The 57,671-nt window shown below is 53.9% G+C and carries 47 protein-coding genes and 1 riboswitch (2 of these 48 cut by a window edge); of the genes, 23 read left to right on the top strand and 24 right to left on the bottom strand.

The annotated features are described in order from the left end of the window. A protein-coding gene (locus K0J45_RS03890; protein WP_220044327.1) for a hypothetical protein crosses the window boundary here: on the top strand, positions 1-277 show its 3' portion. It extends 1,145 nt beyond the left edge of the window; only the last 277 of its 1,422 coding nucleotides appear in the window; the start codon falls outside the window, past its left edge; it ends in the stop codon at positions 275-277. A gap of 868 nt (positions 278-1,145) precedes the next feature. On the opposite strand, the gene K0J45_RS03895 is transcribed toward K0J45_RS03890, so the two are convergent. The 7 genes from K0J45_RS03895 to K0J45_RS03925 all read right to left on the bottom strand — a co-directional run bounded on the left by K0J45_RS03895 (position 1,146) and on the right by K0J45_RS03925 (position 12,657). Then, positions 1,146-2,156, bottom strand: a complete 1,011-nt coding sequence (locus K0J45_RS03895; RefSeq protein ID WP_220044328.1) for an alpha/beta hydrolase family protein — start codon at positions 2,154-2,156, stop codon at positions 1,146-1,148. Positions 2,157-2,937: 781 nt separating this feature from the next. After that, the gene (locus K0J45_RS03900) at positions 2,938-5,154 is read right to left on the bottom strand and encodes a PAS domain-containing protein (RefSeq protein WP_220044329.1); all 2,217 of its coding nucleotides are present in this window, start codon (positions 5,152-5,154) and stop codon (positions 2,938-2,940) included. A gap of 117 nt (positions 5,155-5,271) precedes the next feature. Continuing rightward, on the bottom strand, positions 5,272-5,874 hold the full coding sequence (locus K0J45_RS03905; RefSeq protein WP_220044330.1) for a TatD family nuclease-associated radical SAM protein: 603 nt from the start codon (positions 5,872-5,874) through the stop codon (positions 5,272-5,274). Positions 5,875-6,013: 139 nt separating this feature from the next. Next, positions 6,014-9,163, bottom strand: coding sequence for an efflux RND transporter permease subunit (locus K0J45_RS03910; protein WP_220044331.1), 3,150 nt, complete (start codon positions 9,161-9,163; stop codon positions 6,014-6,016). Beyond that, complete coding sequence (locus tag K0J45_RS03915; RefSeq protein WP_220045213.1) at positions 9,163-10,377, bottom strand: efflux RND transporter periplasmic adaptor subunit; 1,215 nt, start codon at positions 10,375-10,377, stop codon at positions 9,163-9,165. Before K0J45_RS03915 ends, K0J45_RS03910 begins: the two co-directional genes overlap by 1 nt. Positions 10,378-10,615: 238 nt before the next feature. Continuing rightward, a complete protein-coding gene (gene srmB, locus K0J45_RS03920; protein WP_041406410.1) occupies positions 10,616-11,836 on the bottom strand; it encodes an ATP-dependent RNA helicase SrmB in 1,221 nt (406 codons plus the stop codon). 89 nt (positions 11,837-11,925) lie between these two features. After that, positions 11,926-12,657 carry a tRNA1(Val) (adenine(37)-N6)-methyltransferase gene (locus K0J45_RS03925; RefSeq protein ID WP_220044332.1) on the bottom strand — a complete coding sequence of 244 codons (732 nt, stop codon included), beginning with the start codon at positions 12,655-12,657 and terminating at the stop codon, positions 11,926-11,928. Between the two features lie 529 nt (positions 12,658-13,186). Here K0J45_RS03925 and brnQ point away from each other — a divergent pair. The 6 genes from brnQ (at position 13,187) to K0J45_RS03955 (ending at position 20,288) form a co-directional block, all read left to right on the top strand. After that, positions 13,187-14,497 (top strand): branched-chain amino acid transport system II carrier protein, encoded by a 1,311-nt coding sequence (gene brnQ / locus K0J45_RS03930; protein ID WP_258406759.1) that lies wholly within the window; start codon positions 13,187-13,189, stop codon positions 14,495-14,497. 78 nt (positions 14,498-14,575) lie between these two features. Continuing rightward, positions 14,576-15,487: a site-specific tyrosine recombinase XerD gene (gene xerD / locus K0J45_RS03935; RefSeq protein ID WP_220044334.1), complete on the top strand. Its 912-nt coding sequence runs from the start codon at positions 14,576-14,578 to the stop codon at positions 15,485-15,487. 220 nt (positions 15,488-15,707) lie between these two features. Continuing rightward, a complete protein-coding gene (dsbC, locus tag K0J45_RS03940; protein ID WP_220044336.1) occupies positions 15,708-16,433 on the top strand; it encodes a bifunctional protein-disulfide isomerase/oxidoreductase DsbC in 726 nt (241 codons plus the stop codon). A 120-nt stretch (positions 16,434-16,553) separates the two neighbouring features. Then, positions 16,554-18,278, top strand: coding sequence for a single-stranded-DNA-specific exonuclease RecJ (gene recJ, locus K0J45_RS03945; RefSeq protein ID WP_220044338.1), 1,725 nt, complete (start codon positions 16,554-16,556; stop codon positions 18,276-18,278). A gap of 571 nt (positions 18,279-18,849) precedes the next feature. Continuing rightward, positions 18,850-19,194, top strand: coding sequence for a hypothetical protein (locus K0J45_RS03950; protein ID WP_220044339.1), 345 nt, complete (start codon positions 18,850-18,852; stop codon positions 19,192-19,194). A gap of 65 nt (positions 19,195-19,259) precedes the next feature. After that, positions 19,260-20,288, top strand: a complete 1,029-nt coding sequence (locus K0J45_RS03955) for a DUF2157 domain-containing protein (RefSeq protein ID WP_220044340.1) — start codon at positions 19,260-19,262, stop codon at positions 20,286-20,288. An 82-nt stretch (positions 20,289-20,370) separates the two neighbouring features. On the opposite strand, the gene K0J45_RS03960 is transcribed toward K0J45_RS03955, so the two are convergent. Next, positions 20,371-21,360, bottom strand: a complete 990-nt coding sequence (locus K0J45_RS03960) for a class 1 fructose-bisphosphatase (protein ID WP_220044341.1) — start codon at positions 21,358-21,360, stop codon at positions 20,371-20,373. Positions 21,361-21,566: 206 nt separating this feature from the next. On the opposite strand from K0J45_RS03960, the gene K0J45_RS03965 reads away from it, so the two are divergent. Further along, a complete protein-coding gene (locus tag K0J45_RS03965; protein ID WP_220044342.1) occupies positions 21,567-23,819 on the top strand; it encodes a S9 family peptidase in 2,253 nt (750 codons plus the stop codon). A 646-nt stretch (positions 23,820-24,465) separates the two neighbouring features. Here K0J45_RS03965 and arcA read toward each other — a convergent pair. Then, a complete protein-coding gene (arcA, locus tag K0J45_RS03970; protein ID WP_011864583.1) occupies positions 24,466-25,185 on the bottom strand; it encodes a two-component system response regulator ArcA in 720 nt (239 codons plus the stop codon). 577 nt (positions 25,186-25,762) lie between these two features. On the opposite strand from arcA, the gene K0J45_RS03975 reads away from it, so the two are divergent. The 4 genes from K0J45_RS03975 (at position 25,763) to K0J45_RS03990 (ending at position 33,168) form a co-directional block, all read left to right on the top strand. Next, a complete protein-coding gene (locus K0J45_RS03975; protein ID WP_220044343.1) occupies positions 25,763-26,194 on the top strand; it encodes a DUF3293 domain-containing protein in 432 nt (143 codons plus the stop codon). 103 nt (positions 26,195-26,297) lie between these two features. After that, positions 26,298-26,473, top strand: a riboswitch (Lysine riboswitch). A gap of 129 nt (positions 26,474-26,602) precedes the next feature. Next, the gene (lysC, locus tag K0J45_RS03980; RefSeq protein WP_220044344.1) at positions 26,603-27,961 is read left to right on the top strand and encodes a lysine-sensitive aspartokinase 3; all 1,359 of its coding nucleotides are present in this window, start codon (positions 26,603-26,605) and stop codon (positions 27,959-27,961) included. Next, on the top strand, positions 27,958-29,064 hold the full coding sequence (locus K0J45_RS03985; protein ID WP_220044345.1) for a succinylglutamate desuccinylase/aspartoacylase family protein: 1,107 nt from the start codon (positions 27,958-27,960) through the stop codon (positions 29,062-29,064). The genes lysC and K0J45_RS03985 overlap by 4 nt, the downstream gene beginning before the upstream one ends. 315 nt (positions 29,065-29,379) lie before the next feature. Next, complete coding sequence (locus K0J45_RS03990) at positions 29,380-33,168, top strand: S8 family serine peptidase (RefSeq protein WP_220044346.1); 3,789 nt, start codon at positions 29,380-29,382, stop codon at positions 33,166-33,168. A gap of 82 nt (positions 33,169-33,250) precedes the next feature. Here K0J45_RS03990 and asnC read toward each other — a convergent pair whose 3' ends face one another. The 5 genes from asnC to K0J45_RS04015 all read right to left on the bottom strand — a co-directional run bounded on the left by asnC (position 33,251) and on the right by K0J45_RS04015 (position 35,852). Beyond that, positions 33,251-33,712: a transcriptional regulator AsnC gene (gene asnC, locus K0J45_RS03995; protein ID WP_011864588.1), complete on the bottom strand. Its 462-nt coding sequence runs from the start codon at positions 33,710-33,712 to the stop codon at positions 33,251-33,253. Positions 33,713-33,846: 134 nt separating this feature from the next. Continuing rightward, positions 33,847-34,524, bottom strand: coding sequence for a bifunctional tRNA pseudouridine(32) synthase/23S rRNA pseudouridine(746) synthase RluA (rluA, locus tag K0J45_RS04000; RefSeq protein ID WP_220044347.1), 678 nt, complete (start codon positions 34,522-34,524; stop codon positions 33,847-33,849). Positions 34,525-34,617: 93 nt separating this feature from the next. Next, entirely contained in the window at positions 34,618-34,905 is a 288-nt protein-coding gene (locus K0J45_RS04005) for a hypothetical protein (RefSeq protein ID WP_011864590.1), read from the bottom strand. A gap of 25 nt (positions 34,906-34,930) precedes the next feature. Further along, positions 34,931-35,461 (bottom strand): class I SAM-dependent methyltransferase, encoded by a 531-nt coding sequence (locus tag K0J45_RS04010; protein ID WP_220044348.1) that lies wholly within the window; start codon positions 35,459-35,461, stop codon positions 34,931-34,933. Further along, entirely contained in the window at positions 35,436-35,852 is a 417-nt protein-coding gene (locus K0J45_RS04015; protein ID WP_220044349.1) for a hypothetical protein, read from the bottom strand. The genes K0J45_RS04010 and K0J45_RS04015 overlap by 26 nt, the downstream gene beginning before the upstream one ends. Before the next feature lie 218 nt (positions 35,853-36,070). Here K0J45_RS04015 and K0J45_RS04020 point away from each other — a divergent pair, with 218 nt between their 5' ends. Both K0J45_RS04020 and K0J45_RS04025 read left to right on the top strand, forming a co-directional pair. Next, positions 36,071-37,060 (top strand): 2-hydroxyacid dehydrogenase, encoded by a 990-nt coding sequence (locus K0J45_RS04020; RefSeq protein ID WP_144203973.1) that lies wholly within the window; start codon positions 36,071-36,073, stop codon positions 37,058-37,060. Positions 37,061-37,159: 99 nt separating this feature from the next. Beyond that, positions 37,160-37,897, top strand: a complete 738-nt coding sequence (locus K0J45_RS04025) for a dienelactone hydrolase family protein (RefSeq protein WP_220044350.1) — start codon at positions 37,160-37,162, stop codon at positions 37,895-37,897. Between the two features lie 89 nt (positions 37,898-37,986). Here K0J45_RS04025 and K0J45_RS04030 read toward each other — a convergent pair whose 3' ends face one another. Beyond that, positions 37,987-38,955 (bottom strand): magnesium transporter CorA family protein, encoded by a 969-nt coding sequence (locus K0J45_RS04030; RefSeq protein WP_220044351.1) that lies wholly within the window; start codon positions 38,953-38,955, stop codon positions 37,987-37,989. A 15-nt stretch (positions 38,956-38,970) separates the two neighbouring features. Further along, complete coding sequence (locus K0J45_RS04035) at positions 38,971-39,522, bottom strand: mechanosensitive ion channel domain-containing protein (RefSeq protein ID WP_220044352.1); 552 nt, start codon at positions 39,520-39,522, stop codon at positions 38,971-38,973. Between the two features lie 348 nt (positions 39,523-39,870). Between K0J45_RS04035 and K0J45_RS04040 the strand changes: the two genes are divergently transcribed. From K0J45_RS04040 to K0J45_RS04055, 4 genes are all read left to right on the top strand, one after another. After that, positions 39,871-40,614, top strand: coding sequence for a spermidine synthase (locus K0J45_RS04040; protein ID WP_220044353.1), 744 nt, complete (start codon positions 39,871-39,873; stop codon positions 40,612-40,614). A gap of 197 nt (positions 40,615-40,811) precedes the next feature. Next, positions 40,812-41,381: an alkyl hydroperoxide reductase subunit C gene (gene ahpC, locus K0J45_RS04045; RefSeq protein WP_011864598.1), complete on the top strand. Its 570-nt coding sequence runs from the start codon at positions 40,812-40,814 to the stop codon at positions 41,379-41,381. 176 nt (positions 41,382-41,557) lie between these two features. Continuing rightward, positions 41,558-43,123 carry an alkyl hydroperoxide reductase subunit F gene (ahpF, locus tag K0J45_RS04050; RefSeq protein ID WP_011864599.1) on the top strand — a complete coding sequence of 522 codons (1,566 nt, stop codon included), beginning with the start codon at positions 41,558-41,560 and terminating at the stop codon, positions 43,121-43,123. Between the two features lie 112 nt (positions 43,124-43,235). Beyond that, a complete protein-coding gene (locus K0J45_RS04055; protein WP_220044354.1) occupies positions 43,236-44,420 on the top strand; it encodes a GGDEF domain-containing protein in 1,185 nt (394 codons plus the stop codon). A 27-nt stretch (positions 44,421-44,447) separates the two neighbouring features. Here the strand turns inward: K0J45_RS04055 and K0J45_RS04060 are convergent, their stop codons facing one another. The 4 genes from K0J45_RS04060 to K0J45_RS04070 all read right to left on the bottom strand — a co-directional run bounded on the left by K0J45_RS04060 (position 44,448) and on the right by K0J45_RS04070 (position 47,607). Further along, positions 44,448-44,852: a hypothetical protein gene (locus K0J45_RS04060; RefSeq protein WP_011864601.1), complete on the bottom strand. Its 405-nt coding sequence runs from the start codon at positions 44,850-44,852 to the stop codon at positions 44,448-44,450. Positions 44,853-45,155: 303 nt separating this feature from the next. Beyond that, on the bottom strand, positions 45,156-45,353 hold the full coding sequence (locus K0J45_RS19730; protein WP_011864602.1) for a hypothetical protein: 198 nt from the start codon (positions 45,351-45,353) through the stop codon (positions 45,156-45,158). A 122-nt stretch (positions 45,354-45,475) separates the two neighbouring features. After that, positions 45,476-46,894 (bottom strand): cytochrome C biosynthesis protein, encoded by a 1,419-nt coding sequence (locus tag K0J45_RS04065; protein WP_220044355.1) that lies wholly within the window; start codon positions 46,892-46,894, stop codon positions 45,476-45,478. 275 nt (positions 46,895-47,169) lie between these two features. Next, positions 47,170-47,607: an OmpA family protein gene (locus tag K0J45_RS04070; RefSeq protein ID WP_220044356.1), complete on the bottom strand. Its 438-nt coding sequence runs from the start codon at positions 47,605-47,607 to the stop codon at positions 47,170-47,172. Positions 47,608-47,911: 304 nt separating this feature from the next. Between K0J45_RS04070 and ohrR the strand changes: the two genes are divergently transcribed. The 4 genes from ohrR to chrA all read left to right on the top strand — a co-directional run bounded on the left by ohrR (position 47,912) and on the right by chrA (position 52,221). Beyond that, positions 47,912-48,397, top strand: coding sequence for a transcriptional regulator OhrR (ohrR, locus tag K0J45_RS04075; RefSeq protein ID WP_220044357.1), 486 nt, complete (start codon positions 47,912-47,914; stop codon positions 48,395-48,397). Between the two features lie 33 nt (positions 48,398-48,430). After that, positions 48,431-49,672 (top strand): glycerol-3-phosphate dehydrogenase/oxidase, encoded by a 1,242-nt coding sequence (locus tag K0J45_RS04080; RefSeq protein ID WP_220044359.1) that lies wholly within the window; start codon positions 48,431-48,433, stop codon positions 49,670-49,672. 42 nt (positions 49,673-49,714) lie between these two features. Beyond that, positions 49,715-50,854 (top strand): 23S rRNA (uracil(747)-C(5))-methyltransferase RlmC, encoded by a 1,140-nt coding sequence (gene rlmC, locus K0J45_RS04085; RefSeq protein WP_220044360.1) that lies wholly within the window; start codon positions 49,715-49,717, stop codon positions 50,852-50,854. Positions 50,855-51,012: 158 nt separating this feature from the next. Next, positions 51,013-52,221 carry a chromate efflux transporter gene (gene chrA / locus K0J45_RS04090; RefSeq protein ID WP_220044362.1) on the top strand — a complete coding sequence of 403 codons (1,209 nt, stop codon included), beginning with the start codon at positions 51,013-51,015 and terminating at the stop codon, positions 52,219-52,221. Between the two features lie 34 nt (positions 52,222-52,255). Here the strand turns inward: chrA and K0J45_RS04095 are convergent, their stop codons facing one another. The 4 genes from K0J45_RS04095 to K0J45_RS04110 are packed head-to-tail and all read right to left on the bottom strand — an operon-like array spanning position 52,256 to position 55,413. Next, positions 52,256-53,494 (bottom strand): ATP-binding protein, encoded by a 1,239-nt coding sequence (locus K0J45_RS04095; RefSeq protein ID WP_220044363.1) that lies wholly within the window; start codon positions 53,492-53,494, stop codon positions 52,256-52,258. Continuing rightward, positions 53,491-54,195, bottom strand: a complete 705-nt coding sequence (locus K0J45_RS04100) for a response regulator transcription factor (protein ID WP_011864610.1) — start codon at positions 54,193-54,195, stop codon at positions 53,491-53,493. The genes K0J45_RS04095 and K0J45_RS04100 overlap by 4 nt, the downstream gene beginning before the upstream one ends. Beyond that, positions 54,192-54,587: a DUF3019 domain-containing protein gene (locus K0J45_RS04105; RefSeq protein WP_220044365.1), complete on the bottom strand. Its 396-nt coding sequence runs from the start codon at positions 54,585-54,587 to the stop codon at positions 54,192-54,194. Before K0J45_RS04105 ends, K0J45_RS04100 begins: the two co-directional genes overlap by 4 nt. Then, the gene (locus K0J45_RS04110) at positions 54,577-55,413 is read right to left on the bottom strand and encodes a MipA/OmpV family protein (protein WP_258406568.1); all 837 of its coding nucleotides are present in this window, start codon (positions 55,411-55,413) and stop codon (positions 54,577-54,579) included. The genes K0J45_RS04105 and K0J45_RS04110 overlap by 11 nt, the downstream gene beginning before the upstream one ends. 771 nt (positions 55,414-56,184) lie before the next feature. Here K0J45_RS04110 and K0J45_RS04115 point away from each other — a divergent pair. Continuing rightward, positions 56,185-57,671, top strand: partial view of a S8 family serine peptidase gene (locus K0J45_RS04115; RefSeq protein ID WP_220044368.1) — the 5' end (the start) only. Its footprint extends 3,631 nt past the window's final position; the window shows 1,487 of its 5,118 coding nt (coding positions 1-1,487); its start codon is at positions 56,185-56,187; the stop codon falls past the right edge of the window.

Genomic DNA, 57,671 nt, shown 5'->3' on the forward strand with positions numbered 1-57,671 from the left:
CTTCAGCCTGGCCCCCTTCGCCCGTTATCTTGAGCGCGGCAAGGCCAAGATCTACAAGGAAGCCGACGGCAAGATCAGCAGCGACTCGGTAGAGCGCCGCTACCAGATAAACCTGGTGCTCTCCCTACAAGAGGGCCGCAAGCCACCCCAGTTTGCCCGCTACAAGATCACCATGAACCGCTCCACCATAGTGGATATCAGTCAGAGTGAGATGCCAGATGGCATCGAGGCCATCGGGTTTGAACACGATGAGGAAGGCGCAAGTCCAATCGCCTAGATTTGGGTTGGGGTCTAGTCTGGCTGATTTTGATTTGAATTTCGCTATTCGTAGCGTTAACCATCTTTGTTTTGAATTGCCTGCGGCAGGCCATACGTGCAGAGACGCCGTGAATACTTCCTTGTAGGCTCTGCCGAAACATCTGACCTCCATGGATGGAGGGAATGCCAAAAAATGTAGGGAACATTTTTGGCCCTGTTTCGGAAGCTCACCGGCGTATCTACACCTAGTTATTTATCTCTTCGATTTAGCCGCATTTGGTATCCATTGGCTTGTTTAAGTAATGTTTTGGGGTAGGAGAGTGTTAGATTTTGGCTCTAGTCGTCATCAGATATGGAATAAGCCTTGTATGAATAACGTCTGTCTTAGAGGTGAAAGGTACTTGGCTAAAACTAGGGGAAATGAGCACAAGCCAAGTGTATTGTGTTAATTTTTAAGGCGTTTGTTATAGATTCCTTGCACTAACTTCATGCCAAATTGCGTCTCCCGCTTCTGGAACAGTAATCAAGATCCAGACAAGACCTAGTAGAATACAGCAAACGCAGATCGATATTAATCCAGCAACAACTCTTCTGCGCGTTTCATTTGCCAGATAGTATTTAGGAAAAAAGACAGAGATTCCCGAGTACTTAAGCAGGAAGGGGACATCTTTTCCATATTTGTGCAAATTGGAAAGACCAATGGCCGCAGCTAGCCCAGAAATAAATCCAACTAACCAAATTCCGACAAAAATGTTCGCAATGAAACCCATGCTCATAAGAGATATAACGCCTTGCTATGGGACGAGAGTTGGCTTGCTAAACTTGGTGAGGAACGAACCCGAGCAAGCCGTTTCGAGTCCCACCCGTTAGCAGCTTGTTATAATTTCCTACAAATATTTTTTAAACCAAGATACTAATTCTTCGTTTGCGGCTGCTTTGTTGTTCATTAAACCGTGATCATCCCGAGGATAGACCACAAGTTTATGTGGTATTTCACTTTTTGATAAAGCTGCCGCTAGCTCAATTGAGCTATTTACTGATACCCGTTTATCATTTTCGCCATGTAAAAGTAAAATAGGAACATCATGGGGTAACTGATCTACCCATTTTAATACTGAGCGTTTTTCTAATTCTGCAATCTTGTTTTTCTCATAATTTGGAATTCGATGAACAAAAACTTTCTCCATCTCAGGGCGAAAATCTAGTTCTTTCAATAGATCTGTAGGGCTAGCAATAGTTGCTATTGCTTTAATAAATTTTGAATGTTTAGCAGCTAAAAATGTTTGCATACCACCTCGGCTCTCCCCAAACATGCCGATACGGTTTGAATCCGCATTTTTAATTTTGGGAATATACTTTAATAATTCAGTGACATCATTAACATCTTTGCCCCCAAATTCATCAAGTAAAATGTCTTTTGAACTCGATTGCCTATATTGACTACCAATGATCACAAACCCTTCATTGGCGATGGGAAATAAGTTGTGCATCATAGAACCAAACACAACGGAGCCGAAACTGCCATTTCCTCCCCGATTGTATACCAAAACTGGTAATGTTTTCTTATTAGGTGACTTGGGTTTAATCAAATAGCCATCGATATCAAGTCCATCCACTTGATATTTAAATGTAATGCAGGATAGGTTTTGCCTATAGTGATTAAACTTGTTTTCTCCAAACATTGAATCGAATTGCGCCATTCCTTTTGCTAATTTTTCTGTTGATTTAATCCTTTTTTTTCGCTGGCTTTCTATAAAGCTTCGCCATGTATCATAGTCAGAAAAGATAGACCTAAAACAATCGAGTTGCTCTGTTATTTTCTCGTCAACAATTAATTCCTCTGCATTACTAGCAAATGACGAAAAAAATAAAGTACAAATTAAAAGATATTGTTTCACATAAACTCCTTTTTCTGTGATTGATTGAACTTAGACAAATGGGGTTAGAGTAGAGTTTTTAAGCGGCTTAGTTCGCACACATTATGATTGGCTTCTTCTTTCCCTAAATGGCGTGCTCGTTAGCTTGATTACGAGTTTGCCTGGCTCTGTCCTTGGTTGGTCATACTTTAATCTACCTTATTGGCAGGACTCAATAGATGTATCACATTTTTACGGCGAATTTTAATTAAGAAAGAATGACTTGTATTTGCGGGCATCAGATATCGTTAAATCGAAGAGGCGTTGGATACCCAGTGTAAACACGATTTTGGCCTTCGAAATCAGGGATGATTTCGCAGAGCCCACAGGGATGTGCTGGTGGCGTGCCAAAATAGTGTTTGCACGATCCCCGCCGGACAGGCGTTAGGTTGCCATGAAGGTACGACCTTCAATACCCTAGTCGATTCAAATATGGGAAGGTCAGAAACCATTGAAGCAAACAATGACGTCAAATCGAAGAGACGTTGGACACCGGGTGTAGATGCATCTGCGGACGTCGATGGCAGGGATGCCATCGTCGAGCCTCCATGGACGGATGTACGGCGTGTAGCAGATGTGTCTGCATATAAGCTCACCGCAGGTGATAGGTTGCCACGAAGGTACGACCTTCAATTTACATACCAATGACCATAGCGGCAGACGCTACAACAGTAGCAAACCCTTTAAGGTTCGACCTTCAATGCCCCCAACCAAGTGACCACTCAGCCAGCGGCCACCACACCAAAGGGTAAACGGCAAATACCTAGTTTTGCCGCGTAAACGCCTGGCAAATATTCTGCTCACCTATCTGCTTGGCGCGCTTAAGTGCCACCTCGGCGTTACTCAGGTACTGCTCCAGATTCTGGCCTGTCTGGTAGCTTGCGATCCCCATGCAGATCCCTGTACCCAGGCCTATCTCGTTGAGGCCATTTAACGACTTCACCGCGAAGTGGTGGGCGTCGTCCGAGCTGGTGTCCGGCAGTATTACGATCAGCTTGCCCAGCTGCCAGTGAGACATCTGGTAGTTGACCGGCAGGGTCCTGAGGATATGGATCTCCACCTCGCGCTGACGGTTTTCCAGCTGGCCGATATCACTCATGTGGCTCAGCATGCTCTCGGCGGTGATGTCGATCAGCAGTAGGCTGGAGTGCTCGCGACTGACGGGGCTGAGTGACTTGAAGTAGTCGTCCAGATCCCTGAGGTTCACCAGGATGGCGCTGCGGTGGGGGATGAAGTCGCCGGTGTCTTGCAGCAGGGCGCGCTTCTGCGCCTGCTCCAGGGTGCAGACGATATGTTCTATCTCACCGGCGGCGTCCAGGTGGCCCTTGAGGGTCGCCTGCAGGCAGGTGTTCTCCTTGCTGTTGGGGTCACAGAGGATCTGCCCCTTCCAGCTGCCCTGTAGCAAGATCTGCTGGGTGATCCTCGGCCACTGGGAGCAGAGGTCGTTGTTGAGCAGATCGGTGAGGTTCTTGCCCTGAATGTCGTGGATGGAGACCAGCTGCATGAAGGCCTGGTTGGCCAGCTCCAGCATGCCGTTGGCCTGCAGCAGGGCGCAGGGGATGGCGTTGTCGTTCAGCAGCTCGTTGAGCTTGGCCTGATGCTGGACCTTTCTCAGCTGAGACACATCCTCGAAGGTGACCAGATAATATTTTTCCTGACGGCTGCGGTGCGGTGAGCTGGTGACGGTGATCGCCAGATGGCTACCGCCGGGCGAGTCGAAGTCGATGACGCCTTGCCACTTATTATTGGCTTCAAGCTGGGCGGCGACCTCGGCGTACTGCTCGTTCTCAAACTGCAGGATCCGCTGCAGGTTACGATCTTGCAGCTCGTCCAAGGGCAGGCACAGCAGCTCGGCGGCCTTCTCGTTGGCTGTCATCACCCGGTTCTTGTCGTTGATGATCACGCAGCCGATATCCTGATGAAACAGGCGGTGGGCCAATTCGATACTGTATTCCCGCGAGCGCTGGCCGATGCGGTAGGAGTGGCTCAGCAGGATCAGCGCCAGTGCCAGCAGGGTGAGCACCACTGCGCCGACGATCAGTATGTTGCGCCACTCGGAGAACAGCTCGGCGATGGCGTCGTTGCGCACATAGGAGACCAGGTAATATTCCCGGCGCGTCTCATACTGGGTGGTCAGCTCTATCTTGAGGTAGACGAAGGTGGCGTCGTCGCCATGGAACTGGCCGAAGTTACTCATGGCCATCTTGCGCCACAGCGCAGGATAGGTCTGTCGCAGGCTGCCGCCCATGGTATCCGGGATGCGGTTGATGGTCGGCTTGCTCTCGGCGCCGGCGTACAGTAGCCCCTGGGTGTCGAGCATCATGAGCGGCGACTCGGCGCTGGAGTAGGCGGGTTTGATGCTCTTTAGCATACGGCTCATGGACTGATAGGTCAGCAGGTAGCCGCGCACGCTCTGGTCGGGATTCTCCAGCCAGGCCAGCTGATACAGGTAGGGCTCCAGCTTGCCCTTGATGGGGGTAAACTCCAGCGGCGAGGTGTAGACCTCGTTGCCGCCCATGTTGCGCGCGCCGCCGAGCAAGGATGGGGGGAGCGGGTCGCGGCTAAAGTCGTTGGTGGTGGAAAACTTATACTTGCCCTGGGGATCGAACAGGGCGATATCCAGCAGCTCGGGGATGTTGCGTATCATCACCTCCCAGCTCTGTTGCAGCTTAAGCTGGCGCACCTCGCTGGGGATGGTCAGATAGCGCTTGAGCAGCTCGTCGTTGGCAAACATCTGGGTGCGGAACTGCTGGAAGGAGACCTTGTCGGCGATTAGGGTGCCGACAGATTGCAGTTCGCTGTATCTCTGGGTGGCCCAATCTTCCTGCAGGCGACGCTCGCCCAGGGTGATGATGACGTTGGTGAGGAGCAAGACGCTGATCAGCAAGATGATGATCTGGGTGACCACCGAGAAGATGCGTTGCGCAGACCAGTGCAGCCCCTGTCCGGCGATCAGTTGTGGTTGTTTCTGCGTCAGCATTGCAAGCGGTGTTTCCCCAGTGATTTTGCGGCTATGTTAGCATGATTTTCGCCGCAGAACACAGTCGGTTACAAACCGGCAACGCCCAGGTAAATCATCGGATGACGTCCAGATAAATTAACCGACGACGCCGAGCTTTCTGTGTTTAAACTGCGCCTTGGCATCGAGCACCAGGGCGCGGCATCTGTCGATATCCACCCCTTCCAGGCCTTCGATGGCCGATACCTGCACCTGGTCGATATAGCGAGGTGCCATACGGATAAAGTCCCACAGCGCTTGATAAGAACCTTTAAGCTTGGGCTGGCAGTGTTTGAGGTAGGCGGCTTCGGTATCGGCGTTGAGCGAGATCGAGAGGGCGTCGACCACCTCAGCCAGCTCAGGCAGTATGTTGCGCCGGTGAAACAGGTTGCCAAGCCCGTCGGTATTGACCCTCACCTTGCCGCCGCGGCGCTTGATCTCCCTTGCGACGCTAAGCAAAGTATTGAGGTTGAGGGTGGGCTCGCCGTAGCCGCAGAACACATATTCGTCGAACTGGCTCACCTCGCCCAGCAGGGGGATGAGCTCATCGGCTTTTGGCTGATGGTCGAGATCCAGCTGATACTCGTGTACCTGCTTGCTGCCGTTATGCTTGGGGCAGAACTGGCATCTCAGGGTGCAGCGTCCCGTGATGTTGAGGTAGCGGCTGTTGCGAATGTCGTAGACTAAGGTGGATTGGCTCATGGTACTCAAAGCTGTGATTGACTGGCCCTTGGCGAAAATGCGTTGCAAGGGGAATGGCAGGAGTCTAGCGCGTTTGGCGCGGCGAAAACCTCTGCTGGATCAAAAAGGGAGGCTAAGCCTCCCTTCGAATTTAGATTGATTAGGACTGCTCGCCCTCGACGCTATGGCTTCGAGGCTGCCACCACCAACGGAACATGCGGCCAGTGAGCTGCCTGATATCGTTGAGTATGATGTAGAGCACGGGCACCAGCACCAGCGTCACCACGGTGGAGAAGAGGATACCGAAGGCCAGCGAGGTGGCCATAGGGATCACAATCTGCGCCTGTAGGCTGCGCTCGAGGATGATGGGCACCAGACCGACGAAGGTGGTCATAGAGGTAAGGATGATCGCCCGAAAACGATAACAACCCGCGTCTATGGCGGCATCTTTAAGCGGCAGGCCCTGAGCGCGGGCGCGGTTGACAAAATCCACCAGGATCAGCGAGTCGTTTACCACCACCCCGGCCAGCGCCACGATACCACACAGGCTGAGTACGCTCATGGAGAGCCCCAGGATGAAGTGGCCGAACAAAGCGCCTATGATACCGAAAGGGATCACCGACATGATGATCAGCGGCTGGCTGTAGGACTTGAGCGGAATTGCCATCAGCGCATAGATGGTGAACATGGCGAAGAAGAAGCCCTGGATCAGGCCTATCATGGCGCTCTGCTCATCGGCGCTGCCACCATCGAGCGTGGTGGAGATGTGGCGATACTTGCTCTCAAGGTAGGGCAGGAAATCCTTCTGGATCTCACCCACTACCTTGGAGGGCTCGACCACATTCTTGTTGGCGTTGGCGATAACCGTGATGGCGCGGCGGCCGTCGACACGGGTGATCGACGAGTAGGAGTCACCCAGCTCTATGTCGGCCACACTGGAGAAGGGCACCGAGGTGCCTTGGGGCGTGCGGATCATCATGTTTTCCAGATGCCCCAGGGTGCGGCGCTGCTCGAGCGGGTAGCGCACCATCACCTTGACCTCCTCCTTGTTGCGCAGAATACGCTGGGCCTCATAACCGTAGAAGCCGTAACGCACCTGGCTGGCCAGATCCGACAGGGTCAGCCCCAGGGCCTCGGCCTCGGGCTTGATCGCCAGGCGGATCTCGTGGCTGCCGGAGGAGTAGTTATCCGAGATGTCATACACCCCCTCGTAGGTGCGCAGCTTCTGCTTGAGCTCGTCGGCGGCCTGAGAGAGCTGCTCGAGATCGCTGGAGGTGAGCCTGAAGGAGATATCGCCGCCGGCGTCGTTGGTGCTGGCGTTGATGTTGAGCTTCTTCACCGAGATAAGTTCCGGCAGCGCCTTACGCCAGGCATCGGCGATGGTGACGCCGTCCACGTCCCTGTCTTCGCCCTTGGTCAGCTCGGCGAAGATGAAGGCCGAGGTGCGCGAACCCATGTTGATGAAGCTGTGCTTCACCACAGGGTAGCCGTACTCGTCTTCCATCTGATCGTTCATCACATAGAGGGCGTTCTCTATCTCCTTGACCACCTTGAGGGTGTTGGCCTCTGAGCTGCCCACATCCATCTCCAGCCGCACCTGAATGAAGTCGGACGGAATATCGGGGAAGAAGACCCAGCGCACCTTACCGCTGGCAACCAGCGCCACCGAGAGGATGAGCACGCCGACGAAGGTGGCGACCACATTGTATCTGTGCTCGATACAGCGACCGATGAAGCTGCGGTAGCTGTGGTGGATGAAGTGTTGCACCTTGTTGTTGAGTGCCGTCTTGAAACGCACAAACAGGTTGGGGTTAGGACTTGGGCGACGCGGCTTAAGGTGAGCCAGGTGCGCCGGCAGAATAAGCTTAGACTCCACCAGTGAGAAGGCGAGACAGAGGATCACCACCAGGCCGATGGACTTCCAGATGATCGCCATGGGGCCGGATACCATCAACATGGGGATGAAGGCGGCTATGGTGGTCAACACGCCGAAGGTGGCGGGCATGGCGACCTTGTGGGCCCCCTTGATCACATTGTCCAGCGAGTGGCCGTGGCGCTCGATCTCCGTATAGGCACTCTCGCCGATGACGATGGCGTCATCCACGACGATACCCAGCACCAGGATGAAGGCGAACAGGGTCAGCATGTTGATCGACAGCGAGAAGGGCTCCAGCGGCATCAGCAGCATGGCGCCGAGGAAACAGACCGGCAGGCCCATCATCACCCAGAAGGCCAGACGCAAGTCGAGGAACAGCGCCAGAATGATAAATACCAAGAGGGCGCCGTAGAACATGTTCGACAGCATCATGTTGAGACGACCCTTGAGGTAGTGGGTCAGGTCGCCCCAAGTATCTAGCTGGGCGCTGGCAGGCAGGGTGGCGCGGCGCTCCTCCACGTAGGCTTTCACCTGAGAGGAGATATCCAGCGCGTTCTGATCGTCGACACTCAGCACTTCGATAATGGCCGCCGGTTTACCGTTGAAGCGGGTGTATTCCAGACGCTCCTCGAAGTCGTCGCGAATGTTGGCCACCTCGGGCAGCATGATGCGACTGCCATCCTTGCGGGTCTTGACCACTATCTTGGCAAAGTCGTCTCCCGTGTAGGCCTGGCCCTTGGTACGCAGTAGAATGTCGCCATCCTCGGCGCGGATCGAGCCGCCGGGCAGGTCGATGGAGGAGTTACGCACCGCCATCGCCACGTCGGCGAAACTGAGACCATATTCACGCAGCTTGTCTTCGGATACTTCTATGCCTATCTCATAGTCACGCACGCCGGTAACTTGGGCGCGGGTGACGGCGGGCAGGGCGGTGATCTCCTCACGTATGCTCTTGGCCAGCTCCTTCATCTCGTGCAGGTTCATGTCGCCATACACTGAGACCCAGATAACGTTGTTTTCCGGCTTGATGCGGAAGATGTTGGGCTTCTCGATATTGTCGGGAAAGGTAGCGATGGCGTCGATGCGCAGCTTGGCCTCGTCCAGGATATCCTGGGCATCGAAGCCGTCCTCGACCTCAATGGTGACGCTGCCAGAGCCTTCGCTGGCGACTGAGGTCACCTTCTTGATGCCGCTGATATCCTGGATCGCCTCTTCGATCTTGATGTTGATCCCCTCTTCGATCTCCTGAGGGGCGGCGCCGGGGTAGGCGACGGTGATCTGCAGATAGTTGAGCTCGAAGGAGGGGAAGACCTCCTTATTGATCAGCACAGTGCTGAACAGGCCGCCGATCAGCAGCGCAAACATCAAGAGGTTGGCCGCCACGCTGTTGCGGGCGAACCAGGCAATGATGCCCTTATTGGTATTGGTCTCCATTACTGATCACCTGCTGCCACTAGGGTCTGCTGGCTCTCATCCTCTTTGTCCTGGCTCTGAGACTTGTCCTCTTCGCCGATCACCTTCACCAGCTGGCCGGTAGCCATGTTGTTGATGGTGGTCAGTGAGATGCGCTCGCCATCTTTGAGGCTGTCCTTGATATAGACCTTGTCGATATCGCTGCGCACCACATTGACCTCACGCATCTCTAGCGTGTTGTCGTCGCGTACCACGGCAACCTGATGATCCCGGACGATATAGCGAGGCAATTTGACGATCCCCTCGACGGTGCGGCCCTTGATGATGGCGTTGACGAAGCTGCCGTATTTCAGCGGCAGCTGGTCTTCAGTCTTGTTCTGTCTTAAGTAAGGGTCTTTCACCTCTGCCACCAGATAGACCATGCGGTTGTCGGCGTCGATCACCCCTTCGCTGCGCACTATTTGGCCTGTCCAGTTTACCGTGCGACCTGCCAGTTCGGCGCTCAGGGTCACCTGGGTATCGGGATTGTCGATAGACTCCAGGTAGGCCAGCTCATGGTTGGCCAGCGGCAGACGGATCTCGGCGATGCGGGTGTCGTACAGCTCGCCCAGGTTAGTGCCCAGGGTGACATACTGGCCCAGATCCACGTTACGGGACTTGATTATGCCGTCGAACGGCGCGCGTATTGTAGTGCGTTCTAGGTTACGCTGGGCACGCGCCAGGGCGGCCTCGGCAAACTTGACGTTGGCCTGTTCCTTCTTGAGCTGTGGCACACGTAGGCCAAGCTCAGGCGGTACGCCGCCGTCGTAACCTTTCCAGTCCTCTTTGGCCACTTCGCCGCGGGCGATCTCTTCATCCAGCGCTGCCTTGGCCTGGGCCAGGGTGGCCTGAGCCTGCATCAGATCCGCCTCGTAATCCGAGGGTTCGATCTGCGCGAGCATATCGCCGCGCTTGACTATGCCACCGGCGACAAACTTGTCCGAGATGGTCAGCATGCGTCCCTGCACCTCTGTGACCAGCTGGGTCTTGTTCTTGGGGAGCACCACGCCGTAGGAGGGCAGGTTTAATGAAACGGTTTCACTTCGTACCGGCATCACGTCCACTATGGGAACCGGCATCTCTTCCTCTTTCTGCTCTGGGGCTTCCTGAGTACTCATCAAGAGGGCGGCAAACAGGCCGAAGACGATCAGGATAAGAAAAGGGGGGAAAACTCTTCGTAGGATAATTTTTATCATTGACTTCATGCTATTCCGTGCTGAGCTGAATGCCCTATAAATTACCAGAGTCTCTGCTGTGCGCAAAAGTCTTTTTGTAAATAAAATGTGTCAAATTTACTCTGTTAAACCAATTTAACATATTGAAAATCAAGTGAAGCTGGTGACACTTGCTACCAATTTGTTAAATCACCATAAAAAAAGCGCCCCCTGAGGGACGCTTAATTGCCGAGGCGGCGGGCGTTTGGCGAGCCTAACGCTAGCGCTTCTTCTTGGCTTTCTTCGGGCTCTTCTTGTCGCTGCTCTTCACCTTCTTCTTGGTGGGCACCTTAGCTTCCTTGTGTTTAGGACGCAGCGAGTCGATCACCCGGCGTTTCAGCGGCTGCTCGATATAACGCTCGATCTTGGCGACGACGCGCATGTCGTGGGCCTCGACCAGAGAGATGGCCGTGCCCTTGTTACCGGCGCGGCCGGTACGGCCGATGCGGTGCACATAGGTGTCTGCCGAGCGCGGCATATCGAAGTTGATCACATGGGTGATGCCATCGATGTCGATACCACGGGCCGCCACGTCTGTGGCCAGCAGCACGTTAACTTCGCCCTTGGTGAAGCGGCCCAGCGCCTGAAAGCGCGCCTTCTGCTCCATGTCACCGCGCATGAAGGCGCAGTGGATACCGGCCTGTTGCAGTTGACCTTCCAGGCTGGCTACGACCTCGCGGGTCTTGACGAAGACGATGGCGCGGCTGACCTCTTCACGCTTGAGGATGTCGCACAGCAGGGCAAACTTATGCTCTTTGTCATCGGCCAGGTGCATCCATTGATGGATCTTGGCCTTCTCGCTGCGGGGTGGCTTGGTCTCTATGGTCACAGGATTGGTTAGCAGCATCTCGGCGAAGCGGCTCACGCCGCCGCCTTCCAGGGTCGCAGAGAACAGCATGTTGTGTTTACGCTGCTGCGCCTCGATGGCGATAGACTGCACCGCGGAGGAGAAACCCATGTCCAGCATGCGGTCGGCCTCGTCGAGTACCAAGATCTCCACCGATTGGGCGTCGAAGAGCTCCTTGTCCAGGTACTCCATCAAACGGCCGGGAGTGGCAACCAGAATGTCGATATTTTCCTTGAGCGCCTGCTCCTGCGGAGCGTAAGGCACACCGCCCGTGATGATGGCGATATCCAGTCCCAGGCCGGTGGCCAGATGGCTGGCGTATCTGTGTACCTGGCTTGCCAGCTCACGGGTCGGAGCGAGGATCAGCACGCGCGCTTGGCCCGAGTAGCGGCGGGGAAAGTCCAGCAGATGTTGCAGCGCCGGTAGCAGGAAGCTGGCGGTCTTGCCTGTGCCTGTCGGTGCCCTCGCCAGGATATCTTTGTGCTCCAGGGCTAGGGGAATCGTCTGTTGCTGGATGGTGGTCGGGGCAAGATGGCCCATCGCCTTGAGCGACTCGAGGAGGGTGTCGTCAAGGTGGAAATCTTCAAATTGCATGCGCTGCGTCTCTCTAAATAATAGCGGCGCATTATACACCCAAACCTGAGTAAAGTGCGAGGCCGCTCGCCGAGCCGAATTGCTGCGGTTTAGAGCTTGAGGTAGAAAGCCTGGGTCAGGGCAACCATAGCTTGGCTGTAGGCGCCTGAGGCATCGCGTATGCTGATGTGCTCAGCCTCTATCGCTTCGCTAGGCTCGGCGCTCGAGATGGCGTGGCTCAGGCAGAGCAGATGCCGTTGGGGCTTTTTGCTGGGCGCTGTGGTGATGTCGACCCTGGCATTTAGCTTGAGCTCAAAATCGGCCAGCAGGGGCAGAAATCGTCCCAGGCTGGCATTTGGTAGAATCAGGCTCGCATTGCCCTGGGGGGCCAGCAGCTGCTTGATGGCTGACAATAGCTGGTCAAACGCCAGGCTGTCCGTGTGTCTGGCCTGGGCGCGCTTGCTGCACTGAGACTGAGGCCCGTTGTCGAAATAGGGCGGATTGCAGAGGATATGGTCGAACTGAGTCTGAGCCTGAGTCTGAGCAAGGGGATACCAATCCAGCAGATCCGCCTGGATTAATTTTATACGATCGCCCCAGGGGCTCTGGTCGATATTGTGCTGGCAGTCTTGCGCCGCAAGTCTATCTATCTCCAACGCCTGTATCACCGCCTCGCTGCGCTGGGCTGCCATCAGGCTCAGCAGACCACTGCCGGCGCCGATATCCAGTATGGTTTTGGCCTGGGTGAGTGGTGCCCATGCGCCCAGCAGGACGCCATCTGTGCTGACGGGCATGCCGCAGTGGCTGTCATCGACGTGAAATTGCTTGAAGGTAAAGGGCATGGCCTGACGTTGGAGATTAAAGATGCGTGGGGCGCATTGTACGTGATCCCATCCAATGCAGAAACCCGCCAACGCCTGAAACTCGTTTGAGCCAGAAACTCGCTTGGCGCTGAAAGTCCGCTGTTACAGGGGCGCAAAACAGTGAATCTTGCTAGGGCCAAATGTTGCCTGGTGTGAAGGGTGAAAACAGCCTGTGGCGAGTTTGTTAAAATTAGGCTCTCATTTGCATCGATCTGGCGCCGCAATCTTGTGTCTCGGCGGCCTTTTTGCTAATAGTAGGTCCTCCTGTCGGGGCTGAAAGCCTTGATTTGAGCCAGGTAAGCCAGTTTGAATGCATTTTTAGCGTTAGTTAATCCTGCTGTCGTTCAAGAAGTAGCCAAGAATGGGCTAGATTTACCACGGAGACGTGTAATAAGAAGTTTACACGCAATGAAGGTCGCGGTCATTAGCCAATAATTTCCACTAAGCGATTAAGATCATTATACAAAGCAGATTAACGGGGCGTTGTGTGCAGAACAATAAATTGAGTATGACGGATACATTGGGCTTAGGTTTCATGACCTTTGCCTTCTTCTTAGGCGCGGGGAACCTGATCTTCCCGCCGCTGGCCGGATTCCTTGCCGGTGAGAACATGTCTTGGGCCATGATCGGCTTCCTGCTGACCGCGGTGACCCTGCCGCTGGTGACCCTGATTGCTGTGGCAAAGGCCAACGGCAAGGTGATGGGCCTGCTGCCACCGCTGGCCGCGACCATGCTGGCGATCGCCATCTACATCATCATTGGCCCAGCCTTTGCCGCGCCTCGCGCCGGTCTGGTGGCCTATGAGATGGGCTACAAGCCTTTTATCCAAGATGCCCAGGCGAGTTTTGAAGTCGCCGGTGTCGTCTTCACCAGCTCACAGCTTCTCTATACCAGCATCTTCTTCGGCATCGCCATGTTGCTGTCGCTGTTCCCCGGTAAGTTGCTGGACAGCGTAGGTAAGGTGCTTACTCCTATCATGATCATCCTGCTGGTGGGTCTGGCGGTCTCTGTGGTTGTGCTACCTGGCTCTGACGTGGCCGCTGCCGTGGGCGATTATCAGACGAACCCGCTAACCAAGGGGATCATCGAAGGCTATAACACCATGGACACCCTGGCATCGCTGATCTTCGGCATGCTGATCATCGACCTGCTGCGTAAGAAGGGCGTGGATTCGCCAAGAGAGCAGACCAAGTACCTGGTGCGCGCGGCCTTTATCGCCGCCGGTGGCCTGGCGTTCGTCTACGTATCACTCTTCTACCTGGGCGCGACCGCCGGCGACTTGGCCGTGGGCGCCGATAACGGTGGGGTGATCCTGACCAACTATGTGAACCACCAGTTTGGCGCCTCGGGTCAGCTACTGCTGGCGGCCGTGGTGACTCTGGCCTGTCTGACGACGGTTGTTGGCCTGGTCTCTGCCTGTGCCGAATACTTCAACGAGCTGATGCCTAGCTTCTCATACAAGCTATTGGTCGTGGTGATGAGCGTCACCTGCGCCGTGGTGGCTAACGTGGGTCTGGCGCAGCTGATCAACATCAGCATCCCTGTGCTGGTAACCATCTACCCTGTGGCGATCGCCCTAGTGGCGGTGACCTACCTGACCGAGCGTTTCGCCCAGCCTGCCTTTGCCCACCGCATGGTGTTGAGCGTGGCCCTAGTGTTCGGCATCATCGACGGCCTCAAGGCGGCCGGTGTCAACATGAGCATGTTCGATGTGATGCCACTGTCGGCGCAGGGGATGGCCTGGTTGATTCCGACGGCAATTACCATCTTTGCCTGCTTGATGGTCAAACGCCCAAGAGGTGAAGCGGTATTAAATTGATGCCAGCCTAAGCCATAGCGTAAGATAGCGGTGTTAACTCTAAGAGTTAGCACCGTTTTTGTATCTAAAGGATTTCATGTGCTAGCTGAGAGCAACGAATATCAGACCGATCCCCTCATCGAGCCGTTTCTCGATGATCTCTGGGCCGCTAAGGGGCTGAGCGATCACACGCTGCAGGCCTATCGCAGCGATCTCAGCCACTTCGACCGTTACCTAAATAGACAGGGCTCCAGCCTGCTATCGGCCAGTCAGGCTGAGGTGCGTGACTACTTGGCCCTACGGGTCGAGCAGGGCTTTGCCAAGACCAGCAGTGCCAGGTTGCTTAGTAGCCTGCGGCGCTTCTATAAATACCTGCTGGCCAAGAAGCTGATAGAAGTTGACCCCATGGCGATGATCAAGCCGCCCAAGTTGGCGAGAAAGTTGCCCGATGCCCTGAGTGAGGCGGACGTGGGTCGCCTGCTTAATGAGCCCAACCGGGAAGATCCTGTCGAGGCCAGGGATCGCGCCATGCTGGAGCTGCTCTATGCCAGTGGCCTGCGGGTGTCTGAGCTGGTGGGGCTGACGCTGGATCAGATGAGCCTGAGGCAGGGTGTGGTGCGCATTGTGGGTAAAGGCAGCAAGGAGCGTCTGGTGCCCTTTGGAGAGCAGGCGGGCACAGAGATCGAGGACTACCTTAAGGCGGCCAGGTTCGAGCTGTTAAAGGGCAAGGCCAGCGACGTGGTGTTTCCCTCCAAGCGCGGCAACATGATGACCCGCCAGACCTTCTGGCACAGGATCAAGCTCTACGCCCAGCGTGCCGGGATTGTGGTGCATCTATCGCCCCACACCCTGAGACACGCCTTCGCCACCCATCTGCTTAATCATGGCGCGGATCTGCGGGTGGTGCAGCTACTGCTGGGTCACAGCGACCTCTCTACTACTCAGATATACACCCATGTGGCCAAGGCCAGATTGGCCCAGCTGCATCAATCCCATCACCCCAGAGGTTGATGCGAAAGCCACAAAATTGCACTGCGAGGGCCTAAGTGATGGCTTCCATTGCGATTATTCGTTTGCTTTAACGGCCTCGAGCATGTAACTTTTCTGCCTCTAGGCCGGTCTATAACAATGACATCTTGGTCATAGCAAGTTTTAGTAACAATTTAGGTTGGAAAACCGGCAGCCTATTTTGCTTTAATGCTATTAGCCCTAACACCCTATAGGAATTCTAATGAAGTTTACCCGAGCGCTCACCTTAGTTGTTGCCATGGTGGCCACGCCCCTGATGGCGGCATCAAACAACGTGGTCGACAATGGCGACCAGTTGAAGCAGAAATTATCAGATAGCCTAGGCGTCGAGGTGCAAAACCTTAGCCAGTCGCCAATCCCAGGCCTGTATGAGGCGATCACCAACCGTGGCGTACTCTACATCAGCAAAGACGGCACTAAGCTGTTTCACGGTAACCTGTATGATCTCGACAATGGCATGAAGAACCTCACCGAGGCCGCCCTGGCTGGCCCACGTATGGAGGCTATTAAGCCGTTTGAGCCAAACATGCTGGTCTACAAGGCCAAGGATGAGAAGCATGTGGTGACCGTATTTACCGACATCACCTGTGGCTACTGCCGCAAGCTGCACAACCAGATAGACAAGTACAACGACCTTGGTATCACGGTTCGTTACCTGGCCTTCCCTCGTCAGGGCGTGCCATCGAAGAATGCCAGCGATATGGAAGCCGTATGGTGCTCGGCCGACCCACTTAAGGCGCTAACCGATGCCAAGGCGGGCAAGCAGATCGGCGGCGCCAAGTGTGATGCCAAGATCGCCCAGCAATACAACCTAGGTCAGAGCCTGGGTGTTAACGGGACGCCGGCCATTATCTTAGAAGACGGTACCATGATCCCGGGTTATCAGCCGCCTGAGCAGCTGATCCAGGTGCTGGACCGCATCCAATAAGTCGCTAACTGCGCTAAACAAGGTGAGCCTGGGCTCACCTTTTTTTTGGCCATCTTTTGCTGTGTGTTCCGAGCTGGCTTTGTTATGCTAGCGACAAGATTTTTAGAGGTTGTTTGAGTCGTGATCCATAAGATAGTGCGCCGCCCCAAGGTAGATGACAGCCATCTGCCGAGTCATCTTTCTCCCATTCTAAAGCAAGTCTACGCCAGCCGAGGCTGCACCGTGGACGACTGCGAGTTGGCGCTGGCTAACCTGCTGCGCCCCGACACGCTCAAGGATGTGGATAAGGCCGCGGCCATCATCGCCGATGCCATGGCCAAGCAGCAATCGATTCTAATCGTCGGCGACTTCGACGCCGACGGCGCCACCTCCACCAGTGTCTGCCTGCTTGCCTTGCGAATGATGGGCGCGATTAATGTGGATTACCTGATCCCCAACCGCTTCGATTACGGCTATGGCCTCAGCCCTGAGATAGTTCAGGTGGCCCGGCAGAAGGAAGCAGAGCTGCTGATCACCGTCGATAACGGCATCTCCTCCATCGAAGGGGTCGCCGCTGCTAAGGCGCTGGGGATGCAGGTGGTGATCACCGACCATCACCTGCCGGGCAACAGCGTGCCCGAGGCCGATGCGATAGTGAACCCTAACCAGCTAGGTTGTGGCTTCGCCAGCAAGGCGATCGCCGGGGTCGGGGTCGCCTTCTATCTGATGTCGGCCCTGCGCGCCGAGCTGCGTAGCCGTGGCTGGTATCAGGCGCAGGGCATACAGGAGCCCAATCTCGCCACACTGCTGGATATCGTCGCCCTGGGCACAGTGGCGGACGTGGTGTCGCTCGATACCAACAACCGCATCCTGGTGGACGCCGGTCTCAAGCGGGTGCGCGCCGGACGCTGCCGCCCAGGAATTACCGCGCTCTTGGAAGTGGCCAAGCGTAACACCTCCCGCATCGTCGCCTCCGATTTTGGCTTCGCGGTCGGCCCTAGGCTCAACGCTGCCGGGCGCCTGGACGAGATGGCCTTGGGGGTCGAGACCTTGTTGTGCGACGATATGATGCGCGCGCGCCGCATGGCCAGCGAGCTGGATGGACTCAACGCCGAGCGGCGTGAGCTGGAAACCGGTATGCAGCAGGAGGCGCTAAAGAGCCTAGAGAGTCTGTCGCTTAATGAGAGTGAACTGCCTTGGGGGATCGCCCTCTACCAGCAAGACTGGCACCAGGGGGTGATCGGCATCCTGGCGTCGCGAATCAAAGACAAATACCACAGGCCGGTGATCGCCTTCGCCGAGGCGGGCGAGGGGGAGATCAAGGGCTCGGCGCGCTCCATCAAGGGGCTGCATATGCGCGACCTGCTGGAGCTGATCAATGCCCGCCATCCCGGGATGATCATCAAGTTCGGTGGTCACGCCATGGCGGCGGGGCTGTCCCTGCGCGCCGGTGAGTTCGAGCGTTTCGCCAAGGCCTATGATGAGGCGGTGCGTGAACTGCTTGCGCCCGAGCAGCTGACCGGCGAGATCGTCAGCGACGGCGAATTGAGCCCTGCTCAACTCAACATGGCACTGGCCAGGGAACTGCGCAGTGCCGGCCCCTGGGGGCAGAACTTCCCCGAGCCGATATTCGACGGCGTGTTTCGTATCCTGCAGCAGCGGATCGTCGGCGAGCGTCACCTCAAACTCGTGCTCGAGAGCGAATGCGGCCAGACCATGGTGGATGCCATCGCCTTCAACGTGGATCTCACCACCTGGCCCGATGCCACCATCCAATACGCCGAGGTCGCCTACAAGCTGGATATCAATGAGTTTCGCGGCAACGAGAGTCTGCAGCTAATGGTGGAGCAGATCGAACCTAAGTAGCCTCTGCATCAAAGTTGGGGATTGTTTCTAAACTTAGTGTTGGTTGCCGTGGATATTTTTGAATTCGTCTTCGGCGGTAAAGCTCTTTGACCCTTGTACCTTAGATGTTACCTAACGCCTGGCCGGCGGCTGCTGTATATGGAAGTACGAATGTCGTGATCACAGGGATGTGAGAGAACGATGTATGTTCACGTACTTCTGTGACAGGCCTTGTGCCATCCTTGGCCGCTTAGCGGTTTCATCTGACCTCCAACGAAGGAGGGAATGCCGATAAATGTCGGGAACATTTTTGGCTCTGTTTTCGCTCCTCTTCGCAATATCTAAACTCAGTATTCAACGCCTCTTAGCTTTGACTTACTGGTGTTCCTGCGGCTCGAAGGCAGCGGGCAAGTGAAGCTCGTCATTAAGCCACTTTTACTCATCGAAGAGGCAGCGTATCAAGATGATGCTTAAATTGTGATAATCTGGTGTGGAGCGTAGAGATGCAAAGATGCACAGAAGGTGCTGCTGCGAGAGGGCGTTATCATTAAATACTGATATTCACATCGATAAGGAATGGAGACCTTAAATTATGCAAAGCGTTGTTGAAGTACTAGAGAGTGAAGGGTTTAACGTTCGTCAGAAGGATAGCAAAGCCATTGTGAAGCTCGATGGTCTCGCTAACCCTGTCACGGTTACCAAGGATATTGCGAAGGACGAGTATAAGCTTGGCAGCAACGATTGGGGCATGTCGTTATCCGCTTTTTTCGTTCTGGTGCTCGGGCTTTATGGATATCAACAGCATAGTGACAGCTTAATTAATGCCGTTTTTATTGCCGGAGCCCTGTGGCTGTTTGTCGTCGTGCTGCTTACCGAGCTTAAAATGACAAAATTGCGTGCCCTTGTGGACAGGCTCAATCGAGAAAGGCAAAGATAACAGGTGATTATCGCAATACCACTGTAGCCACAGTGCTAGACAAAAATTAATGTCAGGGAGTAAACATGGATGTCAGTAAGAAGCAGTTAGATGCTGCGGCGCGGGAAAATATTATTTCAGCTCAGCAAGCTGAAGCCCTGTATCAGTTCTTAGCCGCTCAGCCTGGTGCCAATCCCAAATTTACCTTTACCCATGTGCTCTATTACTTGGGTGGGCTTATCGCCATCGGCGCGATGACACTTTTTATGAATTTAGGCTGGGAGTCCTTCGGCGGCGCAGGTATTTTGTTTATCTCGATGCTCTATGCGGCTGTTGGCTTAACCCTGACCAACAGGTTTTCGGCAAGAGGCTTCGTCATTCCCGCTGGCATTTGTGCCACCTTTGTCGTCTGTTTGACCCCCTTAGCGATTTATGGCCTGCAACAATGGTTAGGTGTATGGCCAGATGAGAGTGTCTACAGGGATTATCACAGAGTCATAAAATGGCATTGGTTATACATGGAACTGGGGACATTAGCCGTCGGCGTCATTACCGCGTGGCGATATAAATATCCCTTTTTAATCATGCCTATCGCGGTCACGCTCTGGTATATGACAATGGACATGACTGTGGTGATCTCCGGTGATGATGTAACATGGGAGCTTAGATCCTTAGTCTCAATGTATTTAGGTCTGTTAATGATAGCGCTCGCCTTTTGGGTCGATATTAGGTCTCACCATAAGGCTGACTATGGCTTTTGGATCTACATTTTTGGCGTCATCGCTTTTTGGTGTGGTTTAACTTTCCAGCACTCTGACAGTGAACTATCAAAGTTCATCTATTTCTGCGTTAACCTGTTGATGATTGGGGTTGGCGCGCTATTAGTTCGAAGAGTGTTTGTGGTGTTTGGTGCCCTTGGCTGCTGCGGTTATCTCAGTTACTTGGCTTACGACGTCTTTAAGGATAACTGGCTGTTCCCGATTGCATTATCGTTTATCGGGCTCGGGGTGGTTTATCTCGGTGTGCTCTGGCAGAAGCATGAAAAAGCCATTACCGAGAAATCGAGATCATTACTGCCGGCGCCACTTAGGGAACTGCTGGAATCAAAGTCGTGAATTGGCTTTTAACATGCTTGCCATGAGGCAATAAAAAAGTCGCCTGTTGGCGACTTTTTACTTTTTAAAGAAGCAGACTAGCTTACAGGCTTGGCTCTTCGCTGTAGTCCTGGCCATGGTATTCCAGGCAGGCATCGACTTCGTTGGCCGAGCCTAAGATCACAGCGACGCGCTGGTGGATCTCGTTTGGCTGGATTTCCATGATGGTTTCATAACCGGTAGAGGCCTTGCCGCCCGCCTGCTCGACCAGGAAAGACATAGGGTTTGCCTCGTACATCAGGCGTAGCTTGTATGGCTTCTCTGGGTTCTTGTTGTCGGTTGGGTAGGTGAACAGACCGCCGCGTGACAGTACGCGGTGCACGTCGCCTACCATGGCGGCGATCCAGCGCATGTTGAATGACTTCTCGCGCGGCCCTATCTTGCCAAGTAGCAGGTCGGCGATATAGGTCTGCATCGGCGCTTCCCAGAAACGCTGGTTAGACATATTGATGGCAAATTCGCTGGTGTCCTTGCTGATGGACATGGCTTCGTTGGTCAGCAGGTACTCGTTGGTCTCTGGGTTGAGGGTAAACAGCTGCACCCCGTGACCTGTGGTGAGGGCCAGCATGGTAGAGGGACCATATAGCACGTAGCCGGCGGCGACCTGTTGACGGCCGGGCTGCAGGAAGCTCTGCTCGCTCAGCTCACCGCTTGGTGCCGGCAGTACCGAGAAGATGGTGCCGACCAGTGAATTGATGTCGATGTTAGATGAGCCATCCAGTGGGTCGAAACAGACCAGGAAGTCACCGCTCTGACCCACCTCGACGATATGATCTTCCTCTTCTGAGGCCAGGCCTCGTACCGTGCTGTCGGCCGTGAGCGCCTCTTTAAGCATGTCATTGGTGATCACGTCGAGCTTCTTCTGGGTTTCGCCCTGAACGTTTTCCTGTTCGGTGGCGCCCAGTACGCCGGCGAGGGCGCCATGACGCACCGCGTGACTGATGGCTTTAGAGGTATCGGCCAGCGTGGTTAACAGCTGGGCCAGCGGGGCTTGAATTCCTTGAGAACTAAGGTGTTGTGCCAGAGTTTGCATGTTATTTCCTATGACAAATGGGAGCTAGGCTCGCACTGGAGGTCAGATCTTGTTTATCTTGTTATGCGGGCGATTCTACCCCAGATGAATCATTTTTTCAGCGGCAATTTAGCCCGTCTGGATCGCGGTTTTCGTTTTGTGTCACTTTAGGGCACAATGCTAGCCTGCAATTTGACCTATACCTGTTTTCTATCCAGGACATAATAATGACTAAAAAATGGATAAGTTCAGCCTTGATGGCGGTGCCTATGTTTCTATCTCACGCGGTAAGTGCGTCACAACCCCAACTTGCGCAGCCTGTCGGCGGCAATGAACCCCTCACCATAGAAAGGCTCTATGCCTCTCCCGCACTGGCGGGCAGCAGCCCCAGGGGCTTAAAGCTGTCGCCCGATGGTAAGCGTGTGACCTATCTGGCGGGACGAGCGGAAGATCAACACTTCTACGATCTCTGGCAGATGGAGGTGGCAACGGGTAAACAGAGCCTTTTGCTGGACGCCGACAAGTTAAAGAGCGGCGAGCTGTCCGATGAGGAGAAGGCGCGGCGCGAGCGTCAACGCATCTATGGTCAGGGGATCATGGAATATTTTTGGGCGGACGATAGCCAGGCGCTGCTGATCCCGGCATCGGGCGCCCTCTATTACTACTCACTGAGCGATAACAAGGTGACGCCACTGTCTGTAGGGGAGGGCTTTACCACAGACGCCAAGCTGTCACCTAAAGGGCATTATGTCTCCTTCGTTCGTGATCAGAACCTCTATGTCTTCGATCTGCGCAGCCAGAAGCTGACCGCCATGACTACAGACGGTGGCGGCGCTATTAAGAACGGCATGGCCGAGTTTGTCGCCCAGGAGGAGATGGACAGAATGACGGGTTATTGGTGGGCGCCGGATGAGTCGGCCATCGCCTTTACCCGTATCGACGAGTCGGGTGTCGAGCTGGTGACTCGCAACGAGATCTATGCCGATGGCATCAAGCTGACCGAGCAGCGCTACCCCTATGCCGGCAAGAATAACGTGGCCATCACCCTAGGTGTGGTAAAGCTTGCTGATAAACAGGTACGCTGGGTTGATCTGGGAGAGGAGAAGGATATCTATCTGCCGAGGGTGAAGTGGTTGCCCGACAGCCTGCAGCTGTCGTTTCAGTGGCAGAGCCGAGATCAGCACAGACTGGATCTGCGGATCTTAGATCTTCGCAGTCAAGATGCGCCCATGACTATGATCCGCGAGGAAAGTGACGCCTGGGTGAACCTGAATAACGACCTGCATTTCCTCAAGAAGTCACCACAGATGCTATGGGCGTCTGAGCGTGACGGCTTTAATCACCTCTATTTGTTCGATCAGCAAGGGCGACAGCTCAGGCAGCTGACCAAAGGTGACTGGGCGGTGGACGAGCTGGTGCATGTCGATGAGCAGGCGGGCTGGGTTTACTTCACCGGCCGCAAGGCGAGCGTGGTCGAGCAGCACCTGTTCCGCGTATCACTTAAGGGCGGCAAGATAGAGCAGCTGAGCAAGCGTAGCGGCATGCATGCGCCGGTATTTGCCGACAATCAGGCGATCTACCTGGATTACTTCAACAGCCTGGCGCAGCCGCCGCAGATAAGCCTTCATGACGAGCAGGGCAAACGTCTGGCCTGGGTCGAGCAGAACCAGGTGGATAAGAGTCATCCCCTTTATCCCTATTTTGGTCAGTGGCAACTGCCTGAGTTTGGTCAGATAAAGGCGGAAGATGGTCAGGCGCTGCAATATCGCCTGTTTAAGCCGACGCAGTTTGATGCCACTAAGCAGTACCCTGTGGTGGTGCGTGTTTACGGTGGTCCTCACGCCCAGCTGGTGGTTAACAGCTGGAGCGAGCACGACTACTTTACCCAGTATCTGCTGCAACAGGGCTTTATCGTGTTCCAGCTGGATAACCGCGGCTCGGCCCATCGTGGTACCAAGTTCGAGCAGGTGATCTACAAACATCTGGGGGAGGCCGAGGTGAATGACCAGAAGGCGGGTGTCGATTACCTGCGTAGCCTGAGCTATGTCGATGGCAAGAATATCGCCATCTATGGCCATAGCTATGGCGGCTACATGGCGCTGATGAGCCTGTTTAAGGCGCCGGATTACTTCAAGGCGGCTATCTCGGGCGCACCCGTGACCGACTGGTCTCTATATGATAGCCACTACACAGAGCGTTACCTGTCACACCCGGCGACCAATGCCGAAGGCTATGAGGCCTCTAGCGTACTGCCGTACGTCAAAGGCTATCAGTCTGGCCTGCTTATGTATCACGGTATGGCTGACGACAACGTGCTGTTTGAGAACAGCACCCGTGTTTACAAGGCGCTGCAGGACGAGGGCAAGCTGTTCCAGATGATAGATTATCCCGGTTCTAAGCACTCGATGCGTGGCGAGAAGGTGCGTACTCATCTGTATCGTTCACTGGCCGATTTCCTCGATAAGCAGCTGAAGCACTAAGCTATCGGCGTTAGGCCTTAGCAAAACAAAAGCCCTGTTGCTTATCGAAAGCAGCAGGGCTTTTTGTGGGAATAACAGTCCTGAAGACAATTGAGTTAGTTTCGAATTAATTTTAATAAGGTACGAATAAACCTAACTAATCTTAGTTAGCCTAGTTTTAGAACCTTCGTGCACCTATCAAAAGAAGCGAAATCGAAGAGATAGAAGATACCAGTGTAAACACGATTTTGGCCCTTGACGACAGGACGTCGTCGTAGAGCCTCCAAGGATGGAAGTACGGCGTGCCAAAATTGTGTTTGCACATCCCTCGCCGGGCAGGCGATTCAAAGCAATGAAGCGTGATGATGTAAATTAGGTCAGTGCGACAAAATTTGTAGGTGCAAATACCAAGTCTTTCCATCCATGGGCTTTGGCATAAGTGTTCCAGACACAAATCCCCTCTTTGGCCTTCTGACCTCCAGGTCTAAATCCTTCCCTAGGATTTTAGACATTCCCCACTTCCCTGTGGGTCAGGGAGGAAATGCCTTGAAATGTCTGGAACATTTCAAGGCCCTGGCCACCGGGGATAAGTACAATTCATGTACAAAAAAGCCAGTCGTTAGACTGGCTTTTTAATTGAATCACATTTGCGCTAGCTGGATGTGATTTATGCTTCTTCTAAGTTACCGCAGAAACGATAGCCTTCGCCGTGGATGGTGGCGATGATCTCTGGCGTATCAGGCAAGCTTTCGAAGTGTTTACGGATGCGACGAATGGTCACGTCCACGGTACGGTCGTGTGGCTTAAGCTCACGGCCTGTCATCTTCATCAGCAGGTCGGCACGGGTCAGGATCTTGCCTGGGTTCTCAACGAAGTGCAGCATGGCGCGGAACTCACTGCGAGGCAGCTTGTACGACTCGCCTTGTGGGCTCACCAGTGAACGGCTGTTGATCTCTAGGCTCCAACCGTTGAAGCGGTAGAATTCTACGGCACTCTTTTCTTCGGTTTCGCCGCCGGTGCTGTTGACGCGAGTCAGCAGGTTACGTGCACGGATAGTCAGTTCGCGTGGGTTAAATGGCTTGGTGATATAGTCATCGGCACCAATTTCCAGACCCAAGATCTTGTCAACTTCGTTGTCACGGCCGGTAAGGAAGATAAGGCCGATGTTATTGATTTCACGAAGCTCACGCGCAAGCAGCAGACCATTCTTACCTGGTAGGTTGATATCCATTACCACAAGATTGATCTTGTTTTCCTGCATGGCTTTATGCATCTCTGCGCCGTCATTGGCTTCAGTTACCACATATCCTTCAGCCTCGAAAATACTTCTTAGCGTGTTCCGGGTAACGGCTTCATCTTCAACGATCAGAATGTGCGGGTTTTGCATATTTATTTACCTAATATTTGTTTAAAACTGTTCTAACCATGAGCGCTAGTTGGTGCTGCTGCGCCCTATCTGTCTTCGCGACAATTACCGAACTCACGTAGTGCTTTTATCAAACCCAATTGGTACAGCAACACACTTCATGATTAGTAAAGTATACGTATCTCTTTCAAAAGACACGCGAACTGTTACTCACTTCGATTAACAATAGTTGGGAATAGTTCCGTTAACTATCTAATATTTTCAAGTTTAAATGCTAAATCAGCCTAAGCTCACATTTTATACAGGAAATTGACTAACTTTTGATGACCTTGTCGTCGACAAGATGTAACAAAAAGTATTTCATCGTGAGATGAGTGGAAGTGAATCAACGAACTTATTGTACTCGTTTTAGTCATTTGTTAACAAATGAAATGTTAACAAAATTCCTTTGAGATTTGATGCAAATCACATTTGTGTGTGTAAGATTATGATTTTAATGGTATTAATAAAATTTAATAAAGTGACCTGTCTCACACCTCTAGGAAGCCGGAGGAATTTTGCTATAATCGACGGAATCTAATTTAGGAATATTTTAGTGATGAGTACAGCAAGCGAACACCTTTGGCAATGCTATCAGCAAACGCAGTTCTTACTTACACAACCTTTCTCCCCTTCGTTATCATTTGCAATCATTACCGCTCATAATCCTAAAGGCCAACACCTTTCTCCCTCGCAAAACCGTCTCCTCGACAAGCAGCTTCAACGTCATATTCAACGTCTCCGATATCCTTATCGTGCCCTGATCGGTGCCTCCAATGACAGAGGCCATATGGAGAAGAGCTGGGCGGTGTCTATCGATAAGGCCGCAGCCGTGGATCTTGGTAAGGTGTTTAATCAAAACGCCATCTATTTTGTCGATGAGGACGAGCTGCAACTGGTGCCTTGTCTGGTGGAGTATGACGAGCTCACCCTGGGCAAGTTTTCTGCCCGGGTCTGCTTGGTTAGCGAGCTGCCCGACATCAGCCGCTAGCAGGCGGGGGAACTTGAGAGGCTTTCATCAAGACAAGCTAAAATATCGTTGACTTTTTATTCTGTTATTTGATAGTTTTCTTGCATCCTGACCTTAAGGTTAGTGATACAGAAGAGGAGCGTTAACTAGGTAGTAAGCCCGAGGAGTCCAAACTCCGTTGACGGTTTATGAGGGAGATTAACGCCGAGGTAAAGAGATGTTTGGTTTCATCTGTTTATCGGTCGACTGGGCTGAATCCCATCGATTGTCACCTGTTTTTGGTGGAGAGCTTCTGGTGGCAATCGCTGTTTCCCGTCTTGGGGTGCGTCATCTTTGCACCAGGCTCTTCGAACGAAGTAAGTTCGGAGCGTATTCAATGTTATCTATTTCTTTTGTGTCATCGTCAGCTACTTGGGTTGAGGTGCGCTAATGTCTATTGTTGTTGCTAAGTTTGGTGGTACCTCGGTTGCCGATTATGAGGCGATGAACCGCTGCGCCGATATCGTATTGGCCAATCCTGAAACCCGCGTGGTGGTCGTCAGCGCCTCGAGCGGTGTGACCAACCTCCTGGTGGAGCTAACTCAGGAGCATGTGGACTTTGAGCGTCGTCAGCAGCTGCTTAAGGCGATCGCCTCGATTCAATATAAGATCCTCGACGAGTTGGGTCAGCCCCATGATGTGGCTGCCCGCCTCGATGCCATCTTAAGTAAGATTGCCAGCCTGAGCGAGTCGCTCTCCCAAAACCGTAATAAGGCGACCACAGACGAACTGCTTGCCCAGGGTGAGCAGTGTTCATCTGTCTTGTTTGCTGCCGTGCTGAGAGAGAAGGGCGAGCGGGCGAGCGCCTTCGATGTGCGTCAGGTGATGCGCACCGACAGCCATTTCGGCCGCGCCGAGCCGCAGATCGAAGCGGTGAAGCAGCTTTGCACAGAGCATCTGCTACCACTGCTTAGTGAGCAGCGTATTGTGACCCAAGGTTTTATCGGTGCCGATGAACAGGGGGCCACCACCACGTTAGGGCGTGGGGGCAGCGATTACTCTGCGGCCCTGCTTGCCGAGGCGCTGGATGCGTCTGCTGTTGAGATCTGGACAGATGTGCCGGGGATCTTCACCACAGATCCACGCCTCGCGCCCAATGCGCGTCCTATCCCTGAGATTAGTTTCAACGAGGCGGCCGAGATGGCCACCTTCGGTGCCAAGGTGCTGCACCCGGCAACCATTTTGCCTGCGGTCAGACACAAGATTCAGGTGTTTGTAGGCTCCAGCAAGGCACCTGAGCTAGGTGGCACCTGGATACGTCATCAGGTGAACGACGAGCCTATCTATCGCGCCGTGGCGGTGCGACGCGACCAGACCCTACTTAATCTGCATAGCCTGCAGATGTTGCACGCCCAAGGCTTCCTGGCCGAGACCTTCGCCACCCTGGCGCGCCACAAGATCAGTGTGGACTTAATCACCACCTCAGAGGTAAACGTCTCTCTGACGCTAGATAAGACGGGCTCAGATTCGGCTGGAAACAGACTGCTGAGCGAAGCATTGCTGCAGGAATTGTCGCAGCATTGCCGGGTGCGGGTCGAAGATGGCCTGGCGCTGGTGGCGATAGTGGGTAACAAGATTGCCACTACGTCAGGTGTGTGTCGCCGCGTATTTGAGGTGTTAGAGCCTCACAATGTGCGTATGATCTGTCAGGGCGCCAGCCCACACAACTTGTGCGTCCTGGTGGCCGAGTCTGAGGCGGCTCAAGTCGTCAGCGCCCTGCATCAAAACTTGTTTGAAGGGTCACTATGAAGCCGGGTCGTTCTACGCTAAAGATTGGCGAGCTCGCCACGGGTCAAGATCTCGAGCTGAATCTATTTGAGTTTGCCCCTGAGGTGCTGACCGGGCCTAGCGTCTATATTCAGGCTAACGTCCACGGCGCCGAGGTGCAGGGCAACGCGGTGATCTATCAGCTGATGCAGGCCTTAGAAAGCTGCGAGCTGCGCGGCAAGATCACCCTGGTGCCCCTAGCCAATCCGTTGGGAATTAATCAAAAGAGTGGCGAGTTTACCCTGGGCCGTTTCGACCCCATTACCGGGGTGAACTGGAACCGCGAATATCTCGACCATAAGCTGGATATTGCTAGCTGGTATCAAGGCCATAAACACCTGAATGATGCAGAGCTGATCGCCCATTTCAGGGCCTTGCTGGTTGAGCGTTGCTATAGCCGTCTGCATGAGCCCTGGGGGATCACCACGGGCCATCGTCTGGCGGTGAGCCTACAGCAGATGGGCCATGAGGCGGATATCGTGCTGGATCTGCATACCGGCCCTAAGTCGTGCAAGCACCTCTATTGCCCCGAGTACGATAAAGACGCCGCCAAGTATTTCTCTATTCCCTACACCCTGTTGATCCCCAATGAGTTTGGCGGTGCCATGGATGAGTCTATCTTCTGTCCCTGGTGGCAGCTGAGTGAATACCTGGCCACTCAGGGGCGCGAGATTGAGGTGCCCGTATCGGCCTTTACCCTGGAGCTTGGCAGTCAGGAGAATGTCGATTTGGCGGATGCCCTGGTGGATGTCGAAGGGATCATGGCTTATCTCAGCCAGCGCGGCGTGATAAGTGAACGGGTTGAGCCAGCTGAGATGCCACGCTACGCCTGTTACCTGAAAGACTATAAGAAGTATCACGCGCCGTTAGGTGGCTTGGTGGAGTATAAGGCGAAGGTGGGGCAACCACTTTTGGCCGGTGAACCGCTCGCCAACATCTTGCGTGTCGACAGATATGGTGAGGAGGACGCGATAGTGCCTCTGAGTTTGCCGGTCGACTGTGTGCCCGTACTGCATTTTGCCTCGGCGTCAGTATATCAAGGCACAGAGCTCTATAAGGTGATGACTAAGGTGTTCGCGCTTTAGTTACCAGCCGATTGCGTAGTTATGTAGTTGCATTTATAGAGAATTGGTAAGTCTTGCCTATTTGTATAAGCGATTTTGTTTATTTAACAATCAGCTTGAAAATTAAAGCTTAACAAAATGTGTCTGTGGTGATGCATTTGTGTTTTTGATGTTTTCGCATCGTTTCCTTTGTGTTAAAAGAGTTGCTTCGCCAGATTAATCGTCTGGCGATTTATTGATTAGCTTAGTGATTATTCTGGGAAGGAAGAAAATTAAGCGAGCTGTAACTCAGAGTGGATATAACAAAAACACTATAAGATGTTAAGGAATTGACAAGTGAAAACAAAAATCGCGATAGCAGTGTCAACTGCGCTACTCAGCATGTCTGCAAATGCTGCACCAATAACCTCCCCGATCGTTGTGGTAAGTAAACCTGCCAATGCCATAGAAGGTATTTCACATGTCGATGTGAAATCGTTGGAAAGTGAGCAAGTGGTTCGTACCCGCGCAGTATTTACACCTGAAGCTGATTTGCCTGCGGGCAAGTATCGCTACTTCGTGCGATTAGTCGATAGCCCTGTCGCACTATATCAAGGTGGCATCGACGGTTATGCAGCGACATCACCCGAAAAGGTGAAGTACAAGAGTCGTAAACTCGACGTCAATAGTAAGAATGTTAAGTCCTATCGTGAGTTGCTCAATACCCGTCAAGACTCCGTACTCTCTAAGGCCAGAACCTTAATTGGTAAGCTCGATGTCAAGCAGAGAACCACGCTAGCCTACAATGGTATGGTTATCGAAATGACGCAGGAAGAGGCTGCTAAGCTTGCGGCCGTGGAAGGTGTTGCTCAGGTTCAGCGAGAAATATTGCGTAAACCAATGACAGATTCTGGTCCGGCAATTATTAAGGCACCAAGTGTCTGGAGTGGTGAGGCCACAGGTACTAAGAGCCAAGGTGAGGGAATGATCGTCGGTATTATTGATACAGGTATCAATACCGATCACCCTTCTTTTGCCGATGTTGGTGGTGATGGATATAACCACAGCAACCCATGGGGGAATGGCGTCTATTCGGGTGATTGTGCCACCGATTCTCCCGAGCTATGTAACGATAAACTGATTGGTGTTCATAGTTGGCCAGCTGTAACTGACCTGTATGTGGATTATGATCTTGATGTCCCCGCCAATGGTGAAGACCACAATGGACATGGTTCCCATACCGCAGGTACAACGGCGGGTAACGTGTTGGTTAATATGAACGTTCCCGATGTTGATGGTGGCGAAACTGGAGTTATATTCGATTCTATGTCAGGCGTTGCGCCACATGCCAATATCGTTTCATATCAGGTTTGTTTACCAGGAGAGGATGATGCCATTGGATTTGGGGGCTGTTTCCCTTCGTTAACCGTGCTGGCGGTTGAACATGCTATTGAGCATGGTATAGATGCGCTAAACTATTCCATTGGTGGTGGTTCTAGTAATCCATGGAACGATGCGGATGCATTGGCATTTCTTTCTGCGCGCAAAGCCGGTATTCATGTCGCGACTTCTGCGGGTAACGATGGCCCAGGACCAGAAACTGTAGGCTCTCCAGGAGATGCACCTTGGATAACCACTGTTGCGGCCTATACGCACGATCGTGATTTTTCAGATAAGACTATTGGTGACTTTACTGGTGGGGATACCGAAGCGCCGAAAGAGCTTACCGGTAAGGCTATGACGGGAGCGTTTTCCGGCTCAATTGTTTATGCCGGTGATTTTGAAAATCCTAATGATCCAGATAATGATCCTGCGCAATGCCTTGAGCCATTCCCAGAGAATACCTTTGCGGCCGATACTATAGTCGTCTGTGATCGCGGTGAAATCGCCCGTGTCGATAAAGGGCGTAATGTTAAGGCTGGTGGTGCCTCTGCTTTGGTTTTGGCCAATGTTATTGGTGGCGCCGATAGTGTCGTAGCTGACGCCCACGTATTGCCAGCGATTCATATTAATGCAGCTCAAGGTGAGCAACTGCGTACCTGGTTAGCCACGGGTAAAGATCATAAGGCCAACATCAGTGGAACTGAGGTTGTTCATGATGACAAGATCGCACGTATAGCTGCCGACTTCACCTCTCGTGGTCCAAACAAGTCTGTTCCTGACGTGATTGCACCGTCGATCGCTGCGCCGGGTGTGAGCATATTTGCGGCCTATGCCAATGAGCAATCTGATGCCTTTAAAGAGAATCCAGATCCAGCTGATTATGGTTTCTTGAGCGGCACATCTATGGCGAGTCCACATATTGCCGGTGCCTTGACGCTGCTTGCGAGTGTTCATCCTGAGTGGACGCCTGCTGAAGTCCAATCTGCGCTTATGATGACGGCTAATCAAGAAACCTTTAAAGAAGATGGTGAGACGCCTTCTGATTTCTTCGATATGGGCGCAGGATATGCCAATGTTGAAGCGGCCGCTAAGACAGGTTTAGTCATGGATGAAACTTATGTTGATTATGTGAAGGCCGATCCTAGTTTGGGTGGACAACCTTCTCAAATTAACTTAGCGACCATGGCAAATGCTAAGTGTGTCGATACCTGTACTTGGACCCGAACCGTTAAGGCGACTAAAGATGGTGCTTGGGCAGCCTCTAGCCTGGGAGTCACCGATGGATTGGTGCTGACGGTAACACCGGCTGCTTTCGAGTTAAAGGCGGGTGAGACCCAAGAGCTGACGGTTACTGCCGATGTCTCAGCAGCGAGTGCAGGTTGGAATTTTGCCAACATTAAGTTGGTTTCCGAAGGCATGCCGGAGGTTAAGTTACCTGTGGCCGTTAAGTCTAATAGTCATAACTTGCCAAATAGCTTATTGATCACCGCTGGACGTCAAAAGGGTAGTTTTACCTATAGTGGTTATGTCTCAGATGAACTGAGCAATATTAAAGTTGGCGCTTATGATAAGGAGAGCGCTTTAACGAAGCCATATGAGATGACAGTTCCAGAAGATGGCTATGACTTTGTAGCACTCGCGTTTAGCGAGAACGTTCCGAATATCACTTTCTCAACCTCTTCTGAGACGGCACCAGATGTGGATCTTCGCATCCTGGATGCTGAATTCCGCAGAATTGGTCGCAGTGCCGGCCCAGACTCAAATGAGTCTGTAAGCTTTATCGACCTTCCGGCTGGCACATATTATGTGGTTGTCGATGGTTATACGGCTTCTACTCCGGGCGGTAGCGATAAGGTAGCTTTATCGCTCTCAGCGATTCAGCCTACAGATGCAACCAAGAGTGATGATGTGGAAGTTACTGTCGATGAAGCTGAGGGTGAGTTTAGCCTGACTTTTAATTGGGACACTAACAAGAGCTCAAAAGGTATGGTCTTCTTAGAGTCGGGTGACGGTTCTGCCATGGTTCAGGTTCCTTATAGCATAGTGCGCAGCAATGATGTGACCCATGTGACTAGTCTGTCTGATGCGATGGAAGCAGGTAAGGCAAGCCGTGTGAGCTTTGACGTTGAGCCTAACTTTACCGATGAGGATAGAGAGTACAGCTTTACCGCTCAGGTATCTACGGGCCATAAGATTGCTAACATCTCTCATGATGGTGTACTGGAAGGTAATACTATCAGCTGGACTGTGCTTCAAAAGGCCGCTTCGGGTGAAAGCCTGTCTGTTGGTTTCGATCTCATTCCAACGAGGGTGGGTACTGCCTATGGTCTTATACTGACTAACGAGAGAGATGGTGACCTTATCGAAGAAAAGCTTAAGTTCGGTGTGGCTGAAGTGGCACCTGTGGCAATGATTGAAGCGCCAAGCTCGGTCGTTGAAAAGACCAGTGTGACCCTTAGTGGTGCTGCATCTTATGACGGTAATGATGACTCGCTGACTTATCAATGGGTTCAAACCGGTGGTGTACCTGTGCGATTCGGTCATGCGGGAGCCTCAATTACCTTTGATGCACCAGCCGTTGACAGCAAAGGTACAATCTTGTCATTTGAGTTAACTGTATTCGATGGTCATGGTAATTCAGACACAAGCAGTACAGTACTAACTGTGACTAAGGCTAGCGATAACGACAATGGCGGTTCAATGGGATGGGTGGCATTGATGCTATTACCATTTGCTTGGATGCGTCGTAAGTCTAAGGCTTAATAATTTATTAAGTAAAAGAACAAAAGGCTAACCTAGGTTAGCCTTTTTTATTAACTGTACTTCAATATATTATCTTTGTTTATCATGGCTTCACGGCGCGGCTGATAGGATTTTGTAAACTGATGAGTGTCTCGGTGGATTGGATCTCATCGATGGATTGGATGCGGTTGATCAGCACATGCTGCAGGCCATCGATCGACTGGCACATCACCTTGACGAAGATGCTGTAGTTGCCCGTGGTGTAGTAGGCCTCGGTGACCTCTTCTAAGGCGTTGAGTTTGGCGATGGCGGCGGGATAGTCGCCGGCGCTCTTGAGGTTGATGCCGATAAAACAGCAGACGTCATAGCCGAGGGCCTTAGGGTTTACCGTGATCTGGGCGCCCGTGATGATGCCCGCCTGTTTCATCTTCTCTACTCGCACATGTATGGTGCCGGCGCTGACGCCGAAACGTTTGGCCAATTCGGCGAAGGGGGTGCGCGCCTCTTCCATAAGCGCCGAGAGGATCTGGTTGTCGAGCTGGTCTCGCTGAAATGAACTATCCATTGCTACATACCGTTTTAAGTCAACATTATGAGGTAATTTACGGTATTGGTTAGCTAACTGCTAATCTTTTAACGAATTAAGTAGATTTTATCGCGAAGCAGGCCCAGTGAATGCCGATAAGTTAACACCGGGCTCTATTGCTCCTCGGTGACATCCGTGAAGGGGATTGGCGTGCTGAAGGTCATAGGCTGTTTGCTGTAGGGATGGGTCAGGTTCAGCGACTGGGCATGCAGCAGCAGTCGCGGTGCCAGGCGTTTGGCCTGCGGGTCGGCGTAGAAGTTATCGCCTAGGATGGGGTGCCCTATGGCCATCATGTGCACGCGCAGCTGGTGAGAGCGACCTGTGATCGGCGTGAGCTTTACCAGGGTCGAGCGCTTGGCACGGCTGACGACCTCGAATAATGTCTTAGATGCCTTGCCGATTTGATGATCCACCTTCTGTTTCGGGCGGTTGGGCCAGTCGCAGATCAGCGGATAGTCGACGCTACCTTGCTCAGTCTTCAGATGGCCGGCGACCCGGGCGTAGTAGATCTTATGGGTCTCGCGATCGCGAAACTGGCGCTTAAGTTCCCGCTCGGCGCTGCGTCTGAGGGCCACCACGATAACGCCTGAAGTCGCCATATCCAGGCGGTGAACTATCTGTGCGTTGGGGTGATCGCGCAGGACGCGGGTGTAGACGCTGTCATGATAGGCGGGGTCGCGGCCAGGCACGGACAGTAGGCCTGAGGGCTTGTTGACCACCAGAATATCTTTATCCTCGTGGAGGATCTCGAGCCAGGGCTCTGTGGGCGGCGCATACACAAAATCAGACATGGCAAACCTTGGGTGTTAAATCGGGCTGCAAAGATACCTTTAGGGCGCGGGCGGTGCAAGTTTTACCCACGAATCCTGCTTGGTTTAGCGGGCCTAAAAGCTGTGGCCATTGACATGCATAATGGCAAAGGTCCAGACCACGAAAGCCAGGCTGAGGTGGATAAAGGCGTAGATGCTCTGATCAAGCCGCTCGATCCCCTTGGCCTGCCAGATCAACTTGCCATGCAGTAAGATGTTGAGGGGAAACAGCATAAACAGCGGGTAGAAGGCGATGGCGCTGTCGTCGCCGAACAGGGCACGCGAGACTATCGACCATAACACCATGAGGGCGGTGACCAATGGCGGCGCGGCGAGTCGGTACTGTTCGGGATAGGGAAACATCTATCATCCTTAACGCTGTGAGATCCTAGTTAGCCGGTTTACGGCCAATATATTGCGCCTTGAAGCAGGGCGTCTCCTCACAGCCTACATTACCTTCGAAAGCGTGCAAAGTCTCCCAGCCATAAAAGCGCTGCGATAATTCGCCTTCGGCCAGCAGGAAGTTGGGGTTCTTGGGTCTGCCCACCTCGGCCTGCTTCGCTATGAAGGTCTCGTAGATGATGAGACCGCCGGGTTTGATGCTCGCTTTGATGAGCTCAAATAGCGGGCGGTGCAGGTAGTTGAACACCAGGACGATGTCATATCGTGACTCGGGGAGTTGTGGCTCGCCGCTTTCCAAGTCGAGCGCTAAGGCCTGACATTGCTTAGGCAGGGCCGCTAGCCTGCCAAGGTCTCTGTCGATAAAGGTGACATGGGCGCCATGGGTGGCTAACCAGAGGCCGTTACGCCCGCTGCCGCAGGCAAGGTCGAGTACCTCGGGATGGCTATCGAGTTCGAGAAGCTGGCTGCTTTGTGTCAGCAGCGGTGCGGCTTCAGCCCTTAATCTCTTTTCGTCCATCGAGGCGTCGTCCATGAATTACTGAGAAATGTCTGAGCCCAGCCGGGCCGTGGGAGACGATCACCGACAGCAAAACGATGGCGATCAGCAGCTCGGGCTTGTAGTTAGCGAAGGGAATAAACAGTGCCAGCAGGCAGAGTTTCACCAGGGTCAATACGCCCTTTAGCTGGATCAGCCAGCGCCAGTCTCTGACCACTTCCCAGAGCATCAGCAAACTACCTGTGCTCATGGCCAAGATCCAGTAATTGCACCACAGGCTTTTATCCACTCCGAGTAAGATGCCGCCACCGGCACCTGTGATACCTAAGATGTGCAGGGCGCGCAGGCTTGTCTTGCTCAGGCGTTGCAGCCAAAACTGTTTCTCGGAAATCTGCTTGTGCTTTTGACTCATGGGGCGAAAGAAGACTGAAAATTTGCGCCAGCTTAGCAGGAAATCGGCATAAAACACATTGACGGCTCACAAAGTTAACTATTTCGTGATCTAAGCGCGATTTATCTTTGCTAAGTCACATATTTCCTTGGCTATAATGGAGCCAAGACAGGCAGGGGCTTTGTGATACTAGGGTGACAAATCACTGTCTAATGTTGAATCACTTTTAGGTAGCTAAGATGAGAATAGGTTTTTTTAGTGCTAAGCACTATGACATGGAACATTTCAACCGCACCAACCAGGCCTTTGGCGCTCAGATTGAGTATTTCGACTATCGCCTCTGTATGCAGTCGGTCAAGCTGGCCTATGGTTTCGAGGTGATCTGCGCCTTCGTCAACGATTCGCTATGTGAAGAGGTATTGGTAGAGCTAGCTAAAAATGGCACTAAGATCATTGCGATGCGCTGCGCAGGATTTAATAACGTCGATCTCGAGGCAGCCAAACGCCTGGGGATCAGGGTGGTGAACGTTCCCGCCTATTCGCCCGAGTCGGTAGCCGAGCATACTGTGGCCCTGATGCTGACCCTGAATCGTAAGGTGCACAAGGCCTATCAACGTACCCGCGATGCCAACTTTTCCCTCGAGGGGCTGGTGGGCTTCAACATGTATGGCCGCACAGTCGGTGTGATCGGCACGGGTAAGATAGGTGTGGCGACCATCAAGATCCTGCTGGGCTTCGGCTGTAAGGTTGTGGTTTACGACCCTTATCCTAACCAGGCGGTGCTGGATATGGGCATCGAATATCTGTCGCTGGACGAGCTCTACGCGGTGAGCGACATCATCAGCCTGCATTGTCCTCTGACCAAAGAGAACCATCATCTGCTCAACAAGGCAAGCTTCGATAAGATGAAGCCTGGTGTCATGGTGATCAACACCAGCCGTGGCGGCTTGCTAAATGCCTTCGATGCCATGGAGGCGCTCAAGACGGGGCAGATTGGTTCCCTCGGGCTGGACGTGTACGAGAATGAGAAAGAGCTCTTCTTCGAGGATAAGTCGAACCAGATCATCCAGGACGATGTGTTCAGACGCCTGTCGGCCTGCCACAACGTGATCTTTACCGGTCACCAGGCCTTCCTCACCGAAGAGGCGCTGGGCGCCATTGCCCACACCAGCCTGACCAATGTGCGTCAGCTGCTCGATGGCGAAGCGTGTCCTAACCAGCTATTTTAACTTCTTTCGCTACTTTAATTTCGTCAGCCGGGTTTCACCTGACAAGGGGAGCCCAGGCTGATAACTTAAGGATAAGTTTATTGGCCTGAGGACAAGATTATGATGGTAAAACAGGAAGTTCACGACATAGACACGCCCACGGGCACCATGCGCTGTTATCTCTATCGTCCCGACAGCGAGGGCTTGTTCTCGACGATCATCTTCTATTCGGAGATTTTTCAGCAGACCGCGCCCATCGCTAGGGCCGCGACCATGTTGGCCGGTCACGGTTTCGTGGTCTTGGTGCCGGAAGTTTTCCATGAGCTCAACCCCATAGGCACTGTATTGGCCTATGACGATGAGGGTAAAGACAAGGGCAATCAGGATAAGTTTACCAAGGCGCTGGAACATCACGACAGTGATACCCAGGCCCTAGTCGACTTTGCCATGAGCCAGCCCTTCTGCACCAATCAGGTCGGTGCCATGGGCGTCTGTATCGGCGGTCATCTGGCCTACCGCGCCGCGCTGAATATCGACGTGGTCGGTGCCTTCTGTCTCTACCCTACGGACATCCACTCCGGCACCCTGCCGGCCAATCCGGGTAATGATTCCCTGAGCCGCACCGGAGATATCGAGGCGGAGTTGGTGCTGGTGTTTGGTAAGCAAGACCCCCATGCGCCGAGCGAGGGACGCAGGCTCATCTATGACAGACTCACTGAGACGGGGCGCAAGTTTACCTATCTCGAGGTCAATGCCCAGCATGCCTTTATGCGTGATGAGGGAGACAGATACGATCCCGCGTTGGCACTGCAGATCTATCAGCAGGCGGTGGCCTTCTTCCATCGGGTGCTGCGCTAAGCTGCGTGCGTAAAAAGTGAATAGAACAAAAAGGCGAATCTAAGGTTCGCCTTTTTACTTTAGTCGAGACAATCCGCGCTAGAGGGTAGCTAGAGCCATTTGCGGCGCCTGAATAGCCAGATCAGTACTGCCGTGATGGTGAGCATCACCCCCCAGACGATGAAGTAGCCATCTTTGTGTTTCAGCTCTGGGATATACTCGAAGTTCATGCCATAGATACCGGCGATAAAGGTCAGCGGCACGAAGATGGCGGTGATGATGGTCAGTACCTTCATGATGTTGTTTAGCCTGTGGGCGCTGATGGAGATGTAACCGTCGATCAGATCGCTTGAGACCTGATAGAAGAGGTCCGCTAGGCTGGCCGCCCTGTGTTGATGCTCGCACACGTCGTTGATCTCATGGTAGAGGCTGTCGTCGAAGGGGATAGAGGGCTCGCTGCGCAGGCTGTCGAACAGCTCCACATGGTAGTGAAAGTTGCGTCTCAGGCGGGTGAGATCTGTCTTGTAGAGCACCACCTCGGCCAAGATCTTATCGTCTGCGGTGGTGAGCATCACGGTTTCCAGCTCCTCTAACCGGCTCTCGAGGTCGAACAGGATCTTATGATAACGCTTGATCACGTAGCGGCTGAGTTTCAGCGCCACGGCGCCTGTGTTTTGCAGCGACAGCTCGCCCGCCTCCAGCGAGGTCATGGTGCGCTCGATGGAGAGCGAACGTTTGCTGTGGCGGGTCACGATAAAACGCGGCCCCACAAACAGCGCCAGCACTATGTTGTCGCAGTTGATGGAGTCAGAGTCGGCCGACAATCCCCTAAGCAGAATAAAGGTATGGTCGTCGAAGTCCTCTATCTTAGGAGGATGGCGATCCCGCGAGGCGTCCTGCAGCGCCAATGGGTGCAGGCCGAAATCCCGCTGCAACGACTCGCTCAGCTCGCTGTCTATCTCGCCGTCGATATTGAGCCAGAGTATGGTGTCGTCCCTCTGCTGCCAGCTGGCGACCTGAGACGCGTCGCCCCGGGTGAGCGAATTATTTTGCGGATCATAGAGTAATGTCGTGAGCATCGCGGCCCCCTGTGGTTAATCGCTTTGTACTTGAGTATGGTCTTTCTCGGGCGATTCGCTCAAGGGCTTGGCCTGAGTGTACGCCTGAGTCAGTTTCAATACCCCTTTCTGTAGCATCAGGTTGTTAGGGTAGGTGATGGTGATGCCGTCGCTACGTTCGATCAGCACATGAAACAGGCTGATCTCGGCGATGATGCCGCTGACATCTTCATCTTTGTCGATAATCTTGATGCGATCGCCAATACGATAGGGGAAGACGAAGAAGATCAAGATCCCGGCGGTGATGTTACTCAAAATTGACCATTGGGCCACCAAGGCCACGCCAAGCACGGCAAATACCGAGGAGATAAACAGCGACACCTGCTGATATTCGATGCCGAGTGAAATCACCCAGAGACAGGCGATGATGATAAACAGCAGGTAGGTAATATATTGGGTCACCATCTTGGTGCGTTTAAAGGAGACCTGTTTGGACTCGGCCAGCTTGGCGATCCAGTTGGTGAGCAGACGCTGGGCGAAGATGAAGATGCCTATGTAGAGACAGCTGACGAGTAGGGTTTGTGTCATGGTAAATTGCAAATGAGCCAAAGATTTCAAACAAATACTACAAGGCTTGCCCGATTGCAACGCGAGAATGATGGGCCGAATGAACGTAGGGGGCTCGGCATCGGAGGAGGCTGCTTAGCTCTTATCCTTAATTCACGAACTAAACCCGCGCGCCTGCCTCACGTTTTGTATAAGGCTCTGTAAAATGTTTCAGGAAAGGGATCTGCCTGCTGTTGTGTGCGCAGTTGCCTTTGCTGTTGCCTTTGCCGTTGTGGGGGCTTTTGCGGCATACTAGCGCCTTTATTTCGCCTAACCTTTGTTGCGTTTGAAAACCTGCGCCTAAGATGAGGCGTCCCTGCGGAGAGACAGATGTCAGACTATAACACCCTATATACCGGCGAAGATGACCACGGCCCACTCCTGGTCATGGAAGATAAGGAGGTTCGCCTGCTCTCCTTTGGGGATAACGATGAGCAGAGCAAGCTGCTCAAGTCGGCGCTGCATGTGCCCATGCATACCTATCTGCAGGCCATGTTGCTGGTGCTGCTGTTTATCAAGCCTAAACGCGTCATCGTACTCGGCCTGGGTGGTGGCGGCCTCATTCATGCACTGCGTAATTTCGACCGCGGGATTAATATTACCGCGGTAGAGCTGAGGGAGGCGGTGATCGAGGTGGCCAAGCGTTATTTCTGGTTGCCGCTGGGTAAGAAGCTCAACCTGATTCATCAAGATGCCAATGCGTTTCTGGCAGACGGGGATCATAAGAAGGCTGACGTGATCTTCGCCGACATCTACCATGGCGACGGCGTGGACGAGCAGCAGCTTAGCGAGACCTTTATCGCTAACGCCGCCGCCCTGCTCAAGAGTGAAGGTTATCTGGTGCTTAACTGCTGGAAGGAGCATAGTCGTAACGCCACCCTGCTGGCCCTGTTACAGAAACACTTTAGCGACGTGCGCGCCTGCCTGACGGGTGGTGGTAACTGGGTGGTGCTCGCCGGTAAACAGGCGCGCCAGATAAGTGCCAGCGGCCTTAAGGCGGAGGCGCAGCAGTTGTCGCTGCTGCTGGACTTTCAGTTGGGCCGCAGCCTGACCCGCTTCGAAACCTGGGAGTGAGACCGACTCGCTCCCCTTAATCGGTTTTATGTCGTCATGCCAATGATAATCTTAAAAACCGATTAGCATGATAGCTTTTATCCGTTATATTTAATTATCCAGTCTCGTTATTATCTCCTCATCGACAACGAACACGGGGTCAAGGCAAACGCCTCACCCCACAAACTTACTCTTAATAACGAGCACTGGAGCAAGCAATGACTCAATCTATCATCAACACCGAAATCAAGCCTTTCTCAGCCACTGCATATCACAAGGGCGATTTCGTCTCTGTGACTGAGCAAGACCTACTGGGTAAGTGGTCTGTGGTTTTCTTCTACCCTGCCGACTTCACCTTCGTCTGCCCAACAGAGCTGGGTGACATGGCTGACCATTACGAGAAGCTACAGTCTATGGGTGTTGAAGTTTACTCTGTGTCTACCGACACTCACTTCACTCACAAGGCGTGGCACGATAGCTCAGACACTATCGGCAAGATCAACTACCCAATGATCGGCGACCCAACGGGTGTTATCTCACGCAACTTCGGCGTGATGATCGAAGAGGAAGGTCTGGCGCTGCGCGGTACCTTTGTGATCAACCCAGAAGGTCAGATCAAGGTTGCCGAGATTCACGACCTGGGTATCGGTCGTAGCGCTTCTGAGCTGGTTCGTAAGATCCAAGCGGCTCAGTATGTTGCGACTCACGACGGTGAAGTTTGCCCGGCAGCATGGCAGCCAGGTGAAGAGACCCTAGCGCCTTCACTGGACCTAGTTGGTAAGATCTAAGATCTTCCTCCTCAAGGTCGCCCGGGTCTCATCATCTCGGGCGACCCGGCGAAAGCCAAAGTAGTTTAATCATCATTCTTTTTCATTGCCGGTTCACCTCCCCCTGCATGCGAGCCGGCAATTTTTCCCTATGTTTTTGGCTCCCTTCTGGGGGCCACTTTTTCCTAGGAGTTATCATGTTAGATGCGAATGTGAAAAATCAGCTGACTACCTATCTGCAAAACCTCAAGCGCCCAGTTGAACTTGTCGTATCGGCAGATGAGCGTCCTAAAGCAAAAGAGTTATTGTCGCTGGCAACCGATATTGCCGCGCTTTCAGAATTAGTGTCATTGACCGAATCTGTGGGTGAGCGTACCCCGTCGATGACTGTGACTAGCCCTGACACCGGCAGTCAGATCCATTTCGCCGGCCTGCCAATGGGCCATGAATTTACCTCTCTGGTGCTGGCCCTGCTGCACACAGGCGGCCATCCGATCAAGCTCGCACCTGAGGTGATAGAGCAGATCCGCGACCTGCCGGGCGAGTATCGCTTCGAGACCTATGTGTCACTCAGCTGTCAAACCTGTCCCGAGGTGGTGCAGGCGCTCAACATGATGTCGGCGATCAACCCTAACATTCAAAACACCATGATAGACGGCGCCCTGTTCCAGGATGAAGTGAACGAGCGCAACATCATGGCGGTACCCTCTGTCTACCTGAACGGCGAGCCGTTTTCTGTCGGTGGTATCAGCGTGGTCGAGATCCTCAATAAGCTGGACGTCAATGCGGCCAGCCGTCAGGCGGAAAAGCTCAGCCAGAAAGAGGCTTTCGACGTGCTGGTGGTCGGCGGTGGCCCGGCTGGCGCATCGGCGGCCATCTATGCGGCCCGTAAGGGACTGAGAACCGGCATCCTGGCGGACAAGTTCGGTGGTCAGGTGGCAGAAACCGTGGGCATCGAAAACTTTATCTCGGTCAAGGCGACCGAGGGGCCTAAGCTGGTGGCTAACCTGGAAGCCCATGTTCACGACTATGATGTCGATATCATGGATAACCAGCGCGCCCTGAGCCTGAAGTCAGGCGAGCTGTTTGAGATCCAGACCGAAAGTGGCGCACTGCTGCGCAGCAAGACGGTACTTCTGGCCACGGGCGCTCGCTGGCGCGAGATGAATGTGCCGGGCGAGAAAGAGTATCGCGGCAAAGGCGTCGCCTACTGCCCGCACTGTGACGGCCCGCTGTTTAAGGGCAAGCGCGTCGCTGTGATTGGCGGTGGTAACTCGGGCATAGAGGCGGCCATAGATCTGGCCAATATCGTCGAGCATGTTACCGTGCTGGAGTTCGACAGCAAGCTACGCGCCGACGAGGTGCTACAGCGTAAGGCGGCCTCCATGGGCAACATAGAGATCATCACCCAGGCGATGACCACAGAAGTGGTGGGCGATGGCACCCGGGTACAAGGCCTGAACTACACAGACAGAGCCACGGGTGAGCAGCACCATGTTGCCCTGGCGGGTATCTTCGTACAGATAGGTCTGGTGCCTAACGCCGAGTGGCTCAAGGGCACAGTAGATCTTAGCGAACGCGGCGAGATCATCGTCGATGCTAAAGGCCAGACGTCATTGCCAGGCGTATTCGCCGCGGGCGATGTGACCAACTCTGCCTTTAAACAGATCATCATCGCGATGGGCAGCGGCGCAACGGCCTCTCTGGGCGCCTTCGATTACCTAATCCGTCTCGGCGAGCCTGCGGACGCGGAAGCCGCCTAAAGGTACAAAATGCCACAAAATAAACAGTCAGCTTTATGCTGGCTGTTTTTTTTTTCATCTTTATAATTACTTAAGCTTATGACGAAAGCAGAAGAGGGCGGGCACAGACACGATGAATAGTAAGCCAAAAAGCTTTGACGAACTCCTAGTCCAAGAAACCCACATCTATCTTTGCCGCTCGGTAAAATGGACCGCCTATCTCTCCGTGTTTCTGCTTGTCGCCATCTTCCTTGCGTCCATGCTACAGATGAATAGCCTTCTGACGCTGCCGGATCTTCTGGTGCTGCAAATGCCGACCCTATGCATCGCCCTGTTTGGTCTGGCGGGGATCCTCTATCGTCAGCCAGAGCAGCATCGCATGGGGCTGGTGCTGGCCTATCTCTTGGTGTTAGAGGTCGCCTGGATCTACTTTGTGGTGGGCCATTACTGGCTCACCAGCTCCTATAACCTGTTGGGTGAATATGGCTCTCTTGCCACAGTCGATTCGGTAACCGACGTGCTGCTATTTACCTTCGCCATCTCTCTTTTCCCGGTGCGCCGCTGGCTCCTAGTCAGTGTGGTGCCTCTGCTGTTGGTCAGCCTGGTGACCCGGCTTATCGAGATCCCGGAAAATCCTATCTTTGCCCTGACCAAGTTTGTCTGTCTCTTGGTGATCATCATTACCGGGCAGAAGGTGCTGCTGCAATGGTTTCGTAAGGCAATCTTGCGCGACGCCGAGAAACAGCAGCTGTTGCAGCAGTTTAAGCGTATGGCGCTTATCGATGGTCTAACTGACCTGAGTAACAGGCGTCATTTCGATGAGGTGCTCGCCCTGGAGATCAAGGCCGCCGAGCGCACCGGTGACCCCCTGAGCATGATCCTGTTGGACGTGGATTTCTTCAAGCGCCTCAACGACAGCCTGGGCCATAGCGATGGCGATCGCTGTCTGATAAGGCTGGGTGAGGTGTTACACGGGGTGGCCTCCCGGCCTCGGGATCTGGCGGCGCGCTACGGCGGCGAGGAGTTTGCCATCATTTTGCCCGATACAGATCTCAGTGGTGCGCGTCATATTGCCGAGCAGATACGTTATGAGCTCAAGGACGCCGAGATCCCCCATCCAGACTCGCCCCTCGGCACCTATGTCACCGTCTCTCAGGGCGTCTGCCTATGGCAGCCGGGGTTAGATGCGGATGAGCTGCTGGCCAGCGCCGATCAGCTTCTCTATCAGAGCAAGGCGCAGGGACGGGATAGATTCAGCGCTGGGGTGGCCAAGGGGGAGGCGGCAGAAGATAAGGTCGTCAGTTCCTACCTGTCTTGAGGGCGCCACTGTAAGGCGCCCATAAGGCTAGCTGTATTTGGCGTCTATGGCCTTGAGCGAGCGTAAAAACAGCCCCAGGCCGCCAATTGCAAGCACCAGTATGACCAAGAGATCGAAGGTGGTCATGGTCCTGAGGTTGAATCTGACGCTGGAGAGCACACCAAAAATAAGCGCCGTGAGTGACCCCAGGGTCAATAGCCAACCCAGCAGGTTTCTGGCGTTGTAGAAGATGATGCCTATGCCGAAGATCAGCGGGATCAGTATGGTGCCGCCAGTGATCCCCATGCCACCGACGTTGTAGAGTCGATAGCCAAGGCTAAAGTTTGAGGTCACTGAAATGGCGTTCAGCAGCAGGTAGAAACCACCGCACATCATCACCAGGCCTACTAAAAACAGGCCTATCCCTCCGGAACTGCCGCCGGCTCCTCGCATCTTGTTGTCCTCCATAATTAATCTTCCACTATTTGTGACTAGCTTTCTGTGCCTTGCTGTCTGTAACTTGATATCTGTAACCAGCTTTGGCGCCCAATGCTGTTTGAGATGCACGCCTTGGCATATCGCAGGGTCGGCCCAGCTTAGTATTTTTTACCGCGTTAGCCAAATATCTTTGTTAGATGTCGGCAAGCCTTGAGGCAGGCAAGGGGAGTGATGAGCCTGAGGCAACATCAAATTGCGACAAATGAGGGCCATAAAAAAAAGCCCTCATGATGAGGGCTTTGCGAAGTTCGCTCTGATCTAAGCTGTGGTATTAATGTTGTGACCACTATTTCCCACAGGCCCAGCGCTAGGCGCCGAGTCAACCGCTTCAATCAGTTGTAGTGCAATCTCTCCCTCTGCCTGCTGCTGCTCTTTGGCGAGCTGTGCAACTTTAACCCCAACGCTTCCATTGCTTAGATTAGGTTGTAGATTACTGGTTCCAACTGTTATTGCCATGATTACCGCCTTAAACTGGGTGAGAGCCTACTTACGTTGAGACTATGGTTAATCGAAATACTTCGCACAGATTAACCATAGTGCTATCGGCAGCGTTTGGGAAAACTTTAGCCTTTGCCAAATTAACTGGTGGCGCCGCGTCTCTCTATCAATTTGCGTCCCATGCTGATGATGAAGGTCAGGCCGATGGAGGCGAAGATCAAGCCAATGGCCAGGCCGGCATTTTGCAGCGCGGTCGGATCCAGGGCCAGCATGCCGCCCAGGCCAATCATCATGATCCCCGACATCAGCTTCAGTGTCTGCCCCTCTTTCTCGGTGAGCTTGCGCTTACCCAGGGTGGCGCTGAAGGCGATCACGATAGCCGCCAGCGGGATCACATAGACTATGTTGTAGAAGGCCAGGTAGAGGTAGCGCTCGAATGCCGGCAGCTCATGCATAGATAAGACGCTGGTGTAGATCATCGGGAAGCCTGCGGTGCACAGCAGCTCATAGGCGTTGGCCAATATAGCCAAGACCACAGTGCCGGCAATCATCGCCGCCATGCTGCTGGCGCTGGTGAGTTTACCCATGCGCTTGATAAGCCCGGTGCGGTTTTCCGCCGACATGGAGAGGCTGACCTCGCCCTTGGTGAAGAAGTATTCCTTGATGTTGATGGCACCGGCGACCAACGCCATCAGGCCGGCCCCGAGTATGATGAGGCCACCATCGCTCCCCGCGCCCAGCAGCTCGAAGATGTTGAGCCAGGCGATCATAAACAGGAAGTAGATAAAGCCCGAGAAGAAGACGAAGATGCCGCCGACGATCAGCATGCGGCTGCGGCTCTTGGCGTTAACCATGATAGAGAGCAGAAACAGCAGCACGAAGAAGGCGCAGGGGTTAAAGGCATCGACCCCGGCCAGCACCACGGTCAATACAGGTAGTGAGAGCTGCTCTGGCGCCACCACGCCGATCAGTGGCAGCTCTATAGGCTGTACCTTAGTGACGGGCGCGGCAGGTGAGCTTTCTTCCAGCCCCAGGTCACAGGTACCGGGTTCGCTACTGGCGCTACAGGTGGCAAACAGCGGCTCGCCCTCAGCGGATGCCATGCCTGTCTGGGCCGCCTGATCATTGTCAGCTACTACACCACCCAGGGCGCGGTAACAGGCCTTGAGCTGCTGCAGAATAAATTGCCCCGTCACGGCTTCGCTGCTGTAGCCTACGGTCGCCTGTTCACAGGCGGCGATATAGGGCACGGAGCGGGCGGCAACCTTGGTCTGCTCGGCGATCGCCTGCCATTTTTCCTGAGTCCCCGCCTGAGACACCATGTGTGACTCCAGCTCTATCCAGGGATACTTTTCCGGCAGACTGTCGATGAAGGGGTGCGCCTCGGCGCAGTGCGGGCAGGTCTTAGACCAGAAGAAATAGAGCTTAATCTTCAGCTGGCCGTCGGCGTCGACATAATGCCAGGTGGCATTCTGAGACGCAGTGTGTTCCTCGGCCTGTGCGAAGCTGGGTAGTGCGCTCGAGAGTAACAGAAAACAAAACATCAGGGCTCTAAACATAATCCCTCCCCGGGGCTGACTTGCCAAAAGACGATGACAAAGGCGTGAATCCTCTAGGGACAGTTTACTGCGGGCGCTGGGGGAGACTAAGTTTATGTTTAAGATTTGCAACGCAAATCTTGAAATGTACAGGAAGTGTTAACTGGCGCGGATTTTTGTCTATCGTCAAGCTGCCGCCTCGCCAATTTTGAGGGAGGCGACCTGTCGACTAGAACCTGTTTAGCAGGGGCGTGATTAGCTAAGGCTTATTGGCTACAGCTTACCCCTTGAGGCGCTTACTTTAACTGGTGACGGCTGGGGTCTACCGTGCTGGCGATGGTGGTTTCGCTCTCGCCCTGCTGGCACCAGTGAAGGCTCAGGGTGCGGGTGTCTTCCTTGCTGGCCGTCAGCAGCTTAGTGACTACAGGCTGGTTGTAGTCGGCCTTAGTCAAGAAGGTCTTGACCCGTTCGATGCGGCGGTTGGCGAGCCAGAGGTTATAGTCTCTGATCTTCTTATCTGTCTCGCCCTTATAGAGGGGAAACTCCAGCAGCAGGTAACCGCTGTCGGCTTGAGTCTTCTCGATCAGCGACTGCAACTGTTTGGCATATCGGCTATCGAAGTAAGAGCTGTTTTTCTCAAAGGGAATGTCGCCAAAGCTGATGTTTTGCGGGCAGGCGGCACTGGCTTGGGCGGCAAAGAGAAATGACAACATCACTAGCAGCAATTGCTTCATAGTGAACACCTCCATTGTGTTTTTTAGTGTATCGAGCTGAATAGTGGGGGGAATTTAGGGGATTATCGCTCGAAAAGCAACCATCTTTGTTGGTGGAAAGGTGCGGAAATTTCAGCCTTTTTGAGTATTTAACCTAGCGTCAGGATTCAGTCGAGCCGCATCTAGATGGTTTTACTTAGTTATTTGATTAAGTCTCTGTAAAGATGACAGATTATTGACTAACTATGCAGTGAAAAATTTTTTTGATAATTTTTCACTTTGGCCTGCGCATGGCGTAAACTTGGTAAAAGTTGTGTGCAATTTAATGATGGCGTTCCAATTCATGAGTCAATCCACGAGCCAAGATATTCAGCCTAATCCCCTGGCCCTCGAAAACCAGGTCTGCTTCTCGCTTTACAGCGCCGCCAATGCCATGGTGCGTGCCTACCGCCCTCTGCTGGAGGCGTTGGACTTGACCTATTCCCAATATCTGGCGATGTTGGTGTTGTGGCAGGAGCCGGGGATCAGCGTCAAGACCTTGGGTGAGCAGCTTCACCTGGACTCGGGCACCCTGACACCTCTGCTAAAACGATTGGAAAGCAAGGGCCTGGTGACCCGAGGTCGCAGCGAAGCCGACGAGCGGGTGCGGGTGTTGCAGCTAACCGACGCAGGCCGTGAGCTGCAGCAGCAGGCCCGGTCGATCCCTATGCAGATGCGTTGCAAACTTGGGGGCGAGCCCGAAGAGTTTGCCGAACTCAAGCGCCTGTGTGACAAGGCCTACCGTTATCTGGATGCGTCGAGTCAGGGTTAATCTAATTAGATTCATAAAGCGAAAGGATGCGATATGCAAGCAGTGGATTTAGTGGTGATTGGTGGCGGCATTACCGGAGTGGGTATCGCCCAGTGTGCCCAGGCCGCCGGCTACTCTGTGGTGCTGCTTGAGAAGGATAATCTGGGCGAGAAGACCTCGTCGAACTCCAGTAAGCTGATCCACGGCGGCCTGCGTTACTTAGAGTCGGGTCAACTTGGCCTGGTGCGCCAATCCCTGAGTGAGCGCAAGGCGCTGCTGACACTGGCGCCCGAGCTGGTAAAGCCAGTGCCTTTCTATATTCCTATCTATCGTGGCAGCCAGCGCGGCCCGCTGGCCATTCGCGCCGGGCTGAGTCTGTATGCTTTGCTGAGCGAGCTGGATCCCCTGGGCCAGTTTCAGTCTGTGCCGGCCAGTCGCTGGAGTGAGCTTGCCGGTCTCAAGCTCAAGGGGCTGCGCGCCGTGTTTCGTTACTGGGATGCCCAGACCGACGATGGCGCCCTGACTAGCGCTGTGGCCCAGAGTGCCAAGCAACTGGGAGCTGAGTTGCTGACTCAGGTCAGCTTGGAGCAGATAGAGCACAGGCCAGACTCCTGCATCGTCAGCTTCAGCCATAAGGGTGAATCGCGGCGCCTCAGCAGCCGCTGCGTCATCAATGCCACCGGGCCCTGGGTCAATCAGACGCTCGAGCGGGTCATCCCTAAGGTGGAAGTATCGCCGGTGGAGCTGGTACAGGGGAGTCACCTGGTGCTGGATATCCCCGCCCCCAGCGGCATCTTCTACCTGGAGTCTATCTTCGATAAGCGGGTGGTGTTTGTCATGCCCTGGCAGGGTAAGACAATGATAGGCACCACAGAGACACCAATCGATGCGGTGGACGCGGCGGGCGTGACGCCGGCCGAGGAGGCCTATCTGCTGGGGATCTACCGCCACTATTTCCCCCTGAGTGAGAATGATGGCGCGCTCGAAGAGCGCATCACAGGGCGATACTGCGGCGTACGCGTGCTGCCCAAGCAGGGCGGCGAGGCGTTCGACCTGCCAAGGGATACCATGATGCTGTCGCGCGATACCCATCCCAACCTGCTCACCGTCTATGGCGGCAAGCTGACCACCTTCAGGCACACGGCCAAGGAGGCGCTGGCCTGGGTCAAGAGTCGTCGCGGCCCCAAGCCGATATGCGCCGATGTCGATAAGTTGCGCCTCACTCCCGTGACAGATGAGGCGCCATCAAGCGAGTCGACCACGGCGAAAGGTGATTTTTCTCCTCAAAAAGGCTAAAGTAGGGCGCCTTTTTTAAGCCAAGCTGCGAGCAAACCATCCGTGAAGTGTGCCTATTTCGATGCTAATCAGTGTCTTTCCTGTCGTCATCTCAAGACGCCCCTGAGTGATCAGGTGGCGGCGAAAACGGCGACCCTGGAAGCATTGCTGAAAGATCTGCCGGTGGAGCAGTGGCTTCCTCCCGTGGTGGGGCCAGAGAGCGGTTTTCGTAACAAGGCCAAGATGGTGGTATTGGGCGCCGCCCATCAACCTATATTGGGGCTGGTGAGCCCAAGCGGCGAGGCGGTGAGCCTGTGTGATTGCAGCCTCTATCCTCAGGATATGCAGCAGTTGCTGCACCGATTAGAGGCGTTCGTGCGCCAGGCTGGCATCCCGCCCTATAGGGTCGATAAGGCCAAGGGCGAGCTTAAATTTATCCTGCTGACCCGCAGTCAGGTACGCGGCGAGTATATGCTGCGTTTCGTGATGCGCTCGGAGCAGGCCATCCCCCGCATCGAACGCGAACTGCCAAAACTGCTAGCAGAGCACCCTGAGATCAAGGTGGTGTCGGTGAATTTGCAGCCCGTACATATGGCAATTTTGGAGGGAGAGGAGGAGATCTTCCTTACCGAGGCGACTCGGCTGGAGGAGGAGTTTAATGGCGTGCCCCTCTACATTCGTCCCAAGAGCTTCTTCCAGACCCATCCCGAAGTGGCGGCCAAGCTCTACCTGAGCGCGCGGGAATGGACTCGTGAGCTGGCGCCTAAATCGATTTGGGATCTCTTCTGTGGCGTCGGCGGTTTTGGCTTGCACTGCGCCTCGAAAGAGGTGGCCCTGACCGGCATAGAGATCGAGGCCGAGGCGATCGCCTGTGCCAAGATGTCGGCCGAGACGCTGGGGCTTGATAAGGTACGCTTCACCGCGCTGGACTCGACCAGCTTTGCCAGCGACAGCCGCAGCGAAGAGAAGCCGGAACTTATCATAGTCAACCCGCCCAGACGCGGTATCGGCGAGGCCCTGTGCCACTCCCTGAGCGAGTTTGCCCCTAAGGCAATTCTCTACTCCAGCTGTAATCCCAAGACGCTGGCCAAAGATCTACATTGCATCTCAGGCTACCGGGTGACCAAGGTGCAGCTGTTTGACATGTTCCCCCACACAGATCATTTCGAGGTGCTGGTGATGCTACAGCGCATCGGCGAGTAACCGGCCAAGTTTCTAATATTGGCCCTCGAGTCTCTTTAGTCGGCTGTCATCAGGCTGTCACCTGTCTGTCATAATCTAATTAACCTGTATTTCAAAAGGCGGCGCGTAACTTAGCGGCGCGGCCAAATCTCGGCTCAGGCTTGACGGAGGATGACAACTTGGGTGAGGTATTTAAGCAGTTTCTGCTCCTGGGACTGATGAGTTTCGGCGGGCCGGCGGCGCATATCGGGTATTTCAAGCGGCGCTTCGTCGATGATCTCGGCTGGCTGGAGGCCGAGCGTTTTGGCGCCATAGTCGCCATGAGTCAGGTGATCCCCGGGCCGGGCTCGAGCCAGGTGGGCTTCGCCATCGGCCATCACAGGGCAGGACTTCCCGGCGCGCTCGCTGCCTTCCTGGGTTTTACCTTGCCCTCATTTCTGCTCCTCTATCTTATGGCGGTGGCTAGCCTGAGCTGGCTGGATACCAGCTGGTTTCAGGGGCTGATCCATGGCCTCAAGCTGATGGCGGTCGTGGTGGTGACGGATGCCGTGCTGAGCATGTTTAAGCAGTTCTGTCGTCGCGGCGTCACCCGGCTACTTATGTTGCTCTGCGCCTCGCTCACCCTGTTTGTCGGCACCCTGGCCAGCCAGCTAGGCCTGTTGATCTTGGCCGCAGTTATCGGCGCCGTCTGGCTGGCACCATCGGCGCTTCAGGGCATAGAGCAGGATGCTGGGCAGCAAGGTGCGAATGGAGGAGAGGGCGTCTCAGTGGATACCTTACGGCCGCAGATGCTGCCGCTTATGCTGTTTATCCTGCTGTTTGGTCTGTCACTCTTCTGGCTAGGGTCTGGCCATAGCCTGTCTCAGCTGTTTGCCCAGTTTTATCAGGCCGGTGCCCTGGTGTTTGGTGGTGGTCATGTGGTGCTGCCGTTGCTTGAGGCCAGTGTCGGTCAGCAACTGACCAGCGAGCGGTTCCTGACGGGTTATGCCTTGGCTCAGGCGGTGCCCGGCCCTATGTTTACCCTGGCGGCCTTTCTCGGCGCAGAGTCATGGCTGGAGTCGCCGCTGCAGGGGGCCCTGGTAGCGACACTCGCCATCTTCCTCCCGGGATTCTTGCTGCAACTCTCTTTGCTGCGCAGCTGGCATGGCCTGATGGGGCGGGCGAGATTTCGCGGCGCCATCATGGGACTCAACGCCGCCGTGGTGGGCCTGCTGCTGGCGGCGCTTATCTCGCCTGTGATAACTAGTGCCATCCTCGCTTGGCCCGATGCTCTCTTAGTACTGATAGGACTGGCCTGGCAGCTGCGTTATCGACCCAGCATTCTCATGCTATTGCTGAGTTTCGCGCTGGCGGGGATGTTGCTCGGCGTGCTGGCTGGGCTGTTTTAGGATGAGACAAGTTTAACGCAGCGGCGAGCCGGGTCTATTTTGCTGGCTGATTGCGCCAGAGCAGGGTGAGGCTGGCACCGCCTAGCTCTTCGGACTTTGCCACCTCTAACCGGCCCTGATGCCAGATGGCGATCTTGCGTGCTATGTAGAGCCCAAGGCCGTAGCCCGAGCCGTCGGATTGTTCCTTGTCCCTTGCAAAAGCAGCCAGCAGCTGTTTGCCCTTGCCTTCGAAGCCTGGGCCATCATCCTCTACGGTTATTTGACACAGATCGCCCTCGCAGCGAAAACGCACCTGGATGTTCTGCTTGGCGAAGCGCAGGGCGTTCATGATCAGGTTTTGGGTGGCTATGCTCATGGAGCTGGCATCGAATACCGCAAGCCTGTCGTCGGCAATAAAAGTGATGCCTATCTTGTCCTGGTAGAGGGCAAACTTCTCCTCTAACTGGTCGAGGAAGGCCTGGGTGCTGACGGCTTCTTTCTTTATCTGCGCCTCCCTGTGTTCCAGCTTGGCGAAGGAGAGGTAGTTGTTGGCCAGCTGCTCTATTTCGTCGATGTCGGCGTTGAGTCGCTGCCAGTATTTCTCATCCAGCTCCGCCTTGCTTAGCTGCAGCGCGAAGCGCATGCGCGCCAAGGGCGTCCTGACCTCGTGGGAGATGGTGCGCGACAGCTCCTTGTGCATCTGCAGGAAGTCGACGATCTGCACCGTGACCTCATGAAACACCTTAGCCAGGGGATAGATGGCCGAGCGTTTGTTGATCGTCTGCTCCATCTTTCTCGGGTTGGCACCAAACTCCACCGCGGATGCTTGCAGCTGGGAGAGATCCCGAAACAGGGGCCAGATCAGCAGCAGTGCCAGACAGCCCAGGCTGGCGTAAAGGGCGAAGATGATAAGTTCTGTGGGCACCGCCTGAGTGGGCTTGCGCAGCACAGGGCCGAAGGCGATCACCTTGGCCGGCTCTTTGTCGTTTGAATCGCTAATCTCGGGGGCCTGGCGATAGTAGTAGGTCTTGCCGCCGCTCAGGGTGAGGGCGATGGTTTCGCCGCCATCCAGTTTATCGGCTAGGTCCTGGGGTAGCGCCAGTTCATCGCGGGAGAGCTGGCGGATCAGCACGCTGCTGTCCTCCTCGCTCAGGCCGCGAAACACGCTGTCGACATCTATCTGGTATGACTCCACCTGGTGCTGCATGGCACCGTGGATCTCGCTGAAAGACCAGATGATCAGGGCGCTGCTTAAGATCAGCAGGGCATAGAGACGGTAGAATTGAAACTTCATCCCTTGTCCGAGAGCTGGGGCTGATAGTTAAACAGATAGCCCTGACCATGCACCGTCTTGATGGTGAGGCCGTCTATCTGATAGCTGTCTATCTTCTTTCTCAGGCGGCTGATCTTAAGATCGATCGCCCGATCGAGGCCATCGTAAGGACGGCCCACATATTGCTCGAACAGGTATTCGCGGCTGAGCACCTTGCCCGGGTGCTGAGCGAAGATCCATAACAGGTCAAACTCCTGGGTGGTCACCTTCTGTTGTCGGTCGCCTATGGTCAGCTGTTGATGGGTATGATCTATGGTGAAGTCGTGCAGGGTGACGCTCTGAGGAGGCGCCTCGCTGGGGAGCTTTCTCAGGTTAGCCTTGATGCGAGCCACTAAGAGTTCGGGGTTGACCGGCTTGACGATATAGTCGCTGGCGCCCAGCTCTAAACCCTTTATTTGTTCCTGCTGGCCGTCGAGGGCGGTCATGAAGATGATCACACACTGGTAGCGCGCCTGCAGCTCGGCGAACAGGCTAAAGCCGTCGCTGTCGGGCAGCATGATGTCGCAGATGATGAGGTCGAACCTTAGATCGGCGGGCAAATTAGCCACCGCCTGGGCCGATTCGCTGTGGGTCAGGTCGAAGCCTTGCTGTGTCAGGTAGAGCAGGGTGAGCTCCGCCAAATCCAGATCGTCTTCAATCAGGAGAATCTTAGGTTTGCTCATAACAGGTTCCAGTTGAGTCCTCGTCGTTTGCGGGTGTTTACGGGCTGATAGGTGGCGATCTGTATGGTCACCTCATCGAGCACCTTGTTGTTGAGATCTTTGATCAGCACCTGGGTATCCTTGGTGAGCGTCAGTTCCAGCAGGTGATCCACGCTAAGGCGATCGAAACACTGCTCCGGGGCTTCCTTAAGGGCTATCCAGATACAGGTCTGCTCCAATGCCTCGAGTTTGTAGCTGATCTTGAGCGTCATGTGGCAGGGCGTACCTGCCTCGAGAACCGCGCAGGTCTTGGGCTTAATATTGACTTGGGTGCTATTGGCCTGGCAGTAGAAGCTGGTGGCCAGGGCCAGCAGTAACATGCACTGTATCAGCTTGATGGCGTTAGAAGGCATAGCTGACTCCGATGAACCCTGACAGGTATCCATCCTTCTCTATCATGCGGTTCTTAGTGATCTCGTCTCCTAACCAAGTGTAGGTGATAATGGCTACAAAATTAATGTCTTGCCACAGGGGCACATTGACGACGCCGCTGGTGTGGTAGTTGATGGCCGCCGACTGAGGTTGCTGCACCCGGCTGCGGCCGAGCTCCTCCTCGGTGAAATGGTAGTAGTAGCTGATCAGCTGGCTGCTCTTGCGAATCGCGCCCACCTCGAAGCCCAGGGCGCCCCAGGAAAATGCCATGTTCTTCTTGGCCTTGAGATGGATCTCGTTACCCTGATGGACGCCGCTGATGTCGTGAAAATAGCCCAGGGTGAAATCGCTGTAGGGAGTGAGCCAGGTGGTGCTGAGGCCGCCGAGATAGGAGATGTTACGCTCGATCGGCACCTCGGGGATCGCCGGGCCGAATATCGGCTGCTTGTTGGGTTTAAAGCCGAGGATGTCGCTTAGGAAGACCTTGTTCCAGCCGTCGAGTTCGAAGAAGAAGCCATCTTCGTTCAGGCGGGTCTGTAGATCGACCAGCAGGCTATCGGACTCATACAGGCTGTAGCCCAGGGTGAAGTTTTCCACATAGAAGCGGTCGTCATAGTAGGACCAGCTCGGCAGGGCGTAGGTGGTGATATCGTCCGACTTGGCCCTGGGGTTCTCGATTCCGCCATAGCCTAAGGCGAGGGTGAAGTGAAATTCGCCCGTGGTAATATCATCTATCTGCTCTTCGGCCCTAGCCTCGCACAGGAAAAAAACCGTGAGGAAAATAAGACCGGACAAGAGGTACTTCATGGCCTTCATCCACATCCCGAAACTGAAATTAGCATCTAAAACCATCTCAGGTTAAAAGTCTGTAAAAATATTTATAAGTGTACAAAATGCTACATGCCTTGGAGAGTTTTTTCGAGTAGAGGCCTTGGGTTAGCTCACATCGAATCCTCAAGATATGCCACTTGCCAAATTTCCAGGCTGCAAAATTTTAAGCTTGGCAAATTTTAACTTTGGCAAATCTGCGCTATCGCTTTGCTGGCATCAGTGCTCGATATCAGTGCTCGAAATCAGTGCGCGAAATCAGAGTCATCCGGTCGATTTTTTTTCACTCATGATGAGTCCGTTGGGCGACTCGCGTCTATTGAATGAATAATCATGCTTCAACCACTTAGTGCCGCCAGAGCATAACATCATTTTGCTATGTGGCAAGCATGGGGCTAAGCAGGTGATGTTCCTCACCTGCCTATCGATTATGGTCTGCCTCGCCTTAATTTGTAGCGGTTTTGTTATCATGCTTTGTTTCGGGTGATTTTCGCGAATGATGTTTTATTTGGTTGTTTTTAATTGATTTTATTTGTCTTTGAGGCTTGTTAAATAACTCTGGTCTGACCTGGGATAAGCCAAAAACACCCAGTGTTAACCAAATGTTTGTTTTTTAACAAAACTACAAAATGCTACACCAAAGCTATCCACCTTAGTTAAGCCATCATGATTATATGTTAGTTCGCTGGTGAATAAGTATGCAAACAACAAGCTTCATCAGGGCATAACTACAAAAAAGGTGGAAGTTCCATGAAGGTGAAAACATTAGTAACAGCCGTGGCAGCCGCACTCTACAGTGCCGGTATGGCCCATGCGGCGATACAGCAGGCTAAGGTCGAAAGACTCGAGCCGCTGAAGATCACCGCCGAACAGGCGAAAAAACTCAATGCCGCTAGCACGCAAGAGGTTAACCTGTTGCAAAATGATGGCCTGAACGTTCAGATCAGCCATCAGAACCAGAAGTTCGTCGCCGAAGAGGGACTGACAGGTGAGCACGTCTACATCGTCAGACTCTATCAGAAGCCTTTGGCTCAGGCGGGCGCTAGCCTGCTGGCTCAAGGCGGCGCCGAGCGTAGTGCTGTCAAGGCTAAGCCCGGTGAGGCTAAGTTGTTTGTGGCCGGTCAGCCGGTTAACCGCGAGATCAAACAGTACCGCGATCAGCTGCTGAGCAAGCAGCAGGCGGTCATCTCTGAGCTGTCGGCTACCCTGGGCGATCGTCCTGTGCGTCAGCAGTTTACCAATGCGGTCAACGGTTTCTCTATGACCATGAGCCAGGAGGAGGCGCAGCGTGTCTCTCAGATGGCAAGCGTCGCCTCTGTTCGTCGCTCTAAGACTTATGACCTGCTGTCCGATGTCGGCCCTGAGCTAATCGGTGCGGACAAGATCTGGACTGGTACTGTGACAGATTCGGTTCCCTACAAGGGGGAGAATGTGATCGTCGGTATTATCGATACCGGGGTGAACACAGACCACAGATCTTTTGCCGATGTGGGCGACGATGGCTATGACCATCAAAACCCTTGGGGTGCGGGCCAGTACGTAGGTGACTGTCTCAAAGAGGGCTTCGAGGGCATGTGTAACGACAAGCTTATCGGTGTGCGCTCATACCCAGTGATCACAGATAATTTCACCAGCGGTGTCTATGGCGATACCCGCCCAGCCGTGGGTGAAGACTACCAGGGCCACGGTTCTCACGTAGCCTCGACCGCCGCGGGTAACGTGCTGCTGGATGTAGATTTCGTCAATCCTGCGCCAGGCGCGGTTAACGATGGTAGCGTAGTCAAAGAGGCACTCTTTCCGCGCATGAGCGGTGTTGCGCCTCACGCCAACATCATCTCTTACCAGGTGTGTCATCCATCGAACGAACTCAACCCAGGCTGTCCGGGTGAAGCCCTGATCGCCGGTATCGAAGATGCCATCAGCGACGGTGTCGATGTAATTAACTTCTCTATCGGTGGCCAGGATTCTCACCCATGGAGCGACGATGTTGAGCTGGCCTTCCTGTCGGCTCGCGAAGCCGGTATCTCGGTTGCGGCTGCAGCCGGTAACTCGGGTCAGCCTGCTGGCTACAAGGAATATTTCGGCGCTATTGACCATGCCTCGCCTTGGTTGATGAACGTGGCGGCGAGCACTCACTCTCGTGAGATCTTGGTTGAGACCAAGCTGGTCGATCCTATGGGTGGCGATGAAGCGCCACGCTGGAGCGAGATCGTCGGCGGCGCGGTAAACACCAGCTC

It is taken from the genome of Shewanella alkalitolerans (assembly GCF_019457575.1).
In the GTDB taxonomy this organism is placed as follows: domain Bacteria; phylum Pseudomonadota; class Gammaproteobacteria; order Enterobacterales; family Shewanellaceae; genus Shewanella; species Shewanella loihica.

Coding starts and splice junctions, on each gene's coding strand:
- K0J45_RS04105 (WP_220044365.1), bottom strand. CDS start 54,587: ATGCCTTCTAACGCCATCAAGCTGATACAGTGCATGTTACTGCTGGCC.
- K0J45_RS03965 (WP_220044342.1), top strand. CDS start 21,567: ATGACTAAAAAATGGATAAGTTCAGCCTTGATGGCGGTGCCTATGTTT.
- K0J45_RS04055 (WP_220044354.1), top strand. CDS start 43,236: ATGAATAGTAAGCCAAAAAGCTTTGACGAACTCCTAGTCCAAGAAACC.
- K0J45_RS03955 (WP_220044340.1), top strand. CDS start 19,260: ATGGATGTCAGTAAGAAGCAGTTAGATGCTGCGGCGCGGGAAAATATT.
- ahpF (WP_011864599.1), top strand. CDS start 41,558: ATGTTAGATGCGAATGTGAAAAATCAGCTGACTACCTATCTGCAAAAC.
- K0J45_RS04060 (WP_011864601.1), bottom strand. CDS start 44,852: ATGCGAGGAGCCGGCGGCAGTTCCGGAGGGATAGGCCTGTTTTTAGTA.
- K0J45_RS03950 (WP_220044339.1), top strand. CDS start 18,850: ATGCAAAGCGTTGTTGAAGTACTAGAGAGTGAAGGGTTTAACGTTCGT.
- K0J45_RS04015 (WP_220044349.1), bottom strand. CDS start 35,852: ATGAGTCAAAAGCACAAGCAGATTTCCGAGAAACAGTTTTGGCTGCAA.
- arcA (WP_011864583.1), bottom strand. CDS start 25,185: ATGCAAAACCCGCACATTCTGATCGTTGAAGATGAAGCCGTTACCCGG.
- K0J45_RS04005 (WP_011864590.1), bottom strand. CDS start 34,905: ATGTTTCCCTATCCCGAACAGTACCGACTCGCCGCGCCGCCATTGGTC.
- K0J45_RS04010 (WP_220044348.1), bottom strand. CDS start 35,461: ATGGACGAAAAGAGATTAAGGGCTGAAGCCGCACCGCTGCTGACACAA.
- asnC (WP_011864588.1), bottom strand. CDS start 33,712: ATGGATAGTTCATTTCAGCGAGACCAGCTCGACAACCAGATCCTCTCG.
- K0J45_RS04100 (WP_011864610.1), bottom strand. CDS start 54,195: ATGAGCAAACCTAAGATTCTCCTGATTGAAGACGATCTGGATTTGGCG.
- dsbC (WP_220044336.1), top strand. CDS start 15,708: ATGAAGTTTACCCGAGCGCTCACCTTAGTTGTTGCCATGGTGGCCACG.
- K0J45_RS04035 (WP_220044352.1), bottom strand. CDS start 39,522: ATGACACAAACCCTACTCGTCAGCTGTCTCTACATAGGCATCTTCATC.
- K0J45_RS03910 (WP_220044331.1), bottom strand. CDS start 9,163: ATGGAGACCAATACCAATAAGGGCATCATTGCCTGGTTCGCCCGCAAC.
- K0J45_RS03925 (WP_220044332.1), bottom strand. CDS start 12,657: ATGCCCTTTACCTTCAAGCAATTTCACGTCGATGACAGCCACTGCGGC.
- lysC (WP_220044344.1), top strand. CDS start 26,603: ATGTCTATTGTTGTTGCTAAGTTTGGTGGTACCTCGGTTGCCGATTAT.
- K0J45_RS04095 (WP_220044363.1), bottom strand. CDS start 53,494: ATGAAGTTTCAATTCTACCGTCTCTATGCCCTGCTGATCTTAAGCAGC.
- rluA (WP_220044347.1), bottom strand. CDS start 34,524: ATGTCTGATTTTGTGTATGCGCCGCCCACAGAGCCCTGGCTCGAGATC.
- ahpC (WP_011864598.1), top strand. CDS start 40,812: ATGACTCAATCTATCATCAACACCGAAATCAAGCCTTTCTCAGCCACT.
- K0J45_RS04110 (WP_258406568.1), bottom strand. CDS start 55,413: ATGAAGTACCTCTTGTCCGGTCTTATTTTCCTCACGGTTTTTTTCCTG.
- K0J45_RS19730 (WP_011864602.1), bottom strand. CDS start 45,353: ATGGCAATAACAGTTGGAACCAGTAATCTACAACCTAATCTAAGCAAT.
- K0J45_RS03900 (WP_220044329.1), bottom strand. CDS start 5,154: ATGCTGACGCAGAAACAACCACAACTGATCGCCGGACAGGGGCTGCAC.
- K0J45_RS03905 (WP_220044330.1), bottom strand. CDS start 5,874: ATGAGCCAATCCACCTTAGTCTACGACATTCGCAACAGCCGCTACCTC.
- K0J45_RS04020 (WP_144203973.1), top strand. CDS start 36,071: ATGAGAATAGGTTTTTTTAGTGCTAAGCACTATGACATGGAACATTTC.
- srmB (WP_041406410.1), bottom strand. CDS start 11,836: ATGCAATTTGAAGATTTCCACCTTGACGACACCCTCCTCGAGTCGCTC.
- ohrR (WP_220044357.1), top strand. CDS start 47,912: ATGATGGCGTTCCAATTCATGAGTCAATCCACGAGCCAAGATATTCAG.
- K0J45_RS03985 (WP_220044345.1), top strand. CDS start 27,958: ATGAAGCCGGGTCGTTCTACGCTAAAGATTGGCGAGCTCGCCACGGGT.
- K0J45_RS04025 (WP_220044350.1), top strand. CDS start 37,160: ATGATGGTAAAACAGGAAGTTCACGACATAGACACGCCCACGGGCACC.
- K0J45_RS03915 (WP_220045213.1), bottom strand. CDS start 10,377: ATGATAAAAATTATCCTACGAAGAGTTTTCCCCCCTTTTCTTATCCTG.
- brnQ (WP_258406759.1), top strand. CDS start 13,187: ATGACGGATACATTGGGCTTAGGTTTCATGACCTTTGCCTTCTTCTTA.
- K0J45_RS03975 (WP_220044343.1), top strand. CDS start 25,763: ATGAGTACAGCAAGCGAACACCTTTGGCAATGCTATCAGCAAACGCAG.
- K0J45_RS04030 (WP_220044351.1), bottom strand. CDS start 38,955: ATGCTCACGACATTACTCTATGATCCGCAAAATAATTCGCTCACCCGG.
- K0J45_RS04040 (WP_220044353.1), top strand. CDS start 39,871: ATGTCAGACTATAACACCCTATATACCGGCGAAGATGACCACGGCCCA.
- K0J45_RS04070 (WP_220044356.1), bottom strand. CDS start 47,607: ATGAAGCAATTGCTGCTAGTGATGTTGTCATTTCTCTTTGCCGCCCAA.
- K0J45_RS03960 (WP_220044341.1), bottom strand. CDS start 21,360: ATGCAAACTCTGGCACAACACCTTAGTTCTCAAGGAATTCAAGCCCCG.
- K0J45_RS04080 (WP_220044359.1), top strand. CDS start 48,431: ATGCAAGCAGTGGATTTAGTGGTGATTGGTGGCGGCATTACCGGAGTG.
- K0J45_RS04065 (WP_220044355.1), bottom strand. CDS start 46,894: ATGTTTAGAGCCCTGATGTTTTGTTTTCTGTTACTCTCGAGCGCACTA.